Genomic DNA, 56084 nt, shown 5'->3' with positions numbered 1-56084 from the left:
GCCCACGGCAGCAGATCGAGCGTGCTCACTCCCAGCGTGGTCGCCATGTAAATACCGGCGGCCGTCCACGGGATCAGCGGCTCGATGACGGTGCCCGCATCTTCGACGGTGCGCGACAGGTTTTTGTTGTCCAGCCCCATGCGTCGATAGGCCCCTTTGAACAGCTCCGCCGGGATCAGCAGCGCCAGCTTGCCGTCGCTGGTCGCGCCGGTCACCAGGATGGTGGTGGCAACGGTAGCGGCGATCAGTTGACCGGTGGTGTGCACCACTTTCAGCAGCCGGCTGATGATCACCGTCAGCGCGCCGGTCAGCGTCAAGGCGCCGGCGAAGGAAAAGGCGCAGAACACCAGCAGGATCGTACTCATCATCGAGAACATGCCGCCGCGGTTCAGCAGGCGCGGCACATCGGCGACGATCCCTTCAACGTTATGGCCCTGGCTGGCGAACATCGACAGATTGAAACCGTCCATCAACGCATTCAGCCCCTGTTGCAGGCTAAAACCCTGCAGCGCGACGCCGATGGCGATCGCCAGCGCGCAGGCGGCCAGCATGACGGGGATCACCGGCCGTTTGGTCACCGCGCCCCACAGCACCAGCACCGGCGGCAGGATCAACAGCAGATTGAAATGGTACAACCCCTCAAGCGCGCTGACGATTTCGGTCACTTTTTCCGGCGTTGCCACGCTGCCCACCGCGCCGGTGTGGCCGGCGATCAGGTACACCACGGCGGCCAGGATGAAGCTCGGCAGCGTCGTGTACATCAGATGCTGGATATGGCTGTAGAGATCGGTATCCGCGACGATAGCCGCGAAGTTCGTCGAATCGGACAACGGGGAAATTTTGTCGCCGAAGTAGGCGCCGGACACCACCGCCCCGGCCGCGGCGGCCAGCGGCACGTCCAGACCGGCGGCCACGCCCATCAGCGCCACGCCCACGGTGCCGGCCGCCCCCCACGAGGTACCGGTGCACACCGAGATCACGCTGGTGATGAAGAACGCGGCGATCAGAATGTATTGCGGGCTAATCAGCTTCAGCCCCCAATACACCATGTAAGGGATTGTGCCGCTGATCATCCAGGTGCCGATCAGCCCGCCCACGCAGATCAGGATCATGATCACCGGCATCGCCTTAGCCAGCTTGGCCACGATGGCCCCGATGATGTCATCCCAGCGGTAGCCTTGCCACCAGGCCAACGCGGCAGCGATGGCGGCGGACATCAGCAGCAGCGGTTCAATGCGCAGGCCAAACTGGCCATAGCCGATGATGAGCAGCAACAGCATGGCCACAATCGGCAGCGTCGCCAGCCCAAGGTTGAGCGTTTTCTTATTATCCATATACGGCTCCTGTTGAAGAGGGGGGTACTGCAACAGCGTAATGGCTTTGGTAATCGGAGGATGTGAGCGCAGGCCCCTGGCCATGTAATCGGTTTCATGAGATGGCGTTATGTGAGCCGCCTCTCATTCGCCGCGCTTGCTTTGCTCAGTCCTCTCACCATCGGCGACGGAGTCTCGCAGGATAAGTTCGGCCGAAAAGCGGTTGTTCTGCGGCGCGACGTCGCTGCCGCTGTGGATTTGTAGCGCCAGACGCGCGGCGCGGCGGGCCATTTTTTCGATAGGGTAATGCACGGTGGTCAACGCGGGGTGGAGATATTTCGCCAGGGCAATGTCGTCAAAACCGACGATTGACAGCGCTTCAGGCAACTGAACTTGCCGTTGGTGGCAGGTGCGCATCATGCCGGCGGCCATCACGTCGTTGAACGTCACTGCGGCGGTGAAGCGTTGGTCGCTGGCCAGAACGCGCTCGGCCGCCAGTTCGCCCCCTCTTTCATTGAAGGGCACACTGATGATCCAGCTGCCGGGCACCTCAATGCCGCCGGCGGCCATGGCCTGGCGGTAACCCGCTAACCGCTGCGCGCGGTCGTCGATCGGCAGATCCGTCGTCACGCAGGCGATTCTCCGATGCCCCTGACGAATGAGCAGCTTGGTCGCCGTCTGCGCCGCATTGGCGTTGTCGAGCCAGATGCAACGGTTGGCGATGGCGGGCAGGTAACGGTTGATCAGCACCAGCGCGGGCGTGTGGGCGGCGTAGCGCAGCAGCTCCTCCTCCCCCATGCGCGTGACGTGCGCCACGATGGCTTCGCATCCCTGATTGATGAGAAAGTCGAGGCCGCTTTTTTCCAGTTCGGCCTGATGCCCGCCGCTGCACAACATCAAACGCACGCCGGCCTGTCGCGTGATGTCTTCCACGCCCCGCGCCAGGCGTGAAAAAAACGGATCGTCGAGGTTGCCGGTCAGCAACCCCAGCATATTGCCGCTTCTTTTCGCCAGCGCCAGCGCGGCGGCGTTGCGGTGGTAGTTAAACTCGCGCATCGCCTTCTCGACGCGTTCGCGGGTCACCGGCTCAACGTAGGCGGTATTATTGATCACCCGGCTGACGGTGGCCGTGGAAACGCCGGCTCGGCGCGCAACGTCTTTCATGGTGGCCATGACATGTCCTGTCGTGCTGTTCGGCGCCCGGTGCGCCGCGCATAAAAAAGGGCAGCCGATGGCCGCCCTCTTGTCTCGTGATCGCGTTCTGCTTAGTGGCAGCCGCAACCGCCGTTACCGCAACCGCCTTTACCGTGGTCGTGACCATGGTCGTGATCGTGGCTGTGGCCGTGACCGCCGCAGCAGCCTTCACCGTGTTCGTGGTGATGGTCGTGCTCGCCGTGTACGTGACCGTGTGCCAGTTCTTCTGCGGTCGCTTCGCGGATCGCGACAACTTCCACGTTGAAGTTCAGGTTTTGGCCGGCCAGCATGTGGTTGCCGTCAACCACCACGTGGTCGCCGTCAACTTCGGTGATTTCAACCGGTACCGGGCCCTGATCGGTGTCAGCCAGGAAACGCATGCCGACCTGCAGTTCGTCAACGCCCATGAAGACGTCTTTCGGTACGCGCTGCACCAGGTTTTCGTCGTAGTTGCCGTACGCGTCGTTCGCGCCGACGTGAACGTCAAAACGATCGCCAACGTCGTGGCCTTCGAGCGCTTTTTCCAGACCTGCGATCAGAGAACCATGCCCGTGCAGATAGTCCAGCGGTGCGCTCACCGGAGACTCATCAACCAAAACACCGTCTTCTGTACGTACTTGGTAAGCCAGGCTGACCACCAAGTCTTTTGCTACTTTCATGATATCTCCTACCGTTGGCTACTAGGACGCGCACCGTTATCAGGATGCGCGCCTTTTCCGGACAGATTGTAACGGAAATCTGCCTCGCTGTACCCTTCGGGATAAAAAAACGCTACTTCGGCTGAAAAATGCCGATCACCTGCTCTTGCGGTCGAACGTGTTTTTCCACCTGTTGTTCGGTCTGGCGCTGGTGATGGCCGCACTTGACGCACTCCACCACTTCCACCTGATCCTCCCGCCATACCGCCAGCGTATCCATGGCGCTACAGCTCGGGCACACCGCTCCGGCGATAAATCTCTTACGTGTTGCAGACATCGTTATGCTCCCGCTTATTCGTATTCATCCCAGCCGTCAAACTGGCGACTTTCTTTTTGCATTTCGCGATGGAACAGCTCTTCCAGCTCGCGCCGCGCCTCTTTCACGCGAGAAATTTGCGCCACGTCGCCCTGATGCGGCGGCATCAGTTCACGCAGCATGCGCATATCCAGGCGGCGAAAATGCTGCTGGGCGCGGAAGGCCTGATGCGGGTGCATGCCCAACTCCATCAACGCCTTGCGCCCCAGTTCCAGCGCGCTGGAGAAGGTCTCGCGGCTGAACTGTTTCACGCCCGCCTGCAGCAACTCATGCGCCTCCACGCGGCCGCGTGCCCGCGCCAGAATACTCAGATTCGGGAAGTGCTGCTGGCACAGCCGCACGATCTCCATGGTGTCTTCCGGCTCATTGCAGGTGATCACGATCGACTTGGCCTTTTCGGCGCCCGCCGCGCGCAGCAGCTCCAGCTCGGTGGCGTCGCCGTAATAAACCTGATATCCGTAACGCCGCAGCACGCCAACGGCGCTGACGTCGCGTTCCAATACGGTAATGCGCATTTTGTTGGCCATCAACAGGCGGCCGATCACCTGGCCGAAACGCCCGAAGCCAACGATGATCACCTGCGGATCGTCGTCCTCTACGTACGGCGTCTCCTCGTCTTCGCCTTTGGCGTTATAGCGGCGCGCCAAAATGCGGTCGATGGCCTGCATGAGTAGCGGTGTGGTCATCATCGACAGCGTCACCACCACCAGCAGCAAAGAGAGTTGATCCGGCTGCAGCACCTTTTGCGTGCCCGCCGCAGAAAACAGCACGAAGGCAAACTCACCGCCCTGGCTGAGCACGCCGGCAAACTGCAGGCGCACCGAACTACGCAGGCCGAACAGGCGCGACACGCCGTAGAGCACACCGGATTTCACCGCCACCAGCGCCAGTACACCGATCAACACCTCGGCCAGATGGGTGTAGAGCACGCCGATATTCAACACCATGCCCACCGAGATAAAGAACAGCCCCAGCAGCAGCCCTTTAAACGGCTCGATGGAGATCTCCAGTTCGTGGCGGTATTCGCTCTCCGCCAGCAGCACGCCGGCAATGAAAGTGCCGAGCGCCATCGACAGGCCAAGCGTCTCCATAAACAGCGCCGAGCCGAGCACCAGCAACAGCGCCGCGGCAGTGAAAATCTCGCGCACGCCGGAAGCGGCGATATAGCGGAACAGCGGCCGCAGCAGGAAGCGGCCGCCGATCAGCATGCCGCCGAACGCCGCCACCTTGAGCGCGATCTTCGCCCAGTCGTCGCTGGTGCCGCCGGCGCCGGCCAGAATGGGGATCAACGCCAGCGCCGGGATCACCGCCATATCCTGGAACAGCAGTACCGAGAAACCCAGCTGCCCTCCTTCGTTGCGATTCATGCCCTTTTCGCGCATCAGCTGCAGCGCCATGGCGGTGGAAGACATCGCCAGGCCGATACCGCCTATCACCGCCGCCTGCCAGGCGAAGTTCGTCAGGTACAGCAACGCGCCCAGCACCGCCGCGGTGATCAACACCTGGCCGGCGCCGGCGCCGAAGATCGAGCGCCGCAGCTCCCACAGCTTGCTGGGGTTCAGCTCCAGGCCGATGATGAACATCAGGAACACCACGCCCAGTTCGGAGAAGTGCAGGATCTCGTCAACGTCGCGAATGAAGCCCAATCCCCACGGGCCGATGGCGATACCGGCGATCAGATAGCCCAGCACCGCGCCAATCCCCAGACGACGGGCGATCGGCACCGTCACCACCGCGGCAAACAGGAACAGCAAAATGGCGGTCAGTAAGGTCGATCCTTCCATGATCATCGTCCTCCGTGCGGCAGCGGGTGGCTCAGCCAGTCCCCGTAGGCGTCCGCATGGCTGCGCAGCACCTCCGGCTTTTGCCGCCGCGCCCAATACACCACGAACGGCGTCAACCAATGCATATGGCACATCCCGGCGGTCAGCTCGAACGGCCGCAGGATATCTTCCATCGGATAGTGGTTATAACCGCCGGTGCGGTAGGCGCCTTCCGGCTCGCCGGTGGTGATCACCGAGCGCCAGTACTTGCCCGCCAGCGCATTTCCGCCCACGCCGCTGGCGAAGCCGCGCGCCAGCACGCGATCCAGCCACTCCTTCAGCAGCGCCGGGCAGCTGTAGGTATAGAGAGGATGCTGAAACACGATGACCTGATGCTCACGCAGCAGCTGTTGTTCGTGATGGATATCGATAAAAAAATCAGGATAGTGCGCGTAGAGATCGTGCACGGTGACATGTTCCAACTGCTGCGCCGGTCGAAGCAAAACCCGGTTCGCCACCGAGTCATGGGATTCCGGATGGGCATACAGCAGCAAGACCTTGGGCGGCTGCGACATCATTCCCCTCCAAAGCGTCGTCAGGGTAGCGGTTTTCCGTTACCATGCATCGCAAAGACAAAAACAGCGCGCGGTGCGCGTTCTGTTACCTTAATGATAATTTAACATACTCTGAACATACGGCGCTTTATGATTGTATTCTCCTCGCTACAAATCCGACGCGGCATTCGCGTCCTGCTGGACAACGCCACGGCGACGGTTAATCCCGGTCAGAAGGTCGGCTTGGTGGGCAAAAACGGCTGCGGCAAATCCACGCTGCTGTCGCTGCTGAAGGGCGAGATCGCGGCGGACGGCGGCAGTTTCACCTTCCCCGGCAACTGGGCGCTGGCCTGGGTCAACCAGGAGACGCCGGCGCTGGACGTGCCGGCGATCGAGTATGTTATCGACGGCGACCGCGAGTTTCGCCAGCTTGAAGCCGAGTTGCAGGCGGCCAACGATCGCAACGACGGCCACGCCATCGCCACCCTGCACGGCAAGCTGGACGCCATCGACGCCTGGACCATCCGTTCCCGCGCCGCCAGCCTGCTGCACGGCCTCGGCTTCTCCAACGAACAGCTGCAAAGCCCGGTGCGCGACTTTTCCGGCGGCTGGCGCATGCGCCTCAACCTGGCGCAGGCGCTGGTGTGCCGTTCCGATCTGCTGCTGCTCGACGAACCGACCAACCACCTGGATCTCGATGCGGTGATCTGGCTGGAGCGCTGGCTGAAAAGCTATCCCGGCACGCTGGTGCTGATCTCGCACGACCGCGACTTCCTCGATCCGATCGTCGACAAGATCCTGCATATCGAACAGCAGACGATGAACGAGTACACCGGCAACTACTCGTCGTTCGAACGCCAGCGCGCCACCAAGCTGGCGCAGCAGCAGTCGCTGTATCAGCACCAGCAAGAGAAAGTGGCGCACCTGCAAAGCTATATCGACCGTTTCCGCGCGCAGGCCACCAAGGCCAAACAGGCGCAGAGCCGCATCAAGATGCTGGAGCGCATGGAGCTGATAGCCCCGGCGCACGTCGACAACCCGTTCACCTTCAGCTTCCGCCCGCCGGAAAGCCTGCCGAACCCGCTGCTACGTATGGAAAAAGTCAGCGCCGGGTATGGCGATAAAGTGATCCTGAAGTCAATCAAGCTGAACCTGGTGCCCGGCTCGCGCATTGGCCTGCTCGGCCGCAACGGCGCCGGGAAATCGACGCTGATCAAACTGCTGGCCGGCACCCTAGAGCCGCTGAGCGGCGAGATCGGCCTGGCGAAAGGCATCAAGCTGGGTTACTTCGCCCAGCATCAGCTGGAATTTTTGCGCGCCGACGAATCGCCGCTGCAGCACCTGAGCCGCATCGCCCCAAGGGTGCTGGAGCAGCAGCTGCGCGACTATCTGGGCGGTTTCGGCTTCCAGGGCGACAAGGTCAGCGAAATGACCGAGCGTTTCTCCGGCGGCGAGAAGGCGCGGCTGGTGCTGGCGCTGATCGTCTGGCAGCGCCCGAACCTGCTGCTGCTCGATGAACCAACCAACCACCTGGATCTCGACATGCGTCAGGCGCTGACCGAGGCGCTGATCGATTTCGAAGGCGCGTTGGTGGTGGTATCCCACGACCGTCACCTGCTGCGCTCCACCACCGACGATCTGTACCTGGTGCACGATGGCCAGGTCGAGCCTTTCGAGGGCGATCTCGACGATTATCAGCAGTGGCTTGTCGACCTGCAGCGCCAGGAAAGCCAGCAGGACGCGCCGGAAAAAGAGAGCGGCGGCAACAGCGCGCAGGCGCGCAAGGATCAAAAACGCCGCGAGGCGGAGTTCCGTACGCAAACCCAACCGCTGCGCAAGCAGATCGCCAAGCTGGAACAGCAGATGGAAAAACTGGGCGCCGAACTGGCGGCGGTGGAGGAACAGCTGGCGGATCCCGCGCTGTACGACATCAGCCGCAAGGCCGAGTTGACCGACTGCCTGCAAAAGCAAAGCCAGGCCAAATCCGCACTGGAAGAGACGGAAATGACCTGGCTGGATGCGCAGGAACAGCTGGAGCAGTTAACGCAGGCGTTCGAAGCCTAAGCCTCAGGCCTTGTAAAAAGGTTTATCCCCCAGAATGGTCGCGCGGTGCATGATGCGCCGCTGCGGCAGATAATCCGCGTTGGCGTAGTGCTGCGTCACGCGGTTATCCCAGATCGCCACGTCATTTTCCTGCCAGCGCCAGCGCACCTGAAACTCCGGCTTAGTGATGTGAGCGAACAGGAAATTCAGTAAAGCATCGCTCTCCTTCGGCGCCACATCCACGATCCGCGTGGTGAACCCTTCATTGACGAACAGCGCCTGTCGGCCGCTGACCGGGTGAGTGCGCACCACCGGATGCAGCAGCGGCGGGTTTTTCTGCACCGCCAGTTGCCAGCGCTGGTGTTCTTCTTCGCTACCGCGATGCTTGTGCTCCGGGAACGACTTGGTGAAGTCATGCTCTGCGCGCAACCCCGCGAGCAGCGTTCTGAACGGCGCCGACAGCGCTTCGTAGGCCGCGATGCCGCTGGCCCACAGCGTATCGCCGCCGGTGGCAGGCAAGGTCTTGGCCGCCAGGATCGCGCCCAGCGGCGGGTTCTCGATAAAGGTCACGTCGGTGTGCCAGTTGTCGTTGTCCGGCGGATTGTCGTCGTGAGTATCGAGCACGATGATCTCTTCCACGTCGGTGGCGTGCGGATAGACCGGATGGATATGCAGATCGCCGAAGCGCCCGGCCAGATCGCGCTGCTGCAACGGCGTGATCGGCTGGTTGCGGAAGAACAGCACCTGATGCTTGAGCAACGCATGATAAAGCTGTTCAAACTGGCCGTCGCCCAACGGCCGGGCCAATTCGACGTTTTCCACCAGCGCCCCGATGTAAGGCCCCAGCGGGGTGATATTCAGACGTTCGTTCATTGCTGTACTCCATGCCACGGGGTCAATCGGCGCTGCAGGGCGCGCAGCCCCAGCTCCAACCCAAATGCAATCACCGCAATCACGCCGATGCCGGCCAACACCACGTCGGTCGCCAAAAACTCACCGGCGGATTGCACCATAAATCCCAGGCCGCGCGTGGCGGCGATCAGTTCGGCGGCCACCAGCGTCGACCAGCCGACGCCCAGCCCGATGCGAATGCCGGTCAGGATCTCCGGCAGCGCGCTCGGTAGCACCACGAAACGCAGCACCTGCCAACGCGTGGCGCCCAACGCGCGGGCGGCGCGCACTCGTACCTGTGCCACGCTGCGCACGCCGGCCACGGCGGAGAGCGTCACCGGCGCGAAGATCGCCAGATAAATCAGCAAGATTTTCGAGGTCTCGCCGATGCCGAACCAAATCACCATCAGCGGCAGATAGGCCAGCGGCGGCACCGGACGATAGATCTCAATCAGCGGATCGAGGATGCCGCGCACCGTGTCGTTCAACCCCATGGCGATGCCCACCGGAATGCCGACGATCACCGCCGCCAGCAGCGCCACCAAAATGCGCCCCAGGCTGGCCGCCAGATGCTGCCATAGCGTGGCGTCCATAAAGCCTTGCGGGCTGGCGATGGTGATCAACTGGTGCAGCACCTGCTGCGGCGCCGGCAAAAACAGCGGGCTGATCAGCTGCAGCGCCGTCACGCCCCACCAGACGATCAACACCGTCAACAGCGTGGCGCCGCTCAACCAAACGTTGCGCGGCACGCTGAAACGGCGCGCCGCTTTGCCCTGCGGCTGCGCCGCGGCCTTCAGAGTGGAATGCAGGCTCATAGCAAGGCCTCGCGCTGTTGGAAAACTTTGCCCAGCACGTATTCGCGCTGAGCGATAAATTCAGGATCGGACTTGATGGCACGGCAGGCTTCGCCGTCGGCATAGCGCTGGCCGAAGTTCAGCGACAGCCGCTCCACCACCTGCCCCGGCCCCGGCGACAGCAGTAACAGTTCACTGGCGAGGAACACCGCCTCTTCAATATCGTGGGTGATCAGCAGCACCTGTTTGCCGGTATCTCGCCAGATGGTCAGCAGCAGCTCCTGCATCTGCTCGCGCGTGAACGCGTCCAACGCACCGAACGGCTCATCCAGCAACAGCAGACGCGGATCGGCGGCCAGGGCGCGGGCAATGCCGACGCGTTGGCGCATGCCGCCGGAAAGCTGCCAGATGAAGTGCTGTTCATAGCCTGCCAGCCCCACGCGCTGCAGCATCTGCTCCGCCACCTGGCGGCGCTGCGCCTTGCCGATGCCGGCCAGCTGCAGGCCGAACTCAACGTTGTCCACCACGTTACGCCACGGCAGTAAGCCCTCATGCTGGAACACCACGCCCCGTTCGGCGCCCGGGCCGTGAACGGGCGTTCCATCCAGCGTGATGCTGCCAGCTGAAGGCTCGATAAACCCGGCGATCAAATTCAGCAGCGTGGTCTTGCCGCAGCCCGATGGGCCGAGCACCACCACCAGTTGCCCGGCGGCGATCTGGAACGACACGTCACGCAGCGCGGGCCGCCCCTGATACTCTGCTGAAAGATGATTGACGTTTAGCATCCTGCTTCCTTACGACTGCGGCGCAGCCTGCACCTGTTTCACAAAACGGTCGGTGACGTAAGCGCTGTAGTCGCTGTCGACCTGCGGGATCTTGCCCTGCTGCTTGAGGAATTCGGCGGTATCGCGGATTGCCTTGTCCACCGGCTGGCCGAGTTGGGCAACCTGATCGGCCACCGGCAGATAACGGTTCCCCTTCACCAGTTCCGGCACCTGCGCTTCCGGCACGCCGCTCAGGCGCGCCAGCGTGCTGAGATGGCTCGGATCTTTAAGCCACTGTTCCGGTGCCGCCAGGTAGGCCTTTTGCGCCTGCAGGGCGCTGGCGGCAAAGGCGGTTACTACGTCGGGATGTTTCTCTGCGAAGTCTTTGCGCACCACCCACACGTCCAGCGTCGGTGAACCCCATTCGCCCACCTGCGCGGAGTCAGTCAGCACCTTGCCCTGTTTGGCCAGTTCGTTGACCACCGGCGCCCAGACGTAAGCGCCGTCGATGTCGCCGCGCTGCCAGGCGGCGGCGATGGCCGGCGGCTGCAGATTGAGGATCTTCACCTGTTCAGGCTTGATGCCCCAATGTTTGAGCGAGGCCAGCAGGCTGTAATGGGTGGTGGAAATAAACGGCACCGCAATGCGTTTGCCGATCAGATCCTGCGGGCTTTTGATGTCATTCTTCACCACCAGCGCTTCGGAGCTGCCGAGCTGCGAGGCGATGAGGAACACTTCGATGGGGAGTTTTTGGCTGGCGGCCACCGCCAGCGGGCTGGAGCCGATATTGCCGATCTGCACATCGCCGGAGGCCAGCGCGCGCAACACGCTGGAACCGCTGTCGAACTTACGCCAGTCGACGGTCGCGCCGGACTGTTTGGCGAAGCTGTTTTCCGCCTGCGCCACCTTGGCCGGCTCCGCCGACGTCTGGTACGCCACGGTCACGTCCACCGCGTAGGCGCTGGCCGCGCTGAGCGACAACGCCAGCAGCGCCGCGTTGCGTAAAGAAAAGAGTTTGCCCGCCATGTTCCGCTCCGTTGATAAAAATCTGTTCAGTTGCTGACAGTTTTATCTGAGCGATGGCGGGCGATAAAAGAATAAAAAAGTCTTCTTTATTACCTTAGGTAATATTAAAACGGATCACAGCGCGATCGTCCCGCGCAAGAACACGTGAGCGTAGCCGCCCAGCAGCGTGCGGTCCCCTTGCAGTTCGCAGAACAGCTCGCCGCCGCGCGCCGAAATCTGCCGGGCGTGCAACCGATGGCGGCCGAGACGCGCCGCCCAGTAAGGCATCAGCGTGCAGTGCGCGGAGCCGGTCACCGGATCCTCGCCGCCGTCGAGCGTGAAATAGCGCGAAACGAAGTCCACGGTGTCACCCGGCGCGGTGACGATCACCGCGCGGCCGGCCAATGCGATCAGCGCCGGGATGTCCGGCCGCAGCGCGCGCACCTGCGCCTCATTTTCCACCACCACCAGCAGCGCTTTCGCCTGCCACACTTCCTGTGGCTGCACGCCCAGCAGCGCCGCGAGGCCTGCCGGTTCAGTGACTTTCTGCGGTGGCCTGGCGGGGAAATCAAGCACCAGCTGCTCCCCGTCCCGCTCATCGCGCTTGACGAACAGCTCGCCGCCGGTCGATCTGAAGCGAATATCCTTCAGCGCCGGGTTAACCGCGCTGAACATCACATGCGCCGCCGCCAGGGTGCCGTGGCCGCAAAGATCGACCTCGCGTTCCGGGGTAAACCAGCGGATGGCGGTCATGTCGCCGTCATCCCAGACAAAGCTGGTTTCCGACAGGCCGATCTCGTTAGCGATCGCCTGCAGCCGCTCCGCCGGCAGCGGCTGCGTCAGCAGGCAGACCCCGGCCGGGTTGCCGCGCAACCCTTCGCCGGTAAAGGCGACCACGTGATAATAGTTTTCCGCCATCGTTCACTCCTTAATGCCAGATCAGTAACACACAGGCTGCAGTCAACAACCCCATGGAAACGTTGAAGATAACCCAGGCCTTTTTACTGCGCAGCAGGCGGCCAATCAGGGTGCCGAACGCCAGCCAGATAATGCCGGCGACGATGTTCACCGCCAAAATGCCCAGCGCGATCGCCGCAATGGAACCGTTGTACTTATCGCCCGCCAGGCTGAAGCTCGCCACCGCCCCCAGCGCCATCAGCCAGGCTTTCGGGTTGAGGAACTGCAGCAGCCAGCCCTGATACAGCCGCACCGGCTGCGGTGGCGCCACGTCGGTTTCCAGCTTTTCATAGGCGGCGGTGGCGACTTTCCACGCCAGCCACAGCAGGTACAGGCTGCCGAGGATTTTCAGGATCAGGTGCAGCGACGGGTAGACCAGGATCAGGCTGCCGACGCCGAACGCCACCAGCAGCAAGATGCTTTGCATGCCGAGCATGATGCCGACCATCAGCCACAGCGATCGCATAAAGCCGAAGTTAGCGCCGGAGGTGGTCAGCAGCAGATTATTGGGGCCAGGCGTGATGGCGGCGACCCACAGGAAGCCCAGCATCGAAAGGAATAAACTCGGTTCCATGGCACGGGTGCTCCTCACCCAAGGCGCTTTTTTGCAGTATCATTGATAATTCTTGGTATTGAAGCTAACAGTGCGCTAGGGATCTCACAATAGCCGCCCACAACATTTTACTCAGCCTATGCCTAACACCTTTCGCCCTCTGACAGGGGCCAGTAACCCGCACCTGCAAACGCTGTTGCCGCGGCTGGTGCGCCGCCGCGTGTTATTGAAACCGCATTGGCAACGGCTGGAATTGCCCGACGGCGATTTCGTCGATCTCGCCTGGAGCGAGGATCCGGCGCAGGCGCGCGACAAGCCGCGCGCGGTGCTGTTTCATGGCCTGGAAGGCAGCTTCTACAGCCCCTACGCGCACGGCCTGCTCAACGCCTGGCGCGAGCGCGGCTGGCTCGGCGTGGTGATGCACTTTCGCGGCTGCAGCGGCGTGCCCAACCGCAAGCAGCGTATCTACCACTCCGGTGAAACCGAAGACGCGCGCTTCTTTCTGCGCTGGCTGCACGATAGCTACGGCGAGGTGCCAACCGCGGCGGTAGGCGTTTCGCTCGGCGGCAACATGCTGGCCTGTTATCTGGCGCAGCAAGGCGCCGACAGCCTGCTGCAGGCGGCGGTGGTGGTCTCGGCGCCGCTGATGCTGGAACCCTGCGCCTACCGCATGGAGCAAGGCTTCTCCCGCGTTTATCAGCGCTACCTGCTGGGGCAGCTGAAACAAAACGCCACCCGCAAGCTGTTGCACTACCCGGACACTCTGCCGCTCAAACTGTCACAGCTGAACGGGTTGCGACGCATTCGCGAATTCGACGACGCCATCACCTCGCGCATTCACGGCTTCAGCGACGCCACCGACTATTATCGCCGCTGCAGCGCCCTGCCGCTGTTGCCGTCTATCCAGACGCCGCTGCTGATCATCCATGCGAAGGACGACCCTTTCATGACCCCTGAGGTGATCCCCGACGTCGCCGGCCTGCCGCGCAATATCGAATATCAGCTGACTGAGTTCGGCGGCCACGTCGGCTTCGTCGGCGGCACGCTGAAAAAACCGCACATGTGGCTGGAGCATCGCATTCCGGCCTGGCTTTCCCCTTATCTGGACATTCCGACGTGATTATTCCCTGGCAAGAACTGGCAACCGACACCCTGAACAGCCTGATCGAATCCTTTGTGCTGCGCGAAGGCACCGATTACGGCGAACACGAACGCTCGCTGGAGCAGAAGGTGGAGGACGTGCGCCGCCAGCTGAAAAACGGCGAAGTGGTGCTGGTGTGGTCGGAACTGCATGAGAGCGTCAACATCATGCCGCGCGGCCAATTCCGCGCCGGGCAGGAAGAAATTTAGTGGCGCCCGGTTCTATGACTGACGGAAAAAATCAGGTAACAATGGGGCATTGCAAACCAGCGCGCGCCATTTTTCCTGACATAGAGAGCGTCAACAAGAGCCACAATAATCCCCTGACGCCGGCGCATTCAACACGGAGTGACAACCATCATGTCTGCCAAACATCCCGTTATCGCGGTGACCGGTTCCAGCGGCGCCGGCACCACCACCACCAGCGTGGCGTTCCGTAAAATCTTCCAGCAGCTCAATATCCGCGCCGCCGAACTGGAGGGCGACAGCTTCCACCGCTATACCCGGCCGGAAATGGACGCGGCGATCCGCAAGGCGCGCGATCTGGGCAGACACATCAGCTATTTCGGCCCCGAGGCCAACGACTTCGGCCTGCTGCAGCAGAGCTTTATCGACTACGGCAAAAACGGCACCGGCCGTTCGCGCAAGTACCTGCACACCTACGACGAAGCGGTGCCCTACAATCAGGTGCCGGGCACCTTCACCCCGTGGGAGCCGCTGCCGGCGCCGACCGACGTGCTGTTCTACGAGGGGCTGCACGGCGGCGTGGTTACTGAGCACCATGACGTGGCCAAACACGTCGATCTGCTGGTCGGCGTGGTGCCGATCGTCAACCTGGAGTGGATCCAGAAGCTGATCCGCGATACCGGCGAACGTGGCCACTCCCGCGAAGCGGTGATGGATTCGGTGGTGCGCTCGATGGAAGACTACATCAACTACATTACGCCGCAGTTCTCGCGCACCCACATCAACTTCCAGCGCGTGCCGACGGTGGACACCTCCAACCCGTTCGCCGCCAAGGCCATTCCCTCACTGGATGAAAGCTTCGTGGTGATCCACTTCCGCGGGCTGGACCAGATCGACTTCCCCTACTTGCTGGCGATGCTGCAGGGATCGTTTATCTCGCACATCAATACGTTAGTGGTGCCGGGCGGCAAAATGGGGCTGGCGATGGAGCTGATCATGGCGCCGCTGGTGCAACGGTTGCTGGAAGGCAAGAAGATCGAATAAATGCGTTGAGCGCGGCGCCGGCCGCGCTCCGCCTCGATTACGCCGGTTGGCGGATCTCGAAGCTGTGGGTTACCGTGGCGGCCTTGTTGAGCATCAGCGCCACCGAGCAGTATTTCTCCGCCGACAGGTTCACCGCACGTTCGACGATCTTGTCGGTCAGATCCTGGCCGGTCACGATGAAGTGCAGGTTGATATGGGTGAACAACCGCGGGGCTTCTTCGCGGCGCTCGGAGGTCAGCTTCACCTCGCAGTCGCGCACGTCGTTGCGCCCCTTTTGCAGGATGGATACCACGTCGATCGCGCTGCAGCCGCCCACCGACATCAGCACCATCTCCATCGGGCTGGGCGCTTTATCACCGGCGTTGCCGTCCATCAGCACCTGGTGGCCGGAGGCCGATTCACCCAAAAACGTTAACCCTTCCACCCATTTAACTCTTGCCTGCATTCTGGTCACTCCGGTTGATTTCTTAAAATCAGAGTACGCTTTCGCATAGAAACAGGCAACGTAACCTGATGCTAATCATGCTGAAGCGAGACAACACGAGACACCCGCCTTACTCTGTGCTACAAACAGAGCCGCAATAAATCTTTCCGGGACACTGCATTTCAGGGAAACGCCCAGAGAAAGGCTCCTTTACCGGTATGTTAACAGAATGTAGCTTGCAGCGCTTACGGCAAGTTAATATGCTAGAGCGACAGCGTATTTTTATGACACGCCTCAAAACTTGCCGGTAGCCCTCGCTCATAACTGCGGCTACAGGCGGGTTTTACAGGGAACTCTGACCCCTGTGACACAAGGCAGCGATAACAACAGAGGATAACAGCGAATGGTTCTCGGCAAACCGCAAACAGACCCTACTCTCGAATGGTTCCTGTCTCATTGCCATATCCACAAATATCCATCGAAGAGTACGCTGATTCACCAAGGTGAAAAGGCCGAAACGCTTTACTACATCGTGAAAGGCTCCGTCGCGGTGCTGATCAAGGATGAAGAAGGTAAAGAGATGATCCTGTCCTACCTCAACCAGGGGGATTTCATCGGCGAGCTCGGATTGTTCGAAGAAGGCCAGGAGCGCAGCGCCTGGGTTCGCGCGAAAACCGCCTGTGAAGTGGCCGAAATTTCCTACAAGAAATTCCGCCAGCTGATCCAGGTGAACCCGGACATCCTGATGCGTCTGTCCGCCCAAATGGCGAGCCGCCTGCAGGTCACCTCCGAAAAAGTGGGCAACCTCGCCTTCCTGGACGTGACCGGCCGCATCGCGCAAACCCTGCTGAATCTGGCGAAGCAACCTGACGCCATGACTCACCCGGACGGCATGCAGATCAAGATCACCCGTCAGGAGATCGGCCAGATCGTCGGCTGCTCGCGTGAAACCGTTGGCCGTATTCTGAAAATGCTGGAAGATCAAAACCTGATTTCCGCCCACGGCAAAACCATTGTCGTCTACGGCACCCGTTAATCCCCGAAGAAACGGCGCAGTCTGCGCCGTTTTTTTATCTGCTCTCTGCCATGTGGCGCCGCCTGATCTACCACCCGGAAATCAACTACGCACTGCGACAAACGCTGGTGTTGTGCCTGCCGGTGCTGTTCGGCTTGTTAATAGGCCAGCTGCAGCTCGGCCTGATGTTCTCTCTGGTGCCCGCCTGCTGCAATATCGCCGGTCTGGACACGCCGCATAAGCGCTTCTTTAAACGGCTGATCGTCGGCGGCTCGCTGTTCGCCTTCAGCAGCGTGCTGCTGCAACAGGCACTGCTGTGGCACGTGCCGCTGCCGGCGCTGATGCTGGGCCTGGCGCTGCTGCTCGGCGTCACCGGCGAAATCAGCCCGCTGCACGCCCGGCTGTTGCCGGCGGCGCTGGTGGCCGCCATTTTCGCCCTCAGCACGGCCGGCACGGTACCCCTCTGGCAGGCGCCGCTGCTGTACGCGATCGGCACCGTCTGGTACGGCTTATTCACCTGGTTCTGGTTCAAGCTGTGGAAAGAACAGCCAATGCGCGAGACGCTCAGCCAGCTCTATCTGGAGCTGGCTGACTATTTCGAAGCCAAATACTCGTTGCTGACCCAGCACACCGATCCGCAAACCGCGCTGCCGCCGCTGCTGGTGCGCCAACAAAAGGTGATGGATCTGATCAGCCTTTTATACCAACAGCTCAATTTCCTGCCGCACGCCAACAACCTCGAACAAAAGCGCCTGCAGCGCGCCTTTCAGGTGGCGATGGATCTGCAGGAGCACATCACCGTCAGCCTGCATCTGCCGGAGGAGGTGCAAAAACTGGTGGAGCAGAGCCAGGCCGAAGCGATCATTCGCCGCAACGCTCAGGTGATCGCCGGCCGGCTGCGCGTGGTGGCGCACGATATTCTCTACCATCAACATTCGAAGCGCTTCTCCATGAGCCACGAACTGGCGGCGCTGGAAAAAATGGCGGCGCAGCATCCCGATAACCCGGTCGGCCAGTTTTGTTATTACCACTTCAGCCGCATCGCTCGCCTGCTGCGCACCCAGCATCCGCTGTACCGCCGCGACCTGATGCCCGGCCAGCACCGCCTGCCGTTTTGGCCGGCGCTGGCCAGCTATCTGTCGTTCAAATCCACCGCCCTGCGCAACGCCGCGCGGCTGGGGGTGACGCTGGCGGTCGGCAGCAGCCTGGGTGCGGTCTTCAACCTGCCGAAGCCATACTGGATCCTGCTCACCATCATGCTGGTGAGCCAAAACGGGTATAACGCCACCCGGGTGCGTATTCAGCACCGTGCGCTGGGCACGATTGCCGGACTGTTGCTGGCGGCCGGGCTGTTGCAGCTGCAGCTGCCGGAAGGAGAAACGCTGAGCATCATGCTGGTGATCACGCTGCTGGCCTACCTGGTTTCGCGCAAGAACTACGGGCTGTCGGTGATTGGCTTTACGGTCACGGCGGTTTACACCCTGCAACTGCTGGCGCTGAACGGCTCGCATTTTCTGGTACCGCGCCTGATCGATACGCTGATAGGCTGCGTGCTGGCGTTCGGCGGCACCATTTGGCTGTGGCCGCAGTGGCAAAGTGGGCTGCTGCGCAAGAATGCCCATCAGGCGCTGGAAAACGATCAAGCCGCGCTGCGGCTGATGCTGAAGCAACCGGAACCGGACGCCACCGCATTGGCCTATACCCGCATGCAGGTCAACCAGGCGCACAACGCGCTGTTCACCTCACTCAATCAGGCGATGCAGGAACCGGGGTTCGCGTCGAATTATCTGGCGGACATGCGGCTGTGGGTCACGCACAGCCAGTTCATCGTCGAACACCTGAACGCCATGACCATTCTGGCGCGCGAGCACTACATGCTGACGCCGAAACTGGCGGAAGCCTATCTGCAAACCTGTGAAATCGCGCTGCAAAGCTGCCAGCAGCGGTTGGAATACGACGGCCCGAGCAGCGGCAACAGCGGCATCATGCAGCCACCGGATCTGCATCCGGAGATGCCCGTCACCGAGATGGAACGTCATTTGCGCCGCATCCTGTCGCACCTGAACGTGATGCATACCATTTCGTCGCTGGCCTGGCGCCAGCGCCCACACCACGGCATCTGGCTCAAGCGCAAACTGCGCGATCAATAAGGGCGCGGCATGCCGCGCCCCGTCATGCGCCGCACGGGCTTCAGGCGTTGATCACATCCTGCACCGCCAGCTCGAACAGCGCCATGCCGGCCTCGATATCCTGCAGCTCCACCACCAGCGACGGCGCAAAACGGATCACGTTCGGCCCAGCGTTGAGGATCATCAGCCCACGCGCGGCGGCGGCGGTGAGGAAATCGCGCGCTCTGCCGTGATAATGCGGCGTCAGTTCGGCGCCGATCAGTAACCCCATGCCGCGAATGGCGGTAAAAATACCGTATTTATCGCCGATATCCTGCAAAACCTGCAAATACAGCGCGTGGCGCTGTTCGATGCCGCTCAGCACTTCCGGCGTATTGATCACATCCAACGCCGCCTCCGCCACCGCGCAGGCCAGCGGGTTGCCGCCGTAGGTAGTGCCGTGGGTGCCCACCTGCATCACCGACGCAATCTCTTCGGTGGTCAGCATGGCGCTCACCGGGAAGCCGCCGCCCAGCGCCTTGGCGGTGGTGAGAATGTCCGGCGTCACGCCATAATGCATATAGGCGAACAGCTTGCCGCTGCGCCCCATGCCGCTTTGCACTTCGTCGAACACCAGCAGCGCCTGATGTTGGTCGCACAGTTTGCGCACGCCTTTGAGGAAGCCGGCGTCGACCGGCGTAATGCCGCCCTCGCCCTGAATCGGCTCCATCACCACCGCGCAGGTGTGGTCGTCCATCACCGCTTTCACCGCCGCCAGATCGTTGAACGGCACGTGCACGATGTCGGCCGGCTTCGGCCCGAACCCGTCGGAATATTTGGCCTGCCCGCCCACCGACACGGTGAACAGCGTGCGGCCGTGGAACGCGTTATAGAAAGCGATGATTTTGGTTTTATAGGGGCTGTGGCGGGTGATGGCGTAATGACGCGCCAGTTTGAACGCCGCTTCGTTGGCCTCTGCGCCGGAGTTGGCGAAGAACACCCGATCGGCGAAGGTGGCGTCGATCAGTTTGCTCGCCAGGCGCAGCGCCGGTTCATTGGTAAAGACGTTGCTGGTATGCCACAGAGTCTCACCCTGACGTTTGAGCGCCTCGACCAGCGCCGGATGGCAGTGCCCCAGCGCCGTCACCGCGATGCCGCCGGAAAAATCGATGTACTCTTTTCCCTGCTGATCCCAGACCCGGCTGCCTTGGCCGCGCACCGGCACAAACTGGGCCGGTGCATAAACAGGCAGGATCACCTGGTCAAAGGTGCTGCGGCTCACTGCGGATTTTTCAGTCATTTTCGGCTCCACCCTGAAGGTTTTTCAGCGCTATCGTAATGTTAGATTGAAAACATAATCACGAAATATGCATAAAAAACCAATCAAGCGCAAACGCAAAACGCCTGACGAGCGAAAAAAACGCATCGGGATTAACGGTTGAGGAAGTTATCCAGCAGCTGATGGCCCTGCTCGCTGAGCACGCTTTCCGGATGGAACTGCACCCCTTCCAACGCCAAAGCGCGGTGGCGGATGCCCATGATCTCGTCGCGCACGCCGTCGCGTTCGCTCCAGGCGGTCACTTCAAAACAGTCCGGCAGCGTATCGGCTTTCAGCACCAGCGAGTGATAGCGGGTCACGGTCAGCGGATCGTTCAGGCCGCGAAACACGCCGACGCCCAGATGGCGAATGGCCGAAGTTTTGCCGTGCATCACCGCGCGGGCGCGCACCACCTCGGCGCCGAACGCCTGCCCCAGCGCCTGGTGCCCCAGGCACACGCCAAGGATCGGCAGTTTGCCGGCGAAATGACGAATGGCGGCCAGCGAGATACCCGCTTCGTTCGGGGTGCAGGGGCCGGGGGAAATCACCAGATGCTGCGGCGCCAGCCGCTCGATATCGGCCAGCTGCAGCTCATCGTTGCGCTTCACCACCACCTCGGCGCCCAACTCGCAGAAGTACTGGTAAAGGTTATAGGTAAAGGAGTCGTAGTTATCGATCAGCAGCAGCATGTCAGGTCCGGCAGAGAAAAACGCCGCCATAGTTTACTGATTTAACCCGCCGCTGCCGACGATAATTTCCGCTTACTTTTTACGGCCGCCGGTGATCGAGCCCAGCACGCCGCGCAGGATCTGGCGGCCGAGATCGCGCGCCATGCTCTTGGCGGCGGTCTGGACGATGCCGTCGCGCTTGCCGCCGCGAGGGCCGGTGGAACCGAACAACAGCTCGTTCAAACCATCCATCAGGCCGCCGCCCGCCTGCTGTTGTTGCTGTTGCGTCTGCGGTTGTTGCCCCTGCTGCGGGGTGCCGATGGTGGCGAAACCGCCCGACGACAGCTTCTCGTAGGCGGACTCGCGGTCAATCATGTCTTCATAGCGGCCATACAGCGGCGACTTGTTAATCGCGCTGTTCAGCCCTTCCGCGCCGAGCATGCCCATCTTGGATTCCGGCGCGATGACCATCGCCCGCTCCACCACGTTCGGCCGGCCCTTTTCGTCGAGGAATGACACCAGCGCTTCGCCCACGCCCAGCTCGGTGATCGCCGTTTCGGCATCGAAGGCCGGGTTGGCGCGCAGGGTTTGCGCCGCCGTCTTCACCGCCTTCTGATCGCGCGGGGTAAAGGCGCGCAGCGCATGCTGCACGCGGTTGCCCAACTGGCCCAGCACGCTGTCCGGGATGTCCAGCGGGTTCTGGGTGACGAAGTAAATGCCGACGCCTTTGGAGCGGATCAGACGCACCACCTGTTCAATCTTGGTCAGCAGCGCCGCCGGCGCATCGTTGAACAGCAGGTGCGCTTCATCGAAGAAGAACACCAGCTTCGGCTGTTCAGGGTCGCCCACTTCCGGCAGGTGCTCAAACAGCTCGGCCAGCAGCCACAGCAGGAACACCGAATACAGCTTCGGCTGATTGATCAGCTTGTCCGCCGCCAGCAGATTGATCACGCCGTGGCCGTTGGCGTCGGTTTTCATCAGATCGTTGATGTCCAGCATCGGCTCGCCGAAGAACTGGTTGGCCCCCTGCTCTTCCAGCGTCAACAACCCGCGCTGAATGGCGCCGATAGAGGCGGCAGAGATATTGCCGTACTGGGTTTGGAATTGTTTGGCGTTGTCGCCGACGAACTGCACCATGGCGCGCAGGTCTTTCATGTCCAGCAGCAGCAGCGCATTGTCATCGGCGATTTTGAACACCAGCTGCAGCACGCCGCTTTGCACCTCGTTCAGATCCAACAGGCTCCCCAGCAGCAGCGGCCCGAGATCGGAAATGGTGGCGCGGATCGGGTGACCCTTTTCACCGTAAATATCCCACGGGATAATGGTGCAGGCCTGCGGTTGCCAGTCGGTGACGCCAATCGCCGCCAGGCGCGCCTGCAGTTTTTCGGAAGGCACGCCCTCGGCGCCGATGCCGGACAGATCGCCCTTCACATCCGACAGGAACACCGGCACGCCGATGCGTGAGAACTGTTCGGCCATTTTCTGCAGCGTCACCGTCTTGCCGGTGCCGGTTGCCCCGGTGATCAAGCCGTGGCGGTTGGCCAACGCCGGCAAAATCACCAGATCCTGTTCCGGTTTTCCGTCTTTCATCGCCTTGGCGATAATCCGTGGTTCACTCATTTTCTGTTCCTTTGACGCTGACCGCAGCGCGAAACGCGCCTGTTGATGCAATAAAGCTATAAGCGCCGCGTAACCCCGTCAAGGACAAACAAAAAGGGCGCCGTCGGGGCCTGATGAATTCAGATTGCGCTTAGCGTCAGAGCGTCTTTGCTTGAACAATAAAGCACCAGTGTTATAGTGAGCATTACGCTGTATATACGAGGTAAATACCATGTCTGAATCTACCGTGGTAATCCGCGTGGATGACGAGTTAAAAACCGCTTTCGCCAGCGCGGCAAAGGCCGCCGATCGCACGGCTTCGCAACTGCTGCGCGATTTCATGCGCGAGTTTGTCAGCCGCCAGGCGCAGCAGGAAGAGTACGACCAGTGGTTAAAGGAAAAGGTCGAGGTGAGCCGCAAGGCGTTGCGTGAAGGCAAGTTCGCCGACGATGAAGAGGTGGCTGCTTATTTCGCCGAACGCAGAGCTAAATCAACGCAATAAAACACAAAAGGACTTTTGTGAAACTGACATGGACGGTACCCGCCATCGCCGATCGTCTGGCGATTTATGAATGGTTGGAACTTAAAAATCCGGCCGCCGCCGCAGAAAATGATGCAAAAATCGCTGACGCGGCGGCACGCCTCGTGCATCATCCCACCAGCGGGAAAACGGGTCGGATAGCCGGCACGCGCGAGTTGGTCATCTCCCCGTCCTATCTGTTGGTCTATGAATTGGCGGCTCAACGCGTCATCATATTGGCCATCGTGCATACTCGCCGCCGGTGGCCGCCGGCATAGTCATCCCCGCAGCCCCAGTTGCTCCTTCAGCGCTTTCAAATAGCGCCGGCTGACCGGCACCGGATCGCCGGCGGACATGATCATCTCTGCCGCACCGCCCTCTTCGAAGCGGATCTCGCGCACCTGCTCCAGGTTGACCAGATACTGCCGATGGCAGCGCACCAGCGGCGTACGGCTTTCCAGCGTGCGCAGCGTCAATTCGGTGAAACACTCCATGCCGTCGCGGCGCACCACGAATACCCCGCTCAGCTTGGAACGGATCGCCAGCACTTCATCGAACCGCAGCAGATAGATGCGGCTGTGGCCGGTGCAGGGAATGTATTTCAGGTAACCGGCGCTCTCATCCAGCACCGCCACGTCCTGCGGCGCACTGCGCTGCCGCAGGCGTTGCAGCGTCTTGCTCAACCGCTTCGGCTCCGCCGGCTTCAGCAGATAATCGAAGGCGTGCTCCTCGAACGCCTGCACCGCGTATTCGTCGTAGGCGGTCAGAAACACGATGTGCGGCATACGGTTGGGATCCAGCATGCCGACCATTTCCAGCCCGCTGATGCGTGGCATCTGGATATCGAGAAACACCACGTCCGGCTGCAGCCGATGGATCTGGCTGATGGCTTCGATGGCGTTGGCGCACTCGCCGATAATCGAGATCCCCGCCTCGGCCTCCAACAGATGGCGCAGGTTGTCGCGCGCGGAAGGTTCATCGTCAACAATCAGTGCATTTAACATCAGGCTGCCCTCTCCATAGGGACATTAAGCGTAATGCGGGTGTAGGCGTCCGGCCGGCAATCCACCTGCACGCCATAGCCTTCGCCGTAGCGCACGCGAATGCGTTTATCCACCAGGTTCATCCCCAGCCCGCTGCAGTTCGGTTTCGGCTGGAACAGCCCGGCGTTGTCCGTCACCTGCAACAGCAGATGCTCGCCTTCGCAGCAGGCGCCGATTTCGATACGGCCCACGCCCAACAGATGCGAGGTGCCATGCTTGATGGCATTCTCGACGATCGGCTGCAGCGAAAACGCCGGCAGCCGCGCCGCCAGCAGCGCCTCCGGCAGCGATACCGCAATCTCCAGCCGATCGGCGAAGCGCGCTTTCTCTATCTGCAGGTAGGCGTTCACATGTTCAATTTCGTCCGCCAGGCTGACTTCGTCATCCGAACGTTTGAGGTTTTTACGAAAGAAGGTCGAGAGGGACTGCACCAGATCGCAGGCGCGCTCGCCATCGCGGCGGATCACCGCCACCAGGGTATTCAAGGCATTGAACAGGAAATGCGGATTGACCTGCGCATGCAGCAGCTTGATCTCCGACTGCGCCAGCAGCTGCTTGTGGCGCTCGTACTGTCCGGCCATGATCTGCGCCGACAGCAGGCTGGCGATGCCTTCGCCCAGCGTACGGTTGATGGTGCTGAACAGCTGGCTTTTCGGTTCATACAGCTTGATGGTGCCGATGACCCGCTGGTTTTCGCCGCGCAGCGGGATCACCAGCGTCGATCCCAGCTTGCAGGCCGGATTGATCGAGCAGCAGTAAGAGAGCTGATTGCCGTCGGCGTACACCACCTCGTTGTTGTCGATGGCGCGATGCGAATGCACCGAGGCGATCGGCGTGCCCGGCAGGTGGTGATCGTCGCCGATGCCGATAAACGCCAGCAGCTTGTCGCGATCGGTGATCGCCACCGCGCCGATGCCCAGCTCCTGATAAATCACCCGGGCGACCTTCATGCTGTTTTCCTGATCAAAGCCCTGCCGCAGGATGCCCTCGGTGCGCTCGGCGATCTTCAACGCCTTGGAAGAGAAAGCGCTGGTGTATTTCTCGAACATCGCGCGCCTGTCCAGCAGGATTTGCATAAACATCGCCGCGCCGACGGTATTGGCGATCATCATCGGCAGCGCGATGTGTTCCACCAGCTGCAACGCCTCGTTATAAGGGCGCGCCACCGCCAGAATGATCGCCATCTGCAGCACTTCCGCCACCAGCGCCACGCCGCCGACGAACAGCGGATTGAACAGCAGCTCGATGCGCCCCCGGCGCATGGCGATGCTGTGTACGATGCCGCCGACCAGCCCTTCGGACACCGTGGAGATCGCGCAGGCCACGTCGGTCATGCCGCCGAGCGTATACCGGTGCAGACCGCCGGTCAGCCCGACCAGAAAGCCCACCGACGGCCCACCCAGCAGCCCGCCCAGGACCGCGCCTATCGCACGGGTGTTGGCGATCGAATCCTGAATATGCAGCCCGAAGTAGGTGCCCATGATGCAGAACACCGAGAAGATCACGTAGCACAGCAGCTTGTGCGGCAAGCGAATGGTCACCTGCATCAGCGGAATGAACAGCGGGGTTTTGCTCAGCAGATAGGCGATAACGAGATAGACGCACATCTGCTGCAACAGCAACAGCACCTGGTTAAATTCATACATGGCAGCAACTCATCCAGAGACAACAAGGGGCGAACGCCGGATTTCCGGTCTGGTTATTGTCTGCCGATTAGAGCATGGGGCGCGGGAGAAAACAGTGATGAAGGCAAGGCTTCGGGAGGAAGGACGGCCGACCCCGGCGGGATCGGCCAAAAAATTTACGGCAGCACCTTGGCCGACAGAATCACCACCGGCTTGGTCGGCACATTCTGGTAAGGGCCGACGTTGCCGGTCGGCACCTGAGCGATCTTGTCCACGACGTCCATGCCTTTCACCACTTTGCCGAACACCGCGTAACCGAAGTCGCGCTGGCCGTGATCCAGGAAGGCGTTATCCGCCACGTTCAGGAAGAACTGGCTGGTGGCGCTGTCCTTGTCGGCGGTGCGCGCCATCGAGATGGTGCCGCGCAGGTTGCGCAGGCCGTTGTCGGCTTCGTTCTTGATCGGCGCCTTGGTGGATTTTTGCTGCATGTCAGCGGTGAAACCGCCGCCCTGGATCATGAAACCCGGGATCACGCGGTGGAAAATGGTGTTGTTGTAGTACCCGCTGTTCACGTAATCGACAAAGTTCTGGGTGGAAACCGGTGCCTTCTGGCTGTCGAGCGCCAATTCGATATTCCCCGCCGAGGTCGTCAGCATGACATGGGTCTCACCGGCGGCGAGTGCGGCTGGTGCCACTGCGGACAGGGAACACAGCGCGACGAAGGTCACTAAAGTACGTTTGAACATTAACGGGTCCTTTCTCTGAGAGACAAACAACGGAAAAGCGCTTTGATTCTAAAGAGCTGTATCGGCAAGTGCCAGCCATTTACCTATATTTACCCAATTACGGGACATATCCTAGGCGGCCCTGAATTTTGCTGCGGAAAGTATGGGCGCAGAAGGCTTTTTTGCCAACCGCATCACGCATTTTTTGCCCCGTGCCGCCCCGGGGCGGTTTTTGCGATCTGCCTCCCAGTTTGCACACGCATTGTCGTTACTCTATATAAATGAGAGCGCTCTCATTATAAAAAGAACGGATATTGAAGCATCCCACGGCGGCATCGCCGCGCAACCCCTGGAGAAATGACGTGAGTGAATTGATGACTGAAGTCAGCCCCGAGTTTGAAAGCACCATCATGGAACTGCTGGTGTTCTCCGGCAGCGCGCGCAGCAATGCGTTGATGGCGTTGCGACAAGCGCGCGCCGGCGACTTCGCCGCCGCAGCCAAACACATGGCCGAATCCAAAGAGTGGGTGAAGAAAGCGCACCTGATCCAGACCGAGCTGATCGGCCTGGACGAAGGCTGCGGCAAGCTGGCGATCAACCTGATCACGGTACATGCGCAGGATCATCTGATGAACGCCATGGTGATCCAGGATCTGGCCGACGACATGATCGAGCTCTATCGCCGTCAGTCGCTGACGGAGGGCCGCCCATGAGCACGCTCAAAATCGCCGTGATTGGCGGCGGCAGCAGCTACACTCCCGAGCTGGTCGATGGGCTGATCCAGCGCATCGAGGAGCTGCCGGTCACCGAACTGGCGCTGGTGGACGTCGAGCCAGGCCGCCAAAAAGTGGAAACCATCGCCGCCCTGACGCGCCGCATGCTGGCGCGCCACGGGCTGGAACAGGTGAAGGTCAGCGTGCACTTCGCGCTGGACGACGCCATTTGCGGCGCCGCTTTCGTGCTGACCCAGTTCCGCGTCGGGCAACTGCCGGCGCGCGCCGCCGACGAACGGCTGGGCCTCAAATATCAGCTGCTCGGCCAGGAGACCACCGGCGTCGGCGGTTTCGCCAAAGCGCTGCGCACCATTCCGGTGATGCTGGATATCGCCCGTCGGGTGGAAAAGCTGGCGCCGGACGCCTGGATCATCAACTTCACCAACCCGGCCGGTATCGTCACCGAGGCGGTGTCTCGCTTTACCAAAGCGAAGATCATCGGCCTGTGCAACGTGCCGATCAGCATGCATCACATGATCGCCAACATGCTGCAGGCGCCTTACGCCGACGTGCAGCTGCGGTTCGCCGGTTTGAACCACATGGTCTGGGTGCATCAGGTCACGCAGCAGGGGCGCGACGTCACCGGCAAAGTGATCGACATGCTGTGCGACGGCGCGGCGCTGACCATGAACAACATCAAGGAAGAGCCCTGGCAGCCGGACTTCCTGCGCGCGCTCGGCGCGATCCCCTGCCCGTACCACCGCTATTTTTACCAGACCCGTGAGATGCTGGCAGAAGAGATGGCCGCCGCCGGCGAGCGCGGCACCCGCGCCGAGCAGGTGATGCAGGTGGAGAAAGAGCTGTTCGAGCTGTATGCCGATCCGCAACTGAACACAAAACCGGAACAGCTCAGCTTCCGCGGCGGTTCTTTCTATTCCGAGGTTGCGCTGGAGCTGATTCGTGCTATCCATAATAATCTCGGCACGCAATTAGTGGTCAACACCGCAAACCGCGGCGCAATCCATGGCCTGCCGGACGATGCTGTGATAGAAATCAACTGTATCGTCGATGCCCAAGGCGCGCATCCGCTGACGTTCGGCCCGCTGTCGGAGCCGATGCAGGCGCTGACGCAGCAGGTGAAAGCCTACGAACGCCTGACCATCGAGGCCGCGGTGCACGGCGATCGCCGCAGCGGCTTGCTGGCGCTGATCGCCAACCCGCTGGTGGGCAACGCCAATCTGGCGCAGCCGTTGCTGGACGAGGTGTTGACGATAAACGCGCCGTATTTGCCGCAGTTCAGGTAAGCGCCTGCGCGCGGTATGACAGGGGTTCGGCGCGCCGAACCCATTTTTTTAGCCGTAATCAGGAGTTGGACGATGGTGACACTGGAAGATGTCGCGGCGCTGGCGGGCGTATCGCGCGCCACCGTATCGCGGGTAGTGAACGGCGACAGCAACGTCAAGGCGCCGACCCGCGAGAAGGTTGAACGCGCCGTCGCCCAGCTCGGTTACACCCCCAATCCGGCGGCCCGCGCGCTCGCCTCCAGCCACAGCAATACCCTCGGGCTGGTGACCACGTCGTATCGCGGCGGCTTCTTCGGCGCGCTGATGGACTTCGTGCAAACCGAGGCCGAATCCCACGGCAAGCAGCTGCTGGTGACCCAGGGCCGCAACAGCGCCGAAAACGAATGGCAGGCGGTGCAGCGGCTGTTCAGCCTGCGCTGCGACGGCGTGATCCTGCACGTGCGTTTTCTCAGCGACGATCGGCTGCGCCAGCTGGCGGCGGAGCAACGTCATTTCGTGTTGCTCGATCGTCTGGTGCCGGGGCTGGAAGACCGCTGCGTCACCTTCGATCATCCGCTCGCCAGCCGCATGGCGACCCAGCAACTGCTCGATACCGGGCACCGGCGCATCGCCTGCATCAGCGGGCCGCGCGAGCGGCCGTCGAGCCGCCTGCGGTTGCAAGGGTTTGAAGAGGCGATGCAGGCGGCGAATATCGAGCCGGTGGCCTGTCTGGAGGGCGTTTACGATCTGGAAAGCGGTTACCGCTGCGCCGATCGCCTGCTGCAGCAAGCCGCACGGCCCAGCGCCATCTACTGCTGCAACGAAGAGATGGCGATCGGCGCGCTGCTGGCGATCAACGAGCACCGCCTGCGGGTGCCGCAGGATATCTCCTTGATCTGTTACGACAGCGGCGAACGCGCGCCTTTTGTACGCCCGGCGTTGAGCAGCGTATATTTTCCCATCAGCGAGATGGCCCAATACGCGGCGCGCAGGCTGATCGACCCCACCACCCCGGCGCACCAATTTGAACCGACGATCGTCAACCGTGATTCCATTGTGACGGTACGCAAATAGATCACAATAATGCGTACGCTCCCTTCATAGGTTGCATCAAAAAATCGACAACCATCACAAAAAATCCCGTTGTCTGTGCTAGGATCCGCCCCCTGGTGGCCTGATCGGGACTTTTTTCTGCGTTTGCCAGGAAAAGCCAGCGGCCTTATGCCAGCGTTAAAACCTCTAACAGACATATTCAGGCCTATACAATGAATGACAGTAACCGCATACGGCTTACCTGGATCAGCTTCTTTTCGTACGCGCTGACCGGTGCTTTAGTGATCGTCACAGGGATGGTGATGGGAAACATTGCAGAGTACTTTAATCTGCCGGTTTCCAGCATGAGTAACACCTTTACTTTCCTCAACGCCGGTATTTTGATTTCGATCTTCCTCAATGCCTGGCTGATGGAAATCATCCCGCTGAAGCGTCAGTTGATCTTCGGCTTTGTCCTGATGGTGCTGGCGGTCGCAGGGCTGATGCTCGGCAAGAGCCTGACCATGTTCTCGCTGTGCATGTTTATCCTTGGCGTGGTTAGCGGTATCACCATGTCGATCGGCACCTTCCTGATCACCCATATGTATGCCGGCCGCCAGCGCGGTTCGCGCCTGTTGTTCACCGATTCCTTCTTCAGCATGGCCGGGATGATCTTCCCGATCGTCGCCGCGATGCTGCTGGCTCGCCATATCGGCTGGTACTGGGTTTACGCCTGCATCGGCCTGCTGTACGTGGCGATCTTCGTGCTGACCCTGTGCTCCGAATTCCCGGTGCTGGGCAAGAAAGGCGCCGATGCCGGTCAACCGGTCGAGAAAGAAAAATGGGGCGTCGGCGTGCTGTTCCTGTCGATCGCCGCGCTGTGCTACATCCTCGGCCAGCTGGGCTTCATTCAGTGGGTGCCTGAGTACGCCACCAAGTCGTTCAACATGGACATCGGCCAGGCCGGTAAGCTGGTGAGCGACTTCTGGACCTCTTACATGGTCGGCATGTGGGTGTTCAGCTTCATCCTGCGCTTCTTCGATCTGCAGCGCATCGTTACCGTACTGGCCGCGCTGGCTACCGGCGCGATGTACCTGTTCGTCAGCACCGACAATCCGGAACACCTGGGCTACTACATCATGGCCCTGGGCTTCGTTTCCAGCGCCATCTACACCACGCTGATCACCCTCGGCTCGCTGCAGACCAAGGTCTCCTCGCCGAAGCTGGTCAACTTTATCCTGACCTGCGGCACCATCGGCACCATGCTGACCTTCGTGGTCACCGGCCCGATCGTGGCGAAAGGCGGCGCGCACGCGGCGCTGACTACCGCCAACGGCCTGTACCTGGCGGTGTTCGTGATGTGTCTGCTGCTGGGCTTCGTGACCAAGCACCGCAGCCACGGTCACGTGACGCACTGATTTCTTCGCATCAAATACATCAAGGGCGCCCGTAAGGCGCCCTTTTTTTGCGCCTTAGCGCCGAAAATCCACCGTCTCATCCTGCTGCAAATGCAGCGTGGTTTCCGCCGGCCGCGTTTCGGCGATCACCGCCCCCTGGCGAATCGAATAACGCACCGGCGTCTGGCGGCGCACCGCGTCGAAACCGCTTTCCGCCGGCAGGATCACCAGGTTGGCGCTGTTGCCGGCCGCCAGGCCATAGTCGCTGAGATTAAGGGTGCGCGCACTGTGGTGGGTGATCAGCTTCAGCCCATCGTCGATCTGGCCATAGCCCATCAGCTGGCACACGTGCAGCCCCATATGCAGCACCTGCAGCATGTTGGCGGTGCCGAGCGGATACCAGGGATCGAACACGTCGTCGTGGCCAAAGCAGACGTTGATCTCCGCCTCCAGCATCTCCTTCACCCGCGTCACGCCGCGCCGTTTCGGATAGCTGTCGAAACGCCCCTGCAGGTGAATGTTCACCAGCGGATTGGCGACAAAGTTGATGCCGGACATTTTCAGCAGGCGGAACAGCCGCGAGGCGTAAGCGCCGTTGTAAGAGTGCATCGCCGTGGTGTGGCTGGCGGTGACTTTCGCCCCCATCTCCAGCTTCAGCGCCAGCGCCGCCACGGTTTCGACGAAGCGCGATTGCTCGTCGTCTATCTCGTCGCAGTGCACGTCCACCAGCCGATCGTATTTTTGCGCCAGCGCGAACGCCTTATGCAGCGACTCCACGCCGTATTCGCGGGTGAATTCGAAGTGCGGAATGGCGCCCACCACGTCGGCCCCCAGCCGCAGCGCCTCTTCAAGCAGCGCTTCGCCGTTGGGATAAGAGAGGATCCCCTCCTGCGGGAAGGCGACGATCTGCAGCGTCACCCAAGGCGCCACCTCCTGTTTCACCTCCAGCATGGCGCGCAGCGCGGTCAGCGTAGGATCGGAAACGTCGACGTGGGTGCGCACATACTGCACGCCGTTGGCGATCTGCCACTTGAGCGTTTGCCAGGCGCGCTGCTTGACGTCTTCATGAGTCAACAGCGCCTTGCGTTCGGCCCAGCGCTCAATGCCCTCGAACAGCGTGCCGGACTGGTTCCAGGCCGGCTGACCGGCGGTTTGCGTGGTATCCAGGTGGATATGCGGTTCGACGAACGCCGGCAGCGCCAGCCCGCCCTGCGCATCCAACACGTCGCTGCGCCACTCCAGCCCTTCCGGTTGCGGCACCAGATGCGCGATGCGCCCCTGCTCGATCGCCAGTTGCCACAACCCTTCATGCCCGCTTAAACGCAGGTTATCGATAAACTTCAATGGACGTTTCGCCACCCTTCACCTCTGCCGTTGCGCTGGTTTTCTTCATCATACTGGCAGCGGATCGCGCTGACAAAGTCACCGTTTCATGCCTACCCCCTGCGTTTACTCCCTGCGGGGTAATTTGCATGCAAACTGACTCGCTTCAGCTAAAGGTGAATAAAATCCGCAACTTATCAAAAAACGTGAAAAATCATCCATATACCACGTTAGAGGTATATGGGAGTGTGATTGATTTGCATCAATAAATTGCTCATCGGGAGGGATAAGGTAAGCCTAGGAAACCCGAATTTTGAGGCAATAATGAGCAGAGTCAAACTTGCCGTCGTCGGCAATGGCATGGTCGGCCACCGGTTCATCGAAGATCTGTTGGATAAAGCAGACAAAGACCAATTCGACATCACCGTATTTTGCGAAGAACCGCGCATCGCTTACGATCGCGTGCACCTTTCCTCCTACTTCTCGCACCACACCGCCGAAGAGCTGTCGCTGGTGCGCGAAGGCTTTTACGAAAAACACGGCGTGAAGGTGCTGATCGGCGAGCGCGCTATCACCATCAATCGCGACGAGAAGGTCATCCACTCCAACACCGGCCGCACCGTCTATTACGACAAGCTGATCATGGCCACCGGCTCTTACCCGTGGATCCCGCCGATTAAAGGCTCGGATAGCCAGGACTGCTTCGTTTACCGCACCATCGAAGACCTGAACGCCATCGAATCCTGCGCGCGCCGCAGCGAGCGCGGCGCGGTAGTCGGCGGCGGGCTGCTGGGGCTGGAAGCCGCCGGCGCGCTGAAAAGCCTGGGGGTGGAAACGCACGTGATCGAGTTCGCTCCGGTGCTGATGGCCGAACAGCTCGACCCGATGGGCGGTGACCAGCTGCGCCGCAAGATCGAGCGCATGGGCGTCAAGGTACACACCGGCAAAAACACCCAGGAGATCGTCAACGGCGGCGGCACGGCGCGCAAAACCCTGCATTTCGCCGACGGCAGCCTGCTGGAAGTGGATTTCATCGTGTTCTCCACCGGCATCCGCGCCCAGGACAAGCTGGCGCGCCAGTGCGGGCTGGAGATTGGCCGCCGCGGTGGCATCGCCATCAACGACAGCTGCCAGACGTCTGATCCGGACGTGTACGCCATCGGGGAGTGCGCCGCCTGGCGCGATCGCACCTTCGGCCTGGTGGCGCCGGGTTACAAAATGGCGCAGGTGGCCGCCGATCACCTGCTGAACCGCGAAAACGGCTTCCAGGGCGCCGACATGAGCGCCAAGCTGAAGCTGCTGGGCGTAGACGTCGGCGGCATCGGCGATGCCCACGGCCGCACCGAGGGCGCCCGCAGCTACGTCTATCTGGATGAAAGCAAAGAAGTCTACAAACGCCTCATCGTCAGCGCCGACAACAAAACCCTGCTCGGCGCGGTGCTGGTGGGCGACACCAGCGATTATGGCAACCTGCTGCAGTTGGCGTTGAACGGCATCGCGCTGCCGGAAAATCCGGACGGCCTGATCCTGCCGGCCCATGCGGGCAGCAAACCGGCCATCGGCGTGGATTCGCTGCCGGAAAGCGCGCAGATCTGCTCCTGCTTCGACGTCAGCAAAGGCGACATCATTCAGGCGGTCAACAAAGGCTGCCACACCGTGGCGGCGCTGAAGGCCGAAACCAAGGCCGGCACCGGCTGCGGCGGCTGCATCCCGCTGCTCACCCAGGTGCTGAACGCCGAGCTGAGCAAGCAAGGCATCGAGGTCAACCATCACCTGTGCGAACACTTCGCCTATTCGCGCCAGGAGCTGTTCCACCTGATCCGCGTCGAAGGCATCAAGTCGTTCGAGGCGCTGCTGACCAAATACGGCAAAGGCTACGGCTGCGAAGTCTGTAAGCCAACCGTCGGCTCGTTGCTGGCTTCTTGCTGGAACGAGTACATCCTCAAGCCGCAGCATACGCCGCTGCAGGATACCAACGACAACTTCCTCGGCAATATCCAGAAAGACGGCACCTATTCGGTGATCCCGCGCTCCGCCGGCGGCGAAATCACCCCGGACGGCCTGCTGGCCATCGGCCAAATCGCCAAGGAGTACAACCTCTACACCAAAATGACCGGTTCGCAGCGCATCGGCATGTTCGGCGCACAGAAAGACGACCTGCCGGCCATCTGGCGCAAGCTGCTCGCCGCCGGCTTTGAAACCGGCCACGCATACGCCAAGGCGCTGCGCATGGCGAAAACCTGCGTCGGCAGCACCTGGTGCCGCTACGGCGTCGGCGACAGCGTCGGCTTCGGCGTCACGCTGGAACACCGTTACAAAGGCATCCGCACCCCGCACAAAATGAAGTTCGGCGTCTCGGGCTGCACCCGTGAATGCGCCGAAGCGCAGGGCAAGGACGTCGGCATCATCGCCACCGAGAACGGCTGGAACCTGTATGTCTGCGGCAACGGCGGCATGAAACCGCGCCACGCCGATCTGCTGGCCGCCGATCTCGATCACGAGACCCTGGTGCGCTACCTCGACCGCTTCATGATGTTCTATATCCGCACCGCCGATAAGCTGCAGCGCACCTCGGTGTGGCTGGAGAGCCTGGAAGGCGGCATCGATTACCTGCGCAAGGTGATCGTCGACGACAAGCTCGGCATCAACGCGCAGTTGGAAGCCGAGATCGCCCGCCTGCGCGACGCGGTGGTCTGCGAATGGAAAGAGACCGTCGAGCACCCGGAAACGCAGCTGCGCTTCGCCCACTTCATCAACAGCCCGCTGCGCGATCCGAACGTGCAGGTGGTGGCCGAACGCGACCAGCACCGCCCGGCGCGCCCGGACGAGCGCATTCCCGTCACCCTGATCGATACCGAGGAGAGTCACGCATGAGCCAGTGGATTACCGTTTGTCCCGTCACCGACATTCTGCCCGGCACCGGCGTGTGCGCCCTGATCGGCGATCGGCAGGTGGCGGTGTTCCGCCCCTATGCCGACGAACAGGTGTTCGCCATCAGCAATATCGACCCGTTCGCCCAGGCCAGCGTGCTGTCGCGCGGCCTCATCGCCGAACATCAGGGCGAATTGTGGGTCGCCAGCCCGCTGAAGAAACAGCATTTCCGCCTGTACGACGGCCACTGTCTGGAAGATGACAGTCGTTCCGTCACCAGCTTCACCAGCCGGGTGGTCGACGGCATCGTGCAAGTCGCGGCATAACCTTTCGGGAGGCAACATGTTTACCGATACGATCAACAAATGCGCCGCCAACGCGGCGCGCATCGTCCGCCTGGCGAAGGAGAGCCCGCTCGGCTTTTGGATCAGTTCGGCGATGGCGGGCGCCTACGTCGGCCTCGGCATCATCCTGATCTTCACCCTCGGCAACCTGGTCGACCCAAGCATACGGCCGCTGGTGATGGGCGCCACCTTCGGCATCGCGCTGACGCTGGTGATCATCGCCGGTTCCGAGCTGTTCACCGGCCATACGATGTTCCTGACGCTCGGCGTCAAGGCCGGCACCATCCGCCAAAGCCAGATGTGGGCGGTGCTGCCGCAAACCTGGCTCGGCAACCTGCTCGGCTCGGTGCTGGTGGCGCTGATGTATTACTACGGCGGCGGCAGCCTGCTGCCGGTGGATACCAGCCTGGTACACAGCGCCGCGTTGGCGAAAACCATCGCGCCGGCCGAGGTGCTGTTCTTCAAGGGCGTGCTGTGCAACTGGCTGGTTTGTCTGGCGATTTGGATGGCGATCCGCGTTGAAGGCGCCGCCAGGTTCATCGCCATTTGGTGGTGCCTGCTGGCCTTTATCGCCTCGGGTTACGAACACTCCGTCGCCAACATGACGCTGTTCGCCCTCTCCTGGTTCGGCAACCACAGCGAGGCCTACACCCTCGCCGGCATCGGCCACAACCTGCTGTGGGTGACGCTGGGCAATATCCTTTCCGGCTCGGTGCTGATGGGCCTGGGGTATTGGTACGCCACGCCGCGCGCCGAACGCCCGCAGGCGGCGAAAGCCGCCGCACGTCAGACCGCCTGAGTTTTCGGGGGCGCCTTTCGCCCCCACCCTGATGACCCCGAGGAGTGCCGATGGATTACCTGCCGATTTTCTGCCAACTGCAACACAAAGCCTGCCTGCTGGTCGGCGGCGGCGAAATCGCCGAACGCAAAGCGCGCCTGCTGCTGGACGCCGGCGCGGCGCTGACCGTCAACGCCCTGGACTTCACCCCGCAGTTCCGCCAATGGGCGGAAGAAGGCCTGGTGACGCTGGCCGAGGGCGAATTCAGCCCGAGCCTGTTGGCGGAAAAATGGCTGGTGATCGCCGCCACTGACCGGCTGGAGGTCAACGCGCGGGTGTACCAATGCGCCAACCAGCAGCGGGTATTCTGCAACGTGGTCGACGACCCGAAACGCGCCAGCTTTATCATGCCGTCGATTATCGATCGTTCGCCAATCATGGTGGCGGTGTCCTCCGGCGGCAAAGCGCCGGTGTTGGCGCGGCTGCTGCGCGAGAAGCTGGAAGCGATGTTGCCGCAGCACCTCGGCAAGCTGGCCCAGCTGGGCGGCTCGCTGCGGCAGCGGGTAAAACAACGCTTCAGCGGCCTCGGCGCACGCCGTCGCTTCTGGGAACGGTTGTTCGCTCACGATCGGCTGGCGCAATCGCTGGCCAACGGCGACGCCGCGCTGGCCGAACGCCAGCTCGAGCAACTGTTCAGCGAACAGCCGGCAGATCGCGGTGAAGTGGTGCTGGTCGGCGCCGGGCCGGGCGATGCCGGTTTGCTGACGCTGAAAGGGCTGCAACAGATCCAGCAGGCCGACGTGGTGGTTTACGACCGGCTGGTCTCCGAAGAGATCATGGCGCTGGTGCGCCGCGACGCCGAGCGCATCTTCGTCGGCAAACGCGCCGGGCACCACTGCGTGCCGCAGGAACAGATCAACCAAATTCTGCTGCAGCAAGCGCTGCAAGGCAAACGCGTGGTACGACTGAAGGGTGGCGATCCCTTTATCTTCGGCCGCGGCGGCGAAGAGCTGGAGACGCTGGCGGACGCCAACGTGCCGTTCTCGGTGGTGCCGGGCATTACCGCCGCCTCCGGCTGTTCCGCCTACAGCGGCATCCCGCTCACCCACCGCGACCATGCGCAGAGCGTCCGCCTGGTGACCGGCCACGCCAAGGCCGACGGTGGATTGGACTGGGCGACGCTGGCCGCCGGGCAACAGACGCTGGTGTTCTATATGGGGCTGTCGCAAGCGGCGGAAATCCAGCGCCGGCTGATCGCGAACGGACTGCCGGCCGCCACGCCGGTGGCGCTGGTGGAAAACGGCACCTCTTGCCGCCAGCGGGTGATCGAAGGCGAGCTCCACCAACTGGGCGCCTTGTCCCTGCAGGCCGCCAGCCCCAGCCTGATCATCGTCGGCAGCGTGGTCAGCCTGCGCAGCAAGCTCAATTGGTTCGCCAGCGAGGAATCGCCCGCCAGCCTGGCGCAAATGGCATAATACCGACGTAAAAAAAGCGGCCTTAGGCCGCTTTTTTATTTGCGCCGGCGTTACGCCTGCGGCGGTACGAAACCGACGGCCTGATAGACCTTCGCCAGCGTTTCCTGCGCGCGTGCGCGGGCCTTGGCGGCGCCGTCGCGCATCACCTGCTGCAGATAGGCTTCGTCGTTGCGGAAACGGTGGTAGCGCTCCTGCAGCTCAGCCAGCATGCCGGAGACGGCTTCCGCCACCGCGCCTTTCAGGTGGCCGTACATCTGGCCTTCAAACTCGGCTTCCAACTGCGCGATGCTCTTGCCGGTCACGCCGGCGAGGATATCCAACAGGTTGGAGACGCCCGCCTTGTTGACCACGTCGTAACGCACGACAGGCGGCTCTTCCGAGTCGGTCATTGCGCGTTTGATCTTCTTGGTCACCGCTTTCGGATCTTCCAGCAGGCCAATCACGTTGTTGCGGTTGTCGTCCGACTTGGACATCTTCTTGGTCGGCTCCTGCAGCGACATCACGCGCGCGCCGGATTTAGGAATAAACGGCTCCGGCACTTTGAACACTTCGCCGTACAGCGCGTTGAAACGCTGGCCCACGTCGCGGCTCAGCTCCAGGTGCTGTTTCTGATCTTCGCCCACCGGCACCTGGTTGGTTTGATACAGCAGGATGTCTGCCGCCATCAGCACCGGATAGCTGAACAGCCCGGCGTTGATGTTCTCCGCGTAGCGCGCGGATTTGTCCTTGAACTGCGTCATGCGGCTCAGTTCGCCGAAATAGGTGTAACAGTTCAGCACCCAGCTCAGCTGCGTGTGCTCAGGCACGTGCGACTGCACGAAGATGGTGCTTTTTTCCGGATCGATACCGCAGGCCAGGTACAGCGCCAGCGTATCCAGCGTGGCCTTGCGCAGCTTCTCGGCGTCCTGGCGCACGGTGATGGCATGCAGATCGACGATGCAATAGATGCAGTCGTAGTCGTCCTGCATCTGCACCCACTGACGCAGCGCACCCATGTAGTTGCCGATGGTCAGTTCGCCGGACGGCTGCGCGCCGCTAAATACGATGGGCTTACTCATGTTTAAATTTCCTGATTCTCTAAAGATGACAGCCCAAGAGCGGGCAACAAATCGGCGAAGCGCTCCAACACCCGATCGGGGTGGCTCAGGGCGATCGATTCGCCGTAGTTATAACCGTAGGTAAAGCCGACGCTCGGGCAACCGGCGCCCTGCGCGGCTTGAATATCGTTGCGTGAGTCGCCGACGAACAGCAGTTCATGCGCGCGCAGGCCAAGCTTGCCGAGCACCAGGTACAACGGCGCCGGGTGCGGTTTCTTTTCCGTCACGTCGTCGCCGCCGATCACCAGCGAGAAATAGTCGCCAATGCCCAACGATGCCAGCAGCGGCGCCACGAACGGCGTCGGCTTGTTGGTCACCAGCGCCATCGGGTAACCGTGCGCGGCCAGGCGGGCCAGCGTCTCTTGCACCTGTGGGAACAGACGGCTGCCGCTGTCGACGGTCTGCGCGTAGAAATGGTCGAAGCGTTCACGCAGCCGGCTGCACTGCTCCGGCGAGCCTTCCGCCTCCGCCCAACGCAGCGCGCGCTGCACCAGCACGTCGGCGCCGTTGCCGATCCAGGTGCCGACCCGCTCCTCACCCGCTTGCGGCAGGCCCGTCTCTTCCAGCGCCATATCGATGGCGGCCGCCAGACCCGGCGCGCTGTCGACCAGCGTGCCGTCCAGATCGAAGGCCAATGCGCGGATCGCGCCGAAATCAGCCATGGGTAACCTTCGCCAGCTCGCTGCGCATTTCGTCAATCACCTTGCGGTAGTCCGGCTGGCCAAAGATGGCGGAACCGGCGACGAACATATCGGCGCCTGCGGCGGCGATTTCGGCGATGTTATCCACTTTCACCCCGCCGTCGACTTCCAGGCGGATATCGCGACCGCTGTCGTCGATCAGTTTGCGTACCTGGCGCAGCTTGTCCAGAGTGCCGTGGATAAACGACTGGCCGCCGAAGCCCGGGTTGACCGACATCAGCAGGATCACGTCAATTTTATCCATCACGTAATCGAGGTAGCTTAGCGGCGTCGCCGGGTTGAACACCAGGCCGGCCTTACAACCGTGCTCTTTGATCAGCTGAATGGTGCGATCGACATGTTCGGAAGCTTCGGGGTGGAAAGAGATATAAGACGCGCCGGCCTTGGCGAAATCTGGCACGATGCGATCTACCGGCTTGACCATCAGATGCACGTCAATCGGCGCGGTAATGCCGTAGTTGCGCAGCGCTTCGCACACCATCGGACCGATGGTCAGATTGGGCACGTAGTGGTTGTCCATGACGTCGAAGTGCACCACGTCGCCGCCTGCGGCCAGCACGTTAGCGGTATCTTCACCTAACCGGGCAAAATCTGCCGACAGAATGGACGGGGCAATCAAAAACTTTTTCATCCGCTTCTCCAAACGTAGGGTCGAGTTGTTATGCGCCGGGGTGCCCCCGGCTTAGCGATACAGCGCCAAAAGCTCATTCACTTTGCTGCGGCCGAGAATATTGCGGCTGATCGTGCGGCGCGCTTTCACCACATACAGCGCAGCATGCTGGTACCAGTCGCGCGTCAGCTCGGTATCGTGATTGGAGATCAATACCGGTACCTGGCTCTCTACCGAGAGCTGGTGCGCCAGATGCGCCAAACTCTGCTGATCGGCGATGCTGAAGCTGTTGGTGTGGTAAGCGGTGAAATTCGCCGTCGCCGACAGCGGCGCGTAAGGCGGATCGCAATACACCACGGCACCGGCCACGGCCTTCGCCATGGTATCGCGGTAATGCTCGCAGACAAAAGTGGCATTGCGCGATTTTTCGGCAAACCAGTACAGCTCTTCTTCCGGGAAGTACGGTTTCTTGTACCGGCCAAACGGCACGTTAAACTCGCCGCGCAGGTTATAGCGGCACAGGCCGTTATAGCAGTGACGGTTCAGGTACAGGAACAGCAGCGCCCGGCGGTAAGGCTCGGTGCTAGTATTGAACTCTTCTCGCAGCAGGTAAAACTGATCCGAGTTATTGAATTCATCGGCGAAAAGCGTGCGGGCATCGCGCACGAAGTCATCCGTGCGCAGCTTAACGATGTTATACAGGTTGATAAGATCGCTATTGATGTCGGCGAGAATGTAGGCGTCGTAATCCGTATTCAGAAAGACGGATCCCGCACCCACGAAGGGCTCGATTAAGCAGTCTCCCGCCGGCAGATGGCGACGAATCTCATCTACCAGCGGGTATTTTCCACCAGCCCATTTTAAAAAAGCGCGGTTTTTCTTCATGCCGTCAATTAGCTACTTATACAATTCAGAGCGGCGGATTGTACTCTGTTTCAGACAGCACATCAGCGCACAAATTTAAATGATTTATTTTTTAAGATCTTGCTGCACTTGGTGTACAGGTCGGACCCATGGTTTTTTCGCCTGCACATCCGCCGGCAACGAAGCAATGGCGCGCTTCGCTTCTGCGGAAGAAGCATAGTTGCCGCTCACCAGCACGTACCACGGCTTGCCGTCACGCTTGGTGGCGTACACCAGGTAATTCTGCAGCTTCTGCTGTTTGGCGTAGGCGTTCAGCGTATCGGAACGCGAAGCGCTGCTCAGCTGCAAGGTATAGTGGCTGCCCGGCGCAGACTGCACAGAGCTGCCGCTGCTGGCGACCGCTCCCGCTTTCGCGGTGGAAGACGGCTTGGCCGGCGGCGTATACACCGTGGTCGGTGATTTATGCTGCGTTGCGGCCGGTTTGGCGGCGGCAGTTTTCGCCGGCGTTTTATGCTGTTGCGGCGCGGTTCCCTGCACAGGACGCGTCGCTTCGCGCGCTGCGGCGCCGCTCATCACCGTCGCCGGTGCGGTCGGCAACGTCGACGCTGCGCCGGTCATGCCTTGGGTCGCCGCATCCACCTGCCCCTGCTGCTGCGACAACGCATCCGCCATGTTGCCCGGCAAATCGACGCGCTGCTGCGCACCGCCCTGCTGAGGCTGCGTTTGCGCTTCGGTCGGCGTGCCGGAGATCGGCGGAACGCTGACGTTCTGCGGTTGCTGCGGCTGAGTCGCGCTCACGCCGTTGTTATCGTGGGTATCCGTGGTACCGCCCGGCACGCCGTTGTTGGCGGTAGTCAGCGACGAAGAACCGGACAGGTTGATATCGCGGGCTCCGCCGTTTTGCGCGCCGTTCTCCTGAGCCGCTTCATGTTTGGTCGGCGCCTTCAGGGCGGAACCGATGCCGATAATCAGCAGCAGCAGCACCAAAATGCCGATGCCAATCATCAAATGTTGGCGCGAAACGGCGAAGCGCGGCGCAGCGGCCGGCTTGCGCGAGCGCGTAGGGCGACGATCGCTGCTATCAGGTCTGAGATCGTCTTCCGGTTTAAACTCGTCCATCTGAAACCCTCCAACTAGAGGCAAAAGCCCACCACCGTAGACCTACCGTGGCACGGGCAGATTAACCCGATGATGGCAAAGCGACACCCGTCGTGCTCTGCTCACTGTATTAATATAGATGCAAATGGCGGCTAAGCCACTGTTACTTAGTCCGATTTAATTACGCGTCTGCTCAGGCAGGCAGGCGGCGATCGACGCCAACACCAGCTCATGCCCTACGCCGCCGCGCACTTCCGCCGCACCGATCGCGGTCGGCAGCACCAGGCGCAGTTCACCCGCCAGCACTTTCTTGTCGCGCAGCATGTGCGGCAGATAGGATCCCGGCGTCATTTCCTGCGGCCCGCAGACCGGCAAGCCGGCGCGCAGCAGCAGCGTTTTGATGCGTTCGATATCTTCAACGGAGAACTGGCCGAGACGGTGCGCGGTTTCCGCCGCCATCACCATGCCGGCAGCCACCGCTTCACCGTGCAGCCATACGCCGTAGCCCATTTCGGCTTCGATGGCGTGGCCGTAAGTATGGCCCAGATTCAGCAAGGCGCGCAGGCCGCTTTCGCGTTCGTCGGCAGCCACCACCTCGGCCTTGAGCTCACAGCAGCGGCGGATACAGTAGGCCAACGCCTGCATATCCAGCGCCATCAGCGCATCGATGTTGTTTTCCAACCAGACGAAGAACTCGCGATCGAGGATGATCCCGTATTTGATGACTTCTGCCAGGCCGGAAGAGAGTTCACGCGTCGGCAAGGTTTTCAGGCAATCCAGATCAACCACCACCGAAGCGGGTTGATAGAAAGCGCCAATCATGTTTTTGCCGAGCGGGTGGTTGACGGCGGTCTTGCCGCCCACGGAAGAGTCCACCTGCGACAACAACGTGGTGGGAACCTGAATAAAGCGCACGCCGCGTTGGTAGCACGCGGCGGCAAAGCCGGTCAGATCGCCGACAACGCCGCCGCCGAGGGCGATCAGCGTGGTATCACGCCCGTGCGGTTTTTCCAGCAGCGCCGAAAACACCTGCTCCAACACCGCCAGAGATTTGTACTGCTCACCATCGGGAAGGATCACCTGATCCACCACGACGCCGCCCTGCTCCAACACCTGCCGGACACGCTCCAGATAAAGCGGCGCCAGGGTCTGGTTGGTGACCAACATCGCTTGCTCACCCGCCTTCAACGGCATAAAAGAAGCCGGATCGTTAAACAATCCGGCGGCGATGGTAATCGGGTAGCTGCGCTCCCCAAGCGTTACAGTAATTCTCTCCATGTCGCGCTCAGTTCTCTGTATGGTGCGGCGGTGGTTGATCCCCGCTGCGGCGGGGAACACAAATCAGTTTTCCGCATTGGCCGACGGCGAACGCGGAAAGCGGCAATCAGTTGCTTTCCAGCATGTTGATGATCTGGTTGGCAACCACTTTAGCGCTCTGATCGTCGGTGCGGATGGTGACATCGGCAATCTCTTCATACAACGGATTGCGCTCTTTCGCCAAGGCTTCCAGCACTTCACGCGGCGGAGAATCGACCTGCAGCAGCGGGCGTTTTTTATCACGCTGGGTACGAGCAAGCTGCTTCTCGATCGTGGTTTCCAGATAGACCACCACACCGCGCGCGGACAGACGGTTGCGCGTTTCGCGCGACTTCACCGAACCGCCGCCGGTCGCCAACACAATCCCTTGTTTTTCCGTCAGTTCATTAATGACTTTTTCTTCACGATCGCGGAAACCTTCTTCCCCTTCCACGTCGAATACCCAGCCCACGTCAGCTCCGGTACGTCGCTCAATTTCTTGATCGGAGTCGAAGAACTCCATATTGAGTTGCTGAGCTAACTGACGGCCAATAGTGCTTTTGCCGGCACCCATAGGCCCAACCAGAAAGATATTGCGTTTCTCTGCCATGTTTTTCGGTATTACTAAGACAATTCGTTAATGTTAACCCGCCCCGCCAATCAAATCAGCGGCGGGACCTAAACTGAAACCTCATGAGCGATAGTGCGAGATCAGACGAAAAATTATCTCAACACTCTTGGTAGTTTGGCAACCGAATAAATCGCAATCCACGCCGCGGGAGGGAAACCATATGTTTTTAACGGCGTCTTGACGCTAACAAAAAACCTCGGTGCTCAATTCGGTAACCCTTGTAAGCTAAATCGGCCGCAGCGTCAAACGCAGATCCCCCCAAGGAGATAAAAAAGTGTATCTGCTCATCAACTTTAGGAGATTTGCCGCCCGGCCGACAGGCCGCCGCTTATCCCTTAATCAGGGTCGGCGTAATGAAGATCACCAGCTCGCGTTTTTTCTGTTGTGCGCCGCTTTGTCGGAACAAGCCTCCCAATAACGGCACATCCCCCAACCCCGGCACCTTGTCCGCCGTCTTGCCGCTATGCCGTTGAAAAATACCGCCGAGCACCAGGGTTTCACCGTTTTTCACCGTGATCTGCGTCTTAATCTCCTGTTTATCGATGGTCAGTGCCTCACCCGCCCCGCGGCTGATGGCGCGCCCCGGCATATTTTGGCTGATGTGCAGCGTCAGCGTGATGCGCCCGTCCGGCAACACTTTCGGTGTCACCTCCATGCCCAGCACCGCCTCTTTGAACTCGATGGCAGTCGCACCGCTGGCGCCGCTTGACACTTCGTAAGGGATCTCGGTTCCCTGCTTGATACTGGCGGTTTGCAGGTGCGCCGTCAGCAGGCGTGGACTGGCGATGATCTCCACCTGATTCTCCTGCTCCAGCGCCGTCAGCTCCAGGCTCAGCAAACGCCCGCTGATGCGCGCCAGATGGAAACCGGCGTTCACCGCGCTGCGCTCCAGCGGCAGGTTGACACCGACATTGCCCGGCCGCAACGGCCGCGCCGGCCTGTCGTCGGGCGCCAACCCCCAACGCACGCCAAGCTCACGCAGGCTTTCGCGGTTGATGGTCACGATATGCGCCGCCAGTTGCACCTGCGCCAGCGGCGCGTCCATTTCCGTTACCCGCTTTTTCAACTGCGTCAGGATTGGCGCGGTGTCGCGCAGCAGCAGCGTATTGGTGCGTTTATCCGCCAACACGCTGCCACGCTCGCTCAGCAACGCGCCACGTTGGGCGTTGAGGCTTTCGGCAATTTCCGCCGCATCGCCGTTCTGTAACGTCAAGGTCAGGCTGTGCAGCGGTTGCCGCTGCGCCAACGCCTCTCGCTGCTGCCTTTTTTCCTGTGCGTCCGGCTCCGGCGAGATCAGTATCACGTTGCCTTCCCGCGTCATCGCCAGTTTGCCCATGCGCAGGGTCAACGCCAGCGCCTGCGGCCAGGGCACATTCTCCAGCCGCAGCGTCAGGTTGCCGCTCACGCCGGGCGCGGCGATCAGGTTCATCTGCCGATAATCCGCCAACGCCTGCAGGATGACCGTGACCGGCGCATCCTGAAATTCCAGGGAAACCCGCTGCTTATCCTGCGCCTGCGCGCTGCCGAGCGCCAGACACCACAGCGCCAAGCCCAATCCAACACATCCTTTCATGGTTTGCCATCCTTGTTGTCCATCATGAGCGAGACGTCGCCCTGGCTCGCCGGGCAATCTGGTTCGGCCATCAGCGCCTTTAACGTCAGGCTACGCGCCTGCACCTGCGTCACCACCCAGCCATAGCGCAGCGTCGGTTGCCCGATGACGCCTTTCAGTCGCCAGCCCGCCGGCGACGCCTCCGTTTGGGCACAAGCAGGCATCGGCAGCGGCGCAAACGGGTCGCGCGGCTCAGCGCACAATGCCCATGGCCATAGCAACCACCACCAACGGCAGGGTCTTTTACTCATTGGGCTGATCCTCGGTGGCATCCTGCAAAACCAACCGCGCCGTCATGCCAAGGGACGGCGTCTCCACGCTCAGCTGCTCAAGGCGTACATCGGTGGGCAGCGTCTCCAGCAGCGCCAGCAAACCGGCGTAGTCAATGCGCAAGCTCAGCGTTTGCCGCGGCGGTTTTTCCTGCCGCTGCCAGCGCAACAACGCGCCTCCCGCCCGTTGCAGCACGCTCGCCAGATCGCCGGTGGTGGACGGAGGTAGCGGCGCCGCCGGGATAGCGGTTTCCGGCACCTCGTCCAGTTGGCGTTGCACCATGGCGATCTGTTGCAACAGACGCTGTTGCCGCTCCGCCGCGCTTTCCCGCTGACGCCATTCGTCTTGCAGCATCCAGCCGCCGCCCAACAGCGCCAACGTGCCGATACCCAACCCTTGCGACAGCAGTAATAGCCAGCCCGGCAAGCTCAGCCAGAGACGCAGCCCGGATGACAAATGGTTATCCATCTCGCCCCCACTGCGCCGCCAGATGAAAGGTGTACAGGCCGTCGTCGCGTTGCGCCACCTCAGCCAAACGCAACCGCGGCAACGCAGGCATCCCCGCCAGCCGCCGTTCGAACTGCGTGATGGCCGCAGGAGAGCGGCTCAATCCACGCAGCCGCAGGCCGTTCACCGCATCACTCTCCATCGCCGTGAGCCACAGCGGTGGAGGAATGCTGGAGGACAATTGCTGCAGCAGCTGAAAATAACGCCGGTTATGTTGGGCGTTGCTCGCCTGCCGTTCGGCGCGGGCGCGGTGCAGCGCCCGCTGCGCCCGCTCTTGCTGTTGCTGACGGGCGAGCAACGTCAGTGCCGCCAGCTCTTCACCCAGCATCGCCAGCCGCGCCTGCCGCTGCGCCTGTTGGTGACGCAACTGGCCGGCGACCAGGAACAGCGCCAGCAGCAGTGCCGTTAGCTGCAACAGCAGCACGCCCAACCAAAAATAGCCGCGTCGCCGCTCGCGGCGTTGTCGCCAGGGCAGAAAGTTGACCTGATACATCAGCGATCCTCCTCGCGCAGCGCCAGGCCACCGGCCAACGCGAACGCCGAAGGATGCGCAGGCAACGGCGGACGCAGCTGCGTGAAGGCGCTGAGCGGCGACCAGGCAAGGCAACCGGCGGGCAAGGCACCTGCCAGCACGCTGCCGGCATAGATGGGCCGATCGTCGCCCGCCGGCATCTGGGCTTGCAGCGCCCGCAGCGCCTGCGCGTCATCGTCGCCCGGCGCCAGACCAAAGGCGAACGCGCCGTCAGCCGGCGCCACCCACAGCCATTCTCGTTCGAGACGGTGCATTAGCCCCGCGGCGGGCGGCACGCCTGCCGCCGTCGCCATCATCCGCAGCGCGCAGGGGGTGATATCGACCGCTTGCGGATGCAGGCCAGCCTGACGCAGACAATGCAGCCACTGCTGCAGCTCCTGCCGCCGCGCGGCGGTCAGCAACAGCGCCGCCTCATCCGCCGGCGCGGTGCGATAGTCGAGCGCCAGCGTCTGGCCGTCGAGCGGAAACTGCTTCACACCGTGGCCGCCGATATAGTCGCTGCGTTCCGGCTCGCGCAGCCGCGCGTCCGGCTGCGCCATGCGTTGCTGCAACACGCGCTGCGCCGGCAGGGCAATGCGTAAGGAAATATGTCGCGGCAGTTGGACGCGCCATTGCCGCAGCGCCCGGATAAGAAATTCGGAAGGTTCCAGACAGCCATCGCGTAAAACCGCCTGCGGCAGCGCCTGCTGCCACCAGTGGCGCAACTGCCAGCCGTTGCGGCGGCGTTGAGCCGCCACCGCCCGCACGCAGTCGATTTGTATATCCAGCCCCACCTGCCATGCTTGAGGGAACATGTTTCGCAAGCCTCCATAACATCAGATGATAAAAGAACATATCCATGTCGCAGGCTTGCCTTTATACTACCGCGCGGTTGTTTATAAACTGCCCAAATGACTTAGAAATGGGAAATCTCAGGTGAAGTTCGTAAAGTATTTACTAATCCTTGCAGTATGTTGCATCGTGCTGGGAGCAGCCTCGATTTTCGGCTTGTACAAATATGTCGAGCCGCAGCTGCCCGACGTCGCAACGCTGAAAGATGTGCGGCTGCAGATACCGATGCAGGTCTACAGCGCCGATGGCGAACTGATCGCCCAATACGGCGAGAAACGCCGCATTCCGCTGAAACTGGATCAAATTCCGCCGGTGATGGTGCACGCATTCATCGCCACCGAAGACAGCCGCTTCTATGATCACCATGGCGTCGATCCGGTCGGCATCTTCCGCGCCGCCTCCATCGCGTTGGTCTCCGGCCACGCTTCGCAGGGGGCCAGTACCATTACCCAACAGCTGGCGCGTAACTTCTTCTTAAGCCCGGAACGCACCCTGATGCGTAAAATCAAGGAAGCCTTCCTGGCGGTGCGCATCGAGCAGATGCTCACCAAGGATGAAATCCTTGAGCTGTATCTGAACAAGATCTATCTGGGTTACCGCGCCTACGGCGTGGGCGCCGCCGCGCAGGTCTATTTCGGCAAAGACGTCAGCCAGCTGACCCTGAGCGAAATGGCGACCATCGCCGGCCTGCCGAAAGCGCCATCCACCTTCAACCCGCTCTATTCGCACGATCGCGCCGTTGCCCGTCGCAACGTGGTGCTGTCGCGCATGCTGGACGAACACTACATCACGCAGGCGCAGTACGATCAGGCGCGCTCCGAAGACCTGGTCGCCAATTACCATGCGCCGGAAATCAGCTTCTCCGCGCCGTATCTCTCCGAGATGGTGCGTCAGGAGATGATCAAGCGTTACGGTGAAAACGCCTATACCGATGGTTACAAGGTTTACACCACCGTCACCAAACGGCTGCAGCTGGCGGCGCAGGAGTCGGTACGCAACAACGTGCTGGCCTATGACATGCGCCACGGTTACCGCGGCCCATCCAACGTGTTGTGGAAAGTCGGCGAAGCGGCCTGGGATCGCAAACAGATTGTCGATTCGCTGAAAAACCTGCCGAACTACGGCCCGCTGGCGCCGGCGGTGATCACCGCCGCCAACCCGCAGGAAGCGATGGCGATGCTGGCCGACGGCAGCAGTATTGCCCTGCCGATGGCGACCATGCGCTGGGCACGCCCATACCGTTCGGACACTCAGCAAGGCCCAACGCCGAAACGCGTCACCGACGTAGTGCAGGCCGGCCAGCAAGTGTGGGTGCGTAAAGTGAACGAAGCCTGGTGGTTGTCGCAGGTGCCGGACGTCAACTCGGCGCTGGTCTCTATCAACCCGAACGACGGCGCGGTGAAAGCGCTGGTTGGCGGCTTCGACTTTAATCAGAGCAAGTTCAACCGCGTCACGCAGGCCCTGCGTCAGGTGGGCTCGAACATCAAACCGTTCCTGTACACCGCCGCGATGGATAAAGGCCTGACGCTGGCCACCATTCTGAATGACTTGCCGATTACCCGTTGGGATGCCGGCGCCGGCACCGACTGGCGGCCGAAGAACTCGCCGCCGACCTACGACGGCCCGATTCGCCTGCGACAGGGATTGGGGCAATCGAAGAACGTGGTGATGGTGCGTGCGATGCGCGCGATGGGCGTCGACTACGCGGCGGAATATCTGCAGCGCTTCGGCTTCCCGGCGCAGAATATCGTGCATACCGAATCGCTGGCGCTGGGGTCCGCCTCCTTCACCCCGATGCAGCTGGTGCGCGGCTACGCGGTGCTGGCGAACGGCGGTTACCTGGTCGATCCGTACTTCATCACCAAAATTGAAGACGATAACGGCAATACGGTGTTCGAAGCCAAACCGAAAGTGGTGTGCGGCAGCTGTAACCTGCCGGTGATCTACGGCGATACCCACCGTTCGGCGGTGCTGTCCGACGACAACATCGAAAACGTCGCCACCTCGCAGGAAGGCAACAACAGCACGGTGCCGATGCCTCAGCTGGAGCAAGTCACCCCGGCTCAGGTACAGCAGGACGGCGACCAACAGTATGCGCCGCACGTCATCAGCACACAGCTGGCCTTCCTGATCCACGACGCGCTGAACAGCAATATCTTCGGCGAACCGGGTTGGATGGGTACCGCCTGGCGCGCCGGCCGCGATCTGAAACGTCATGATATCGGCGGCAAAACCGGTACCACCAACAGTTCCAAGGACGCCTGGTTCTCCGGCTATGGCCCGGATACCGTGACCTCGGTGTGGATCGGTTTTGACGATCACCGCCGCGACCTGGGCCGTTCGACGGTATCCGGCGCCATCCCGGATCAGATTTCCGGCGGTGAAGGCGGTGCCAAGAGCGCCCAGCCGGCGTGGGACGACTTTATGAAAACCGCGCTGGAAGGCATCCCAGAGCAGAAAGTCACGCCGCCGCCGGGCATCATCAGCGTCACCATCGACAAGAGCAGCGGCAAGCTCTCTGGCGGTGGCGGCGGCAGCCGTTCCGAGTACTTCATCGAAGGAACGCAGCCGACGGATTACCCATCGCGCGATACCGGCACCACGTTGACCGATCCGGGCGGCGAAAGCCACGAGCTGTTTTGATCGAAAAGGGCCAGAGAAATCTGGCCCTTTTTTTATTCGGCGTGAAGCGTATCAGCGCGACGCGCGCAAAAATGCCTCGGAAAGGAACAGCGCGCTGACGTTGCGCGCCTCGCGGAAATCCGGTTCCGCCAGCAGCGCCATCATGTTGGCGATCGGCCAGCGCACCTGCGGCAAGGGCTCCGGTTCATCCCCTTCCAGGCTCTGCGGATAGAGATCGTGCGCCAGCACGATATTCATTTTGCTGGAAAAGTAGGACGGCGCCATCGTCAGCTTACTGAGAAAATCAAAGCGTTTCGCGCCGTACCCCACCTCTTCCATCAGCTCGCGGTTGGCCGCCTCCAGCACCCCTTCACCGGGATCGATCAGCCCTTTCGGGAACCCCAGCTCATAGGATTCGGTGCCGACCGCATATTCGCGGATCAGCAGCAGGTCATCGCCAATCACCGGCACGATCATCACCGCTTCGCGATCCGAAGGCCGCATGCGCTCATACACCCGCCGAACACCGTTGCTGAATTCCAAATCGACCGACTCGACGTTAAATAAACGCGAACGCGCGACCGTTTCCACTTTCAGAATTTTAGGTTTTTGCAGGTGTTTATCCATGATTGCCTCAAAGAGGTTACCCAGGCGCGGACGGGGCAACCGAAAAAATGATTGGCGTAACGCACGGCTCATTGGCGCTCAAACGCTGACCAAATTCGATCCTGATCACATTGTGCGTTAAGGGCAAGCTCCGCCGCAACGCGCATGAACAGTAATTTACTTTCTTTTAACAAGCGTAGCCAGCGGCCGGCGATTTTCCGTACTGATTCAGCAAACAGCGCGCAAGAAAATAGGATAATACCGATATCGACGACAGAGGCCGGTTGCTAGTATCACGCAGGCAAGAATCAGTGATAAAATGGCCTTGCGTCATGAAGGAATGAGATCCAGAGCGAGAATCTGTTTGTTCCCTCATTAGTTCTGGGTGCCTCCTGGCGGTTTACTCCGTATAATATTCAGCTTTTCATCAGGTTGGCGAAATTCACGGGTGTGAGATGGGGATTGCATGAGCACAATAGTGTTGATATTGGCCTTAGTGCTTGTCTGCCTGATTGCCGCCGGCCTGTACCTGTGGTTCAAGGCCCGCAACCCGTCGGCGCTGGCGCACGCATTGCCGTTTATCAAGCCTGCCCACCGCAAGCTGACCGACGAAGAGCGCGCCGCGGTCGAGTTCTATCTCAGTCAGCAAAACAAACTGAGCAACAAACTGTTGCCCGGCGGCGGCGCTACGCTGCCCGCGGCCAAGCTGGCGCTCACCCCGCAAAGCGATAACGTATATCCGGTCACGCACGCCATCACCCGCTACGGGCTGGCCAGCGACGATCCCAATAAATGGCGCTATTACCTCGACGCGGAAGAGGTGCATCTGCCGCCGTTTTGGGAACCCTATATCACCGCCGACAACCATGTGGAAGTGATCAGAACCCAGACGCTGCCGCTGGTGATTTCGCTCAACGGGCACTCGCTGAAAGATCACATTCACGACCGGCCGCAGCCGCCGGTGGTGGCCGCCACGCCGACCAAAAACGCGTCCATCCGCAAGGAAGAGAGCGAGCATGTCGAGCTGGTCAATATTCGCAAGGAAACGCCGGAAGAGCATGCGCTGAACCGGCCGAACGGCATCCGCGAAGCCGTCATCATCTCCGCCGCACTGCTGCTGCTGTTCTTCAGCCTGATAAGCCCGGTGCTGGTTATCCCCTGGATGATTTTTGTGGCGGTGCTGATGATCGCCTGGGGATGCTGGAACCTGTTCCGCCGTCCGGCATCGCGTGAGCTGAAAGAGATCCACTGCCTGCGCGGCACGCCGAAGCGCTGGGGCCTGTTCGGCGAGTCCGATCAGGGGCAGATCAGCAACATTTCGCTCGGCATCATCGATCTTATCTACCCGCCGCATTGGCAGCCGTACCTGACTCAGGATCTGGGCAAGACCACCGATGTGGACGTCTACCTCAATCGGCAGGTAGTGCGCCAGGGGCGCTTCCTCTCGCTGCATGACGAAGTGAAGAATTTCCCGCTGCAGCAGTGGGGCCGCAACGCGGTGCTGGTCGCCAGCTCGGCGCTGGTACTGCTGTTGCTGTTGATCTATATCCCGCTCAACCTGCCGCTGACCCTCAGCATGGCCTGGCTGCAGGGTGCGCAAAAAGTGGAAGTGACCAGCGTGCAGGCCCTGGAAGCCACGCCGCTGCGCATCGGCGACACGCTGAAAGTGCGCGGCAGCGGCATGTGCTATGTGCCGCCGCCGGCCAACGGTGGCGGCACCGTCAATTTTGCGCCGTTCGACTGCTCCGGCATCTATTGGAACAACGCCGCCCCGCTGCCGCAGCCGGAATCGGAAGTCATAGACAAAGCGACGGCCCTGCTGGCCACGGTCAACAGCCAGCTGCATCCGAGCGGCGCCGATCAGAAGGTCAACCCGCAGCTGGCCAGCGCCATCGAGAAATCCGGCATGATCCTGTTGGATGACTTCTCTGATATCGTTTTGAAAACGCAGGATTTATGTCAGGCAGAAAACGACTGCGTGCGGTTAAAAAACGCCTTGGTCAACCTGGGCAACGCCAAAAACTGGAGCGGCCTGATGAAACGCGCCAGGTCCGGCGCGCTGCAAGGCGTCAACGTCCTGCTGCGCCCGGTGAGCGCCGAGTCGCTGGAAAGCCTGACCAAAGTGGCCACGTCATCGTTCATCTTCAATGAAACGCGCCTGGCCGCCGCGGCGCTCAACAGCCCGCCACCGGGCGGTTTCCTGATCCGCAGCGACGAAGGCCGCCAACTGGTCAGCCACCCGCAATCCTCGGTGCCGCAAAGCGAATACAACGCCCTCGACCAGTGGAATGAGCTGCAGCGCCTTTCCACTCTGCTGTTGCATACCCCGTTCCAGGCCCAGGGGGTGATCACCAGCCTCAGCGTCGATGCCAACGGCACCCGCCACGTGGCGCTGCACAGCGAACCGGACATGATCACCCTGTGGCGCTACCTCGGCACCAGCCTGCTGTTGCTGGCGGTGGTCGTCAGCCTGGGCTATAACGCCTGGCGGCTGGTGCAGCGTCGGCGCATCAATCAACACCGCGTCGCCGATATCCAGCGTTACTACGACAGCTGCTTCAACCCGCAGCTCAATCCGATGTCGATGCGGCCGATGCCCTGAACCTGACGCCGGGGCCTCCGCCCTGTCATCTGCTTATGCTACGCTAACGCTATTATTCTCATCTGCGGACCGCCCGTCGGTTCGCCCGTGGAGTTTTTATGGTTCCCGAGTTTGATTGGCCGCAGATCGATACCGTGCTGCTGGATATGGACGGCACCTTGCTGGATCTGGAATTCGACAGTCACTTTTGGCTCAGCCTGGTGCCGCAAGCGCTGAGCGAAAGGCGCGCCATTCCGTTTGACGAAGCCCGCAATATTATTGAGCGGGAATATCAGGCGGTGCAGCACACCATGAATTGGTATTGCTTCGATTACTGGAGCGAGCGGTTGGATCTGGATATCTACCGCATGACCAGCGAAGTGGGCAGCCGCGCCCGGCTGCGCGAGGACACCGAGCCATTTTTACGGGCGCTGCGCGGTGCCGGCCTGCAAACCATTTTGCTGACCAACGCCCATCCGCACAGCCTGGCGGTGAAAATCGAGCATACCGGTCTGGATCGGCACCTTGATTTATTGTTTTCCACCCACACATTTGGTTATCCGAAAGAAGATCAGCGTCTGTGGCAGGCGGTGCAACAGCACACCGGGTTCAACCCGCAGCGCACGCTGTTCGTCGACGACGGCGAGCCGATCCTCGACGCGGCGCGCACTTTCGGCATTCGTTACTGCCTGGGCGTGCAAAACCCGGACTCCAGCACGGCGGAGAAAAGCTTCCAGCGCCATCCGTCGATGCGCGACTATCGCCTGCTGATACCGGCGCTGGCCAAGGGGGAAGCATGAAGGAAAAAGCGACGCGCGACGACGCGGTCCGGCTGGATAAGTGGCTGTGGGCCGCACGCTTCTACAAGACCCGCGCGCTGGCGCGCGAAATGATCGACGGCGGCAAGGTGCATTACAACGGCCAGCGTGGCAAGCCGAGCAAGATTGTCGAACTTAACGCCGAGCTCAAGCTGCGGCAGGGCAACGAAGAACGTACGGTGATCGTGCTGGCGCTGACCAGCCAACGCCGCGGCGCCAGCGAGGCGCAGCAAATGTATCAGGAAACCGAAGCCAGCATCGCCAACCGCGAAAAAATGGCGCTGGCGCGCAAGATGAACGCGTTGACCATGCCGCATCCGGACCGTCGTCCGGACAAAAAGGAGCGGCGCGACCTGATGAAATTTAAATTTGGTGAGCCGGAATAACCCCTCACCGCAATGAGAGAAGATTATGTCCAACCATGACCAATTGCACCGTTACCTGTTTGAAAACTACGCGGTGCGCGGCGAGCTGGTTACCGTCAGCGAAACCTATCAGCAGATCCTGAATAACCACGACTACCCGGCGCCGGTGCAAAAGCTGCTGGGTGAACTGCTGGTCGCCACCAGTCTGCTGACCGCCACCCTGAAGTTCGACGGCGACATCACCGTTCAGCTGCAAGGCGACGGCCCGCTGAAGCTGGCGGTGATCAACGGCAACAATCGCCAGGAGATGCGCGGCGTTGCGCGCACCCAGGCGCCTATCGCCGACGACAGCACCTTGCATCAGATGATCGGCAACGGCGTCATGGTCATCACCATTTCCCCGACGGAAGGCGAGCGCTATCAGGGCGTTGTCGGCCTGGAAGGTGAAACCCTGGCCGAATGCCTGGAAGCCTACTTCCGCCAGTCCGAACAGCTGCCAACCCGCCTGTTCATCCGCACCGGCGAAGCGGAAGGCAACGCCGCGGCGGCCGGCATGCTGCTGCAGGTGCTGCCGGCGCAGGACGGCAACCTCGATGATTTCGATCATCTGGTGCAACTGACCAACACGGTCAAAAGCGAAGAGCTGTTCGGCCTGCCGGCCAACGAAGTGTTGTACCGCCTGTACCATCAGGAAGAGGTCACCTTGTACGAACCGCAGGACGTGCAGTTCCGCTGCACCTGTTCTCGCCAGCGTTGCGCCGACGCGCTGCTGACCCTGCCGACCGACGAAGTGGCGGACATGCTGGAGCAGGACGGCAATATCGACATGCACTGCGACTACTGTGGCAGCCACTATGTCTTTGACCCGGTTGATGTTGCCGCGCTGTATGCGGGTAACACCGGCGAAAGCGACCAGTTGCACTAAGTTACACCCTTTCGGCGGGCGCGCCCGGCGCCCGCCAACGCCCGCCGTTTGCACGTTTGCTTTTTTCCGTGTGCTATCTCTCAGATCGTAACGAAATACCGCCTAAAACGTTAAATATTTGATACCCATCGCGGTTACGCACCGTTAGATCCCTACAATTGCCGCCAGAAATTCTGTGACCAAGGAGTAGTAACATGCGCGTTAAAGGTATAACCCCTCAGGATCTGGCCGCTTACGGCATTCACGACGTCAGCGAAATCGTTCACAACCCGAGCTATGAACTGCTGTTTAAGGAAGAAACAGACCCATCTCTGGAAGGTTTTGAGCGTGGGGTAGTCACCAAGCTGGGTGCCGTCTCCGTCGATACCGGCATCTTCACCGGCCGCTCGCCGAAAGACAAATACATCGTCCGCGACGACATCACCCGCGATACCGTGTGGTGGGCCGATCAGGGCAAAGGCAAGAACGACAACAAACCCCTCAGCCCGGAAGTGTGGGCCGATCTGAAACACCTGGTCACCGAACAACTGTCCGGCAAGCGCCTGTTCGTGGTGGATACCTTCTGCGGCGCCAACGCCGACTCGCGCCTGAAAGTGCGCTTCATCACCGAGGTGGCCTGGCAGGCGCACTTCGTGAAAAACA

The 56084-nt window shown here is 61.2% G+C and carries 55 protein-coding genes (1 of these 55 running past the window's edge); 22 read left to right on the top strand and 33 right to left on the bottom strand.

Annotated features, from left to right (window positions below; genetic code table 11):
* The 6 genes from nhaC to kefG all read right to left on the bottom strand — a co-directional run.
* A protein-coding gene (nhaC, locus tag MMS95_RS17360; protein WP_156866455.1) for a Na+/H+ antiporter NhaC crosses the window boundary here: on the bottom strand, nt 1-1334 show its 5' portion. It extends 106 nt beyond the left edge of the window; only the first 1334 of its 1440 coding nucleotides appear in the window; it begins with the start codon at nt 1332-1334; its stop codon lies off the left edge, out of view.
* A 123-nt stretch (nt 1335-1457) separates the two neighbouring features.
* Nucleotides 1458-2486, bottom strand: coding sequence for a LacI family DNA-binding transcriptional regulator (locus tag MMS95_RS17355; RefSeq protein WP_015379273.1), 1029 nt, complete (start codon nt 2484-2486; stop codon nt 1458-1460).
* Between the two features lie 92 nt (nt 2487-2578).
* Nucleotides 2579-3166, bottom strand: coding sequence for a peptidylprolyl isomerase (gene slyD / locus MMS95_RS17350; RefSeq protein WP_004930407.1), 588 nt, complete (start codon nt 3164-3166; stop codon nt 2579-2581).
* Nucleotides 3167-3278: 112 nt separating this feature from the next.
* Nucleotides 3279-3482, bottom strand: coding sequence for a YheV family putative zinc ribbon protein (locus tag MMS95_RS17345; RefSeq protein ID WP_015379274.1), 204 nt, complete (start codon nt 3480-3482; stop codon nt 3279-3281).
* A gap of 14 nt (nt 3483-3496) precedes the next feature.
* On the bottom strand, nt 3497-5305 hold the full coding sequence (gene kefB / locus MMS95_RS17340) for a glutathione-regulated potassium-efflux system protein KefB (protein ID WP_156866454.1): 1809 nt from the start codon (nt 5303-5305) through the stop codon (nt 3497-3499).
* Between the two features lie 2 nt (nt 5306-5307).
* Entirely contained in the window at nt 5308-5859 is a 552-nt protein-coding gene (kefG, locus tag MMS95_RS17335; protein WP_004930395.1) for a glutathione-regulated potassium-efflux system ancillary protein KefG, read from the bottom strand.
* Between the two features lie 129 nt (nt 5860-5988).
* Here kefG and MMS95_RS17330 point away from each other — a divergent pair, with 129 nt between their 5' ends.
* Nucleotides 5989-7902 (top strand): ABC transporter ATP-binding protein, encoded by a 1914-nt coding sequence (locus MMS95_RS17330; protein WP_015379276.1) that lies wholly within the window; start codon nt 5989-5991, stop codon nt 7900-7902.
* 3 nt (nt 7903-7905) lie between these two features.
* Here MMS95_RS17330 and tauD read toward each other — a convergent pair whose 3' ends face one another.
* The 6 genes from tauD to MMS95_RS17300 all read right to left on the bottom strand — a co-directional run bounded on the left by tauD (nt 7906) and on the right by MMS95_RS17300 (nt 12866).
* Nucleotides 7906-8754 (bottom strand): taurine dioxygenase, encoded by an 849-nt coding sequence (gene tauD, locus MMS95_RS17325; protein ID WP_004930389.1) that lies wholly within the window; start codon nt 8752-8754, stop codon nt 7906-7908.
* Entirely contained in the window at nt 8751-9587 is an 837-nt protein-coding gene (gene tauC / locus MMS95_RS17320) for a taurine ABC transporter permease TauC (RefSeq protein ID WP_033631937.1), read from the bottom strand. The genes tauD and tauC overlap by 4 nt, the downstream gene beginning before the upstream one ends.
* Complete coding sequence (gene tauB / locus MMS95_RS17315; RefSeq protein WP_004930385.1) at nt 9584-10351, bottom strand: taurine ABC transporter ATP-binding subunit; 768 nt, start codon at nt 10349-10351, stop codon at nt 9584-9586. The genes tauC and tauB overlap by 4 nt, the downstream gene beginning before the upstream one ends.
* Nucleotides 10352-10360: 9 nt before the next feature.
* The gene (tauA, locus tag MMS95_RS17310; RefSeq protein WP_004930383.1) at nt 10361-11356 is read right to left on the bottom strand and encodes a taurine ABC transporter substrate-binding protein; all 996 of its coding nucleotides are present in this window, start codon (nt 11354-11356) and stop codon (nt 10361-10363) included.
* 114 nt (nt 11357-11470) lie between these two features.
* The gene (locus tag MMS95_RS17305) at nt 11471-12253 is read right to left on the bottom strand and encodes a PhzF family phenazine biosynthesis protein (protein ID WP_156866453.1); all 783 of its coding nucleotides are present in this window, start codon (nt 12251-12253) and stop codon (nt 11471-11473) included.
* Nucleotides 12254-12263: 10 nt separating this feature from the next.
* Nucleotides 12264-12866 carry a LysE family translocator gene (locus MMS95_RS17300; protein WP_156866452.1) on the bottom strand — a complete coding sequence of 201 codons (603 nt, stop codon included), beginning with the start codon at nt 12864-12866 and terminating at the stop codon, nt 12264-12266.
* A gap of 118 nt (nt 12867-12984) precedes the next feature.
* Here MMS95_RS17300 and MMS95_RS17295 point away from each other — a divergent pair, with 118 nt between their 5' ends.
* The 3 genes from MMS95_RS17295 to MMS95_RS17285 all read left to right on the top strand — a co-directional run bounded on the left by MMS95_RS17295 (nt 12985) and on the right by MMS95_RS17285 (nt 15215).
* A complete protein-coding gene (locus tag MMS95_RS17295; RefSeq protein ID WP_156866451.1) occupies nt 12985-13965 on the top strand; it encodes a hydrolase in 981 nt (326 codons plus the stop codon).
* Nucleotides 13962-14195: a YheU family protein gene (locus tag MMS95_RS17290; RefSeq protein ID WP_004930376.1), complete on the top strand. Its 234-nt coding sequence runs from the start codon at nt 13962-13964 to the stop codon at nt 14193-14195. Before MMS95_RS17295 ends, MMS95_RS17290 begins: the two co-directional genes overlap by 4 nt.
* A gap of 150 nt (nt 14196-14345) precedes the next feature.
* Nucleotides 14346-15215: a phosphoribulokinase gene (locus MMS95_RS17285; protein ID WP_004930374.1), complete on the top strand. Its 870-nt coding sequence runs from the start codon at nt 14346-14348 to the stop codon at nt 15213-15215.
* 37 nt (nt 15216-15252) lie between these two features.
* Here MMS95_RS17285 and MMS95_RS17280 read toward each other — a convergent pair whose 3' ends face one another.
* The gene (locus MMS95_RS17280; protein ID WP_004930372.1) at nt 15253-15660 is read right to left on the bottom strand and encodes an OsmC family protein; all 408 of its coding nucleotides are present in this window, start codon (nt 15658-15660) and stop codon (nt 15253-15255) included.
* A gap of 382 nt (nt 15661-16042) precedes the next feature.
* Between MMS95_RS17280 and crp the strand changes: the two genes are divergently transcribed.
* Complete coding sequence (gene crp, locus MMS95_RS17275) at nt 16043-16675, top strand: cAMP-activated global transcriptional regulator CRP (RefSeq protein WP_004090925.1); 633 nt, start codon at nt 16043-16045, stop codon at nt 16673-16675.
* A gap of 50 nt (nt 16676-16725) precedes the next feature.
* Nucleotides 16726-18804 carry a YccS/YhfK family putative transporter gene (locus tag MMS95_RS17270; RefSeq protein ID WP_242142004.1) on the top strand — a complete coding sequence of 693 codons (2079 nt, stop codon included), beginning with the start codon at nt 16726-16728 and terminating at the stop codon, nt 18802-18804.
* 40 nt (nt 18805-18844) lie between these two features.
* Here MMS95_RS17270 and MMS95_RS17265 read toward each other — a convergent pair whose 3' ends face one another.
* The 3 genes from MMS95_RS17265 to MMS95_RS17255 form a co-directional block, all read right to left on the bottom strand.
* On the bottom strand, nt 18845-20062 hold the full coding sequence (locus MMS95_RS17265) for an aspartate aminotransferase family protein (RefSeq protein ID WP_156866449.1): 1218 nt from the start codon (nt 20060-20062) through the stop codon (nt 18845-18847).
* Between the two features lie 131 nt (nt 20063-20193).
* Nucleotides 20194-20769 (bottom strand): aminodeoxychorismate synthase component II, encoded by a 576-nt coding sequence (locus tag MMS95_RS17260; RefSeq protein ID WP_033631932.1) that lies wholly within the window; start codon nt 20767-20769, stop codon nt 20194-20196.
* 72 nt (nt 20770-20841) lie between these two features.
* Nucleotides 20842-22368, bottom strand: coding sequence for a helicase HerA-like domain-containing protein (locus MMS95_RS17255; RefSeq protein WP_156866448.1), 1527 nt, complete (start codon nt 22366-22368; stop codon nt 20842-20844).
* Between the two features lie 211 nt (nt 22369-22579).
* On the opposite strand from MMS95_RS17255, the gene MMS95_RS17250 reads away from it, so the two are divergent.
* Complete coding sequence (locus tag MMS95_RS17250; protein ID WP_004930356.1) at nt 22580-22849, top strand: hypothetical protein; 270 nt, start codon at nt 22580-22582, stop codon at nt 22847-22849.
* A gap of 17 nt (nt 22850-22866) precedes the next feature.
* Complete coding sequence (locus tag MMS95_RS17245) at nt 22867-23145, top strand: type II toxin-antitoxin system RelE/ParE family toxin (RefSeq protein ID WP_015379287.1); 279 nt, start codon at nt 22867-22869, stop codon at nt 23143-23145.
* On the opposite strand, the gene btsR is transcribed toward MMS95_RS17245, so the two are convergent.
* From btsR to ppiA, 3 genes are all read right to left on the bottom strand, one after another.
* On the bottom strand, nt 23146-23871 hold the full coding sequence (gene btsR / locus MMS95_RS17240) for a two-component system response regulator BtsR (protein ID WP_103086230.1): 726 nt from the start codon (nt 23869-23871) through the stop codon (nt 23146-23148).
* Nucleotides 23871-25556, bottom strand: a complete 1686-nt coding sequence (locus MMS95_RS17235) for a sensor histidine kinase (protein ID WP_004930349.1) — start codon at nt 25554-25556, stop codon at nt 23871-23873. Before MMS95_RS17235 ends, btsR begins: the two co-directional genes overlap by 1 nt.
* Nucleotides 25557-25711: 155 nt before the next feature.
* Nucleotides 25712-26281 (bottom strand): peptidylprolyl isomerase A, encoded by a 570-nt coding sequence (gene ppiA, locus MMS95_RS17230; RefSeq protein ID WP_015379288.1) that lies wholly within the window; start codon nt 26279-26281, stop codon nt 25712-25714.
* Between the two features lie 353 nt (nt 26282-26634).
* Here ppiA and MMS95_RS17225 point away from each other — a divergent pair, with 353 nt between their 5' ends.
* The 4 genes from MMS95_RS17225 to tsgA all read left to right on the top strand — a co-directional run bounded on the left by MMS95_RS17225 (nt 26635) and on the right by tsgA (nt 30706).
* Nucleotides 26635-26973 carry a PTS lactose/cellobiose transporter subunit IIA gene (locus MMS95_RS17225; RefSeq protein ID WP_004930342.1) on the top strand — a complete coding sequence of 113 codons (339 nt, stop codon included), beginning with the start codon at nt 26635-26637 and terminating at the stop codon, nt 26971-26973.
* Entirely contained in the window at nt 26970-28277 is a 1308-nt protein-coding gene (locus MMS95_RS17220; RefSeq protein WP_156866446.1) for a 6-phospho-beta-glucosidase, read from the top strand. Before MMS95_RS17225 ends, MMS95_RS17220 begins: the two co-directional genes overlap by 4 nt.
* 72 nt (nt 28278-28349) lie before the next feature.
* Nucleotides 28350-29330 carry a LacI family DNA-binding transcriptional regulator gene (locus MMS95_RS17215; RefSeq protein ID WP_242142002.1) on the top strand — a complete coding sequence of 327 codons (981 nt, stop codon included), beginning with the start codon at nt 28350-28352 and terminating at the stop codon, nt 29328-29330.
* Between the two features lie 191 nt (nt 29331-29521).
* Nucleotides 29522-30706: an MFS transporter TsgA gene (gene tsgA, locus MMS95_RS17210; protein WP_033631923.1), complete on the top strand. Its 1185-nt coding sequence runs from the start codon at nt 29522-29524 to the stop codon at nt 30704-30706.
* Between the two features lie 54 nt (nt 30707-30760).
* Here the strand turns inward: tsgA and MMS95_RS17205 are convergent, their stop codons facing one another.
* Nucleotides 30761-32044, bottom strand: coding sequence for a cytosine deaminase (locus MMS95_RS17205; RefSeq protein ID WP_171454876.1), 1284 nt, complete (start codon nt 32042-32044; stop codon nt 30761-30763).
* A 288-nt stretch (nt 32045-32332) separates the two neighbouring features.
* Between MMS95_RS17205 and nirB the strand changes: the two genes are divergently transcribed.
* Genes nirB through cysG form a run of 4 tightly spaced genes read left to right on the top strand, consistent with a single transcriptional unit; the run spans nt 32333 to nt 37476 of the window.
* On the top strand, nt 32333-34882 hold the full coding sequence (gene nirB, locus MMS95_RS17200) for a nitrite reductase large subunit NirB (protein ID WP_242142001.1): 2550 nt from the start codon (nt 32333-32335) through the stop codon (nt 34880-34882).
* Nucleotides 34879-35205, top strand: coding sequence for a nitrite reductase small subunit NirD (gene nirD / locus MMS95_RS17195; RefSeq protein WP_242141999.1), 327 nt, complete (start codon nt 34879-34881; stop codon nt 35203-35205). Before nirB ends, nirD begins: the two co-directional genes overlap by 4 nt.
* A 16-nt stretch (nt 35206-35221) precedes the next feature.
* The gene (nirC, locus tag MMS95_RS17190; protein ID WP_082997492.1) at nt 35222-36022 is read left to right on the top strand and encodes a nitrite transporter NirC; all 801 of its coding nucleotides are present in this window, start codon (nt 35222-35224) and stop codon (nt 36020-36022) included.
* A gap of 50 nt (nt 36023-36072) precedes the next feature.
* Nucleotides 36073-37476: a siroheme synthase CysG gene (gene cysG / locus MMS95_RS17185; RefSeq protein ID WP_160125954.1), complete on the top strand. Its 1404-nt coding sequence runs from the start codon at nt 36073-36075 to the stop codon at nt 37474-37476.
* Between the two features lie 50 nt (nt 37477-37526).
* On the opposite strand, the gene trpS is transcribed toward cysG, so the two are convergent.
* The 12 genes from trpS to pilM form a co-directional block, all read right to left on the bottom strand.
* Nucleotides 37527-38534, bottom strand: a complete 1008-nt coding sequence (gene trpS, locus MMS95_RS17180) for a tryptophan--tRNA ligase (protein ID WP_242141996.1) — start codon at nt 38532-38534, stop codon at nt 37527-37529.
* Between the two features lie 2 nt (nt 38535-38536).
* Complete coding sequence (locus MMS95_RS17175; RefSeq protein ID WP_033631918.1) at nt 38537-39235, bottom strand: phosphoglycolate phosphatase; 699 nt, start codon at nt 39233-39235, stop codon at nt 38537-38539.
* Entirely contained in the window at nt 39228-39905 is a 678-nt protein-coding gene (gene rpe / locus MMS95_RS17170; protein ID WP_004930320.1) for a ribulose-phosphate 3-epimerase, read from the bottom strand. Before rpe ends, MMS95_RS17175 begins: the two co-directional genes overlap by 8 nt.
* 51 nt (nt 39906-39956) lie before the next feature.
* Nucleotides 39957-40769, bottom strand: a complete 813-nt coding sequence (gene dam, locus MMS95_RS17165) for an adenine-specific DNA-methyltransferase (protein ID WP_004930319.1) — start codon at nt 40767-40769, stop codon at nt 39957-39959.
* A gap of 84 nt (nt 40770-40853) precedes the next feature.
* The gene (locus tag MMS95_RS17160) at nt 40854-41867 is read right to left on the bottom strand and encodes an SPOR domain-containing protein (protein ID WP_033631917.1); all 1014 of its coding nucleotides are present in this window, start codon (nt 41865-41867) and stop codon (nt 40854-40856) included.
* 156 nt (nt 41868-42023) lie between these two features.
* Nucleotides 42024-43124 (bottom strand): 3-dehydroquinate synthase, encoded by a 1101-nt coding sequence (aroB, locus tag MMS95_RS17155; RefSeq protein WP_048326338.1) that lies wholly within the window; start codon nt 43122-43124, stop codon nt 42024-42026.
* A 106-nt stretch (nt 43125-43230) separates the two neighbouring features.
* Nucleotides 43231-43752, bottom strand: a complete 522-nt coding sequence (gene aroK / locus MMS95_RS17150; RefSeq protein ID WP_004391482.1) for a shikimate kinase AroK — start codon at nt 43750-43752, stop codon at nt 43231-43233.
* Between the two features lie 349 nt (nt 43753-44101).
* The gene (gene hofQ, locus MMS95_RS17145) at nt 44102-45346 is read right to left on the bottom strand and encodes a DNA uptake porin HofQ (protein WP_166445465.1); all 1245 of its coding nucleotides are present in this window, start codon (nt 45344-45346) and stop codon (nt 44102-44104) included.
* Nucleotides 45343-45636, bottom strand: coding sequence for a hypothetical protein (locus tag MMS95_RS17140; protein WP_242141994.1), 294 nt, complete (start codon nt 45634-45636; stop codon nt 45343-45345). Before MMS95_RS17140 ends, hofQ begins: the two co-directional genes overlap by 4 nt.
* The gene (locus MMS95_RS17135) at nt 45629-46123 is read right to left on the bottom strand and encodes a hypothetical protein (protein WP_166445466.1); all 495 of its coding nucleotides are present in this window, start codon (nt 46121-46123) and stop codon (nt 45629-45631) included. The genes MMS95_RS17140 and MMS95_RS17135 overlap by 8 nt, the downstream gene beginning before the upstream one ends.
* Nucleotides 46116-46655: a PilN domain-containing protein gene (locus MMS95_RS17130; RefSeq protein ID WP_004930306.1), complete on the bottom strand. Its 540-nt coding sequence runs from the start codon at nt 46653-46655 to the stop codon at nt 46116-46118. Before MMS95_RS17130 ends, MMS95_RS17135 begins: the two co-directional genes overlap by 8 nt.
* A complete protein-coding gene (gene pilM / locus MMS95_RS17125) occupies nt 46655-47488 on the bottom strand; it encodes a pilus assembly protein PilM (protein WP_033631912.1) in 834 nt (277 codons plus the stop codon). The genes MMS95_RS17130 and pilM overlap by 1 nt, the downstream gene beginning before the upstream one ends.
* Nucleotides 47489-47609: 121 nt before the next feature.
* Between pilM and mrcA the strand changes: the two genes are divergently transcribed.
* Nucleotides 47610-50168, top strand: coding sequence for a peptidoglycan glycosyltransferase/peptidoglycan DD-transpeptidase MrcA (gene mrcA, locus MMS95_RS17120; RefSeq protein WP_242141993.1), 2559 nt, complete (start codon nt 47610-47612; stop codon nt 50166-50168).
* A 51-nt stretch (nt 50169-50219) separates the two neighbouring features.
* Here the strand turns inward: mrcA and nudE are convergent, their stop codons facing one another.
* Complete coding sequence (nudE, locus tag MMS95_RS17115; protein WP_015379304.1) at nt 50220-50774, bottom strand: ADP compounds hydrolase NudE; 555 nt, start codon at nt 50772-50774, stop codon at nt 50220-50222.
* 445 nt (nt 50775-51219) lie between these two features.
* On the opposite strand from nudE, the gene MMS95_RS17110 reads away from it, so the two are divergent.
* The 5 genes from MMS95_RS17110 to MMS95_RS17090 all read left to right on the top strand — a co-directional run.
* Nucleotides 51220-53355: an intracellular growth attenuator family protein gene (locus MMS95_RS17110; RefSeq protein ID WP_015379305.1), complete on the top strand. Its 2136-nt coding sequence runs from the start codon at nt 51220-51222 to the stop codon at nt 53353-53355.
* Between the two features lie 98 nt (nt 53356-53453).
* Entirely contained in the window at nt 53454-54134 is a 681-nt protein-coding gene (gene yrfG / locus MMS95_RS17105) for a GMP/IMP nucleotidase (protein WP_004930298.1), read from the top strand.
* Nucleotides 54131-54538 (top strand): ribosome-associated heat shock protein Hsp15, encoded by a 408-nt coding sequence (hslR, locus tag MMS95_RS17100; RefSeq protein ID WP_004930296.1) that lies wholly within the window; start codon nt 54131-54133, stop codon nt 54536-54538. Before yrfG ends, hslR begins: the two co-directional genes overlap by 4 nt.
* Before the next feature lie 25 nt (nt 54539-54563).
* Complete coding sequence (gene hslO / locus MMS95_RS17095; RefSeq protein ID WP_015379307.1) at nt 54564-55442, top strand: Hsp33 family molecular chaperone HslO; 879 nt, start codon at nt 54564-54566, stop codon at nt 55440-55442.
* 194 nt (nt 55443-55636) lie between these two features.
* Nucleotides 55637-56084, top strand: a 448-nt coding sequence (locus MMS95_RS17090; RefSeq protein WP_242141991.1) for a phosphoenolpyruvate carboxykinase (ATP), incomplete at its 3' end; no start/stop codon positions are given.

The organism is Serratia sp. PGPR-27 (assembly GCF_022678525.1).
GTDB classification, from domain to species: domain Bacteria; phylum Pseudomonadota; class Gammaproteobacteria; order Enterobacterales; family Enterobacteriaceae; genus Serratia; species Serratia nematodiphila.
This window is presented reverse-complemented; position numbering and strand designations above follow the sequence as displayed.

What these genes read in the sequence shown, in the direction of transcription:
- MMS95_RS17355 (WP_015379273.1), bottom strand. Translation starts at nt 2,486, where the DNA reads ATGGCCACCATGAAAGACGTTGCGCGCCGAGCCGGCGTTTCCACGGCC.
- slyD (WP_004930407.1), bottom strand. Translation starts at nt 3,166, where the DNA reads ATGAAAGTAGCAAAAGACTTGGTGGTCAGCCTGGCTTACCAAGTACGT.
- MMS95_RS17345 (WP_015379274.1), bottom strand. Translation starts at nt 3,482, where the DNA reads ATGTCTGCAACACGTAAGAGATTTATCGCCGGAGCGGTGTGCCCGAGC.
- kefB (WP_156866454.1), bottom strand. Translation starts at nt 5,305, where the DNA reads ATGGAAGGATCGACCTTACTGACCGCCATTTTGCTGTTCCTGTTTGCC.
- kefG (WP_004930395.1), bottom strand. Translation starts at nt 5,859, where the DNA reads ATGTCGCAGCCGCCCAAGGTCTTGCTGCTGTATGCCCATCCGGAATCC.
- MMS95_RS17330 (WP_015379276.1), top strand. Translation starts at nt 5,989, where the DNA reads ATGATTGTATTCTCCTCGCTACAAATCCGACGCGGCATTCGCGTCCTG.
- tauD (WP_004930389.1), bottom strand. Translation starts at nt 8,754, where the DNA reads ATGAACGAACGTCTGAATATCACCCCGCTGGGGCCTTACATCGGGGCG.
- tauC (WP_033631937.1), bottom strand. Translation starts at nt 9,587, where the DNA reads ATGAGCCTGCATTCCACTCTGAAGGCCGCGGCGCAGCCGCAGGGCAAA.
- tauB (WP_004930385.1), bottom strand. Translation starts at nt 10,351, where the DNA reads ATGCTAAACGTCAATCATCTTTCAGCAGAGTATCAGGGGCGGCCCGCG.
- tauA (WP_004930383.1), bottom strand. Translation starts at nt 11,356, where the DNA reads ATGGCGGGCAAACTCTTTTCTTTACGCAACGCGGCGCTGCTGGCGTTG.
- MMS95_RS17305 (WP_156866453.1), bottom strand. Translation starts at nt 12,253, where the DNA reads ATGGCGGAAAACTATTATCACGTGGTCGCCTTTACCGGCGAAGGGTTG.
- MMS95_RS17300 (WP_156866452.1), bottom strand. Translation starts at nt 12,866, where the DNA reads ATGGAACCGAGTTTATTCCTTTCGATGCTGGGCTTCCTGTGGGTCGCC.
- MMS95_RS17295 (WP_156866451.1), top strand. Translation starts at nt 12,985, where the DNA reads ATGCCTAACACCTTTCGCCCTCTGACAGGGGCCAGTAACCCGCACCTG.
- MMS95_RS17285 (WP_004930374.1), top strand. Translation starts at nt 14,346, where the DNA reads ATGTCTGCCAAACATCCCGTTATCGCGGTGACCGGTTCCAGCGGCGCC.
- MMS95_RS17280 (WP_004930372.1), bottom strand. Translation starts at nt 15,660, where the DNA reads ATGCAGGCAAGAGTTAAATGGGTGGAAGGGTTAACGTTTTTGGGTGAA.
- crp (WP_004090925.1), top strand. Translation starts at nt 16,043, where the DNA reads ATGGTTCTCGGCAAACCGCAAACAGACCCTACTCTCGAATGGTTCCTG.
- MMS95_RS17270 (WP_242142004.1), top strand. Translation starts at nt 16,726, where the DNA reads ATGTGGCGCCGCCTGATCTACCACCCGGAAATCAACTACGCACTGCGA.
- MMS95_RS17265 (WP_156866449.1), bottom strand. Translation starts at nt 20,062, where the DNA reads ATGACTGAAAAATCCGCAGTGAGCCGCAGCACCTTTGACCAGGTGATC.
- MMS95_RS17260 (WP_033631932.1), bottom strand. Translation starts at nt 20,769, where the DNA reads ATGCTGCTGCTGATCGATAACTACGACTCCTTTACCTATAACCTTTAC.
- MMS95_RS17255 (WP_156866448.1), bottom strand. Translation starts at nt 22,368, where the DNA reads ATGAGTGAACCACGGATTATCGCCAAGGCGATGAAAGACGGAAAACCG.
- MMS95_RS17250 (WP_004930356.1), top strand. Translation starts at nt 22,580, where the DNA reads ATGTCTGAATCTACCGTGGTAATCCGCGTGGATGACGAGTTAAAAACC.
- btsR (WP_103086230.1), bottom strand. Translation starts at nt 23,871, where the DNA reads ATGTTAAATGCACTGATTGTTGACGATGAACCTTCCGCGCGCGACAAC.
- MMS95_RS17235 (WP_004930349.1), bottom strand. Translation starts at nt 25,556, where the DNA reads ATGTATGAATTTAACCAGGTGCTGTTGCTGTTGCAGCAGATGTGCGTC.
- ppiA (WP_015379288.1), bottom strand. Translation starts at nt 26,281, where the DNA reads ATGTTCAAACGTACTTTAGTGACCTTCGTCGCGCTGTGTTCCCTGTCC.
- MMS95_RS17225 (WP_004930342.1), top strand. Translation starts at nt 26,635, where the DNA reads ATGACTGAAGTCAGCCCCGAGTTTGAAAGCACCATCATGGAACTGCTG.
- MMS95_RS17220 (WP_156866446.1), top strand. Translation starts at nt 26,970, where the DNA reads ATGAGCACGCTCAAAATCGCCGTGATTGGCGGCGGCAGCAGCTACACT.
- MMS95_RS17215 (WP_242142002.1), top strand. Translation starts at nt 28,350, where the DNA reads ATGGTGACACTGGAAGATGTCGCGGCGCTGGCGGGCGTATCGCGCGCC.
- tsgA (WP_033631923.1), top strand. Translation starts at nt 29,522, where the DNA reads ATGAATGACAGTAACCGCATACGGCTTACCTGGATCAGCTTCTTTTCG.
- nirB (WP_242142001.1), top strand. Translation starts at nt 32,333, where the DNA reads ATGAGCAGAGTCAAACTTGCCGTCGTCGGCAATGGCATGGTCGGCCAC.
- nirD (WP_242141999.1), top strand. Translation starts at nt 34,879, where the DNA reads ATGAGCCAGTGGATTACCGTTTGTCCCGTCACCGACATTCTGCCCGGC.
- nirC (WP_082997492.1), top strand. Translation starts at nt 35,222, where the DNA reads ATGTTTACCGATACGATCAACAAATGCGCCGCCAACGCGGCGCGCATC.
- cysG (WP_160125954.1), top strand. Translation starts at nt 36,073, where the DNA reads ATGGATTACCTGCCGATTTTCTGCCAACTGCAACACAAAGCCTGCCTG.
- trpS (WP_242141996.1), bottom strand. Translation starts at nt 38,534, where the DNA reads ATGAGTAAGCCCATCGTATTTAGCGGCGCGCAGCCGTCCGGCGAACTG.
- MMS95_RS17175 (WP_033631918.1), bottom strand. Translation starts at nt 39,235, where the DNA reads ATGGCTGATTTCGGCGCGATCCGCGCATTGGCCTTCGATCTGGACGGC.
- rpe (WP_004930320.1), bottom strand. Translation starts at nt 39,905, where the DNA reads ATGAAAAAGTTTTTGATTGCCCCGTCCATTCTGTCGGCAGATTTTGCC.
- dam (WP_004930319.1), bottom strand. Translation starts at nt 40,769, where the DNA reads ATGAAGAAAAACCGCGCTTTTTTAAAATGGGCTGGTGGAAAATACCCG.
- MMS95_RS17160 (WP_033631917.1), bottom strand. Translation starts at nt 41,867, where the DNA reads ATGGACGAGTTTAAACCGGAAGACGATCTCAGACCTGATAGCAGCGAT.
- aroB (WP_048326338.1), bottom strand. Translation starts at nt 43,124, where the DNA reads ATGGAGAGAATTACTGTAACGCTTGGGGAGCGCAGCTACCCGATTACC.
- aroK (WP_004391482.1), bottom strand. Translation starts at nt 43,752, where the DNA reads ATGGCAGAGAAACGCAATATCTTTCTGGTTGGGCCTATGGGTGCCGGC.
- hofQ (WP_166445465.1), bottom strand. Translation starts at nt 45,346, where the DNA reads ATGAAAGGATGTGTTGGATTGGGCTTGGCGCTGTGGTGTCTGGCGCTC.
- MMS95_RS17140 (WP_242141994.1), bottom strand. Translation starts at nt 45,636, where the DNA reads ATGAGTAAAAGACCCTGCCGTTGGTGGTGGTTGCTATGGCCATGGGCA.
- MMS95_RS17135 (WP_166445466.1), bottom strand. Translation starts at nt 46,123, where the DNA reads ATGGATAACCATTTGTCATCCGGGCTGCGTCTCTGGCTGAGCTTGCCG.
- MMS95_RS17130 (WP_004930306.1), bottom strand. Translation starts at nt 46,655, where the DNA reads ATGTATCAGGTCAACTTTCTGCCCTGGCGACAACGCCGCGAGCGGCGA.
- pilM (WP_033631912.1), bottom strand. Translation starts at nt 47,488, where the DNA reads ATGTTCCCTCAAGCATGGCAGGTGGGGCTGGATATACAAATCGACTGC.
- nudE (WP_015379304.1), bottom strand. Translation starts at nt 50,774, where the DNA reads ATGGATAAACACCTGCAAAAACCTAAAATTCTGAAAGTGGAAACGGTC.
- MMS95_RS17110 (WP_015379305.1), top strand. Translation starts at nt 51,220, where the DNA reads ATGAGCACAATAGTGTTGATATTGGCCTTAGTGCTTGTCTGCCTGATT.
- yrfG (WP_004930298.1), top strand. Translation starts at nt 53,454, where the DNA reads ATGGTTCCCGAGTTTGATTGGCCGCAGATCGATACCGTGCTGCTGGAT.
- hslR (WP_004930296.1), top strand. Translation starts at nt 54,131, where the DNA reads ATGAAGGAAAAAGCGACGCGCGACGACGCGGTCCGGCTGGATAAGTGG.
- hslO (WP_015379307.1), top strand. Translation starts at nt 54,564, where the DNA reads ATGTCCAACCATGACCAATTGCACCGTTACCTGTTTGAAAACTACGCG.